Source organism: Burkholderia sola (genome assembly GCF_905400185.1).
Taxonomy (GTDB): Bacteria; Pseudomonadota; Gammaproteobacteria; order Burkholderiales; family Burkholderiaceae; genus Burkholderia; species Burkholderia sola.
In genome coordinates this window covers 57,672-112,883 of sequence record NZ_FR989676.1, presented here as the reverse complement: position 1 = coordinate 112,883, position 55,212 = coordinate 57,672, and the positions used below count along the sequence as shown (strand labels likewise).

The 55,212-nt window shown below is 68.3% G+C and carries 54 protein-coding genes and 1 pseudogene (2 of these 55 running past the window's edge); 31 read left to right on the top strand and 24 right to left on the bottom strand.

What is annotated here, in order from left to right; all coding sequences use genetic code 11:
• On the bottom strand, nt 1-656 hold the 5' portion of the coding sequence (locus KR541_RS17030; protein WP_204384125.1) for an ExeM/NucH family extracellular endonuclease. 1,228 nt of this gene lie to the left of the window's left edge; only the first 656 of its 1,884 coding nucleotides appear in the window; the start codon lies at nt 654-656; the stop codon falls past the left edge of the window.
• A gap of 206 nt (nt 657-862) precedes the next feature.
• Between KR541_RS17030 and KR541_RS17025 the strand changes: the two genes are divergently transcribed.
• From KR541_RS17025 to KR541_RS17000, 6 genes are all read left to right on the top strand, one after another.
• A complete protein-coding gene (locus KR541_RS17025) occupies nt 863-1,216 on the top strand; it encodes a YciI family protein (RefSeq protein ID WP_006482933.1) in 354 nt (117 codons plus the stop codon).
• 125 nt (nt 1,217-1,341) lie between these two features.
• Complete coding sequence (locus tag KR541_RS17020) at nt 1,342-1,761, top strand: YciI family protein (protein WP_011548204.1); 420 nt, start codon at nt 1,342-1,344, stop codon at nt 1,759-1,761.
• 26 nt (nt 1,762-1,787) lie between these two features.
• Complete coding sequence (locus KR541_RS17015) at nt 1,788-2,204, top strand: VOC family protein (protein ID WP_050017363.1); 417 nt, start codon at nt 1,788-1,790, stop codon at nt 2,202-2,204.
• Nucleotides 2,201-3,469 carry an RNA polymerase sigma factor gene (locus KR541_RS17010; RefSeq protein ID WP_050017362.1) on the top strand — a complete coding sequence of 423 codons (1,269 nt, stop codon included), beginning with the start codon at nt 2,201-2,203 and terminating at the stop codon, nt 3,467-3,469. Before KR541_RS17015 ends, KR541_RS17010 begins: the two co-directional genes overlap by 4 nt.
• A 294-nt stretch (nt 3,470-3,763) precedes the next feature.
• On the top strand, nt 3,764-4,186 hold the full coding sequence (locus KR541_RS17005) for a rubrerythrin family protein (RefSeq protein ID WP_006479492.1): 423 nt from the start codon (nt 3,764-3,766) through the stop codon (nt 4,184-4,186).
• A 122-nt stretch (nt 4,187-4,308) separates the two neighbouring features.
• Nucleotides 4,309-5,646 carry a heterodisulfide reductase-related iron-sulfur binding cluster gene (locus tag KR541_RS17000; RefSeq protein ID WP_050017361.1) on the top strand — a complete coding sequence of 446 codons (1,338 nt, stop codon included), beginning with the start codon at nt 4,309-4,311 and terminating at the stop codon, nt 5,644-5,646.
• 14 nt (nt 5,647-5,660) lie between these two features.
• Here KR541_RS17000 and KR541_RS16995 read toward each other — a convergent pair whose 3' ends face one another.
• Nucleotides 5,661-6,743, bottom strand: a complete 1,083-nt coding sequence (locus KR541_RS16995; protein WP_216089661.1) for an RNA-guided endonuclease InsQ/TnpB family protein — start codon at nt 6,741-6,743, stop codon at nt 5,661-5,663.
• Nucleotides 6,744-6,832: 89 nt separating this feature from the next.
• Between KR541_RS16995 and KR541_RS16990 the strand changes: the two genes are divergently transcribed.
• On the top strand, nt 6,833-7,414 hold the full coding sequence (locus tag KR541_RS16990; protein WP_050017950.1) for a DUF3501 family protein: 582 nt from the start codon (nt 6,833-6,835) through the stop codon (nt 7,412-7,414).
• A gap of 725 nt (nt 7,415-8,139) precedes the next feature.
• Nucleotides 8,140-9,081 carry a transposase gene (locus KR541_RS16985; RefSeq protein WP_050017951.1) on the top strand — a complete coding sequence of 314 codons (942 nt, stop codon included), beginning with the start codon at nt 8,140-8,142 and terminating at the stop codon, nt 9,079-9,081.
• Nucleotides 9,082-9,198: 117 nt separating this feature from the next.
• Here KR541_RS16985 and KR541_RS16980 read toward each other — a convergent pair whose 3' ends face one another.
• Nucleotides 9,199-10,740: a mannose-1-phosphate guanylyltransferase/mannose-6-phosphate isomerase gene (locus KR541_RS16980; RefSeq protein WP_050017952.1), complete on the bottom strand. Its 1,542-nt coding sequence runs from the start codon at nt 10,738-10,740 to the stop codon at nt 9,199-9,201.
• 431 nt (nt 10,741-11,171) lie between these two features.
• On the opposite strand from KR541_RS16980, the gene KR541_RS16975 reads away from it, so the two are divergent.
• From KR541_RS16975 to KR541_RS16930, 10 genes are all read left to right on the top strand, one after another.
• Complete coding sequence (locus tag KR541_RS16975) at nt 11,172-12,545, top strand: undecaprenyl-phosphate glucose phosphotransferase (RefSeq protein ID WP_050017977.1); 1,374 nt, start codon at nt 11,172-11,174, stop codon at nt 12,543-12,545.
• Between the two features lie 74 nt (nt 12,546-12,619).
• A complete protein-coding gene (locus KR541_RS16970) occupies nt 12,620-14,032 on the top strand; it encodes a UDP-glucose dehydrogenase family protein (RefSeq protein ID WP_050017953.1) in 1,413 nt (470 codons plus the stop codon).
• Nucleotides 14,033-14,062: 30 nt separating this feature from the next.
• The gene (locus KR541_RS16965; RefSeq protein ID WP_006482944.1) at nt 14,063-14,506 is read left to right on the top strand and encodes a low molecular weight protein-tyrosine-phosphatase; all 444 of its coding nucleotides are present in this window, start codon (nt 14,063-14,065) and stop codon (nt 14,504-14,506) included.
• Complete coding sequence (locus KR541_RS16960) at nt 14,500-15,678, top strand: polysaccharide biosynthesis/export family protein (RefSeq protein WP_050017954.1); 1,179 nt, start codon at nt 14,500-14,502, stop codon at nt 15,676-15,678. The genes KR541_RS16965 and KR541_RS16960 overlap by 7 nt, the downstream gene beginning before the upstream one ends.
• Before the next feature lie 51 nt (nt 15,679-15,729).
• Complete coding sequence (locus tag KR541_RS16955) at nt 15,730-17,955, top strand: polysaccharide biosynthesis tyrosine autokinase (protein ID WP_050017955.1); 2,226 nt, start codon at nt 15,730-15,732, stop codon at nt 17,953-17,955.
• Between the two features lie 62 nt (nt 17,956-18,017).
• Nucleotides 18,018-18,977 (top strand): glycosyltransferase family 2 protein, encoded by a 960-nt coding sequence (locus KR541_RS16950; protein ID WP_050017956.1) that lies wholly within the window; start codon nt 18,018-18,020, stop codon nt 18,975-18,977.
• A 43-nt stretch (nt 18,978-19,020) separates the two neighbouring features.
• Nucleotides 19,021-20,166 carry a glycosyltransferase family 4 protein gene (locus tag KR541_RS16945; protein WP_124553956.1) on the top strand — a complete coding sequence of 382 codons (1,146 nt, stop codon included), beginning with the start codon at nt 19,021-19,023 and terminating at the stop codon, nt 20,164-20,166.
• 10 nt (nt 20,167-20,176) lie between these two features.
• A complete protein-coding gene (locus KR541_RS16940) occupies nt 20,177-21,643 on the top strand; it encodes an O-antigen ligase family protein (protein WP_050017958.1) in 1,467 nt (488 codons plus the stop codon).
• Nucleotides 21,640-22,824, top strand: a complete 1,185-nt coding sequence (locus KR541_RS16935; RefSeq protein ID WP_050017959.1) for a glycosyltransferase family 4 protein — start codon at nt 21,640-21,642, stop codon at nt 22,822-22,824. Before KR541_RS16940 ends, KR541_RS16935 begins: the two co-directional genes overlap by 4 nt.
• A complete protein-coding gene (locus KR541_RS16930; RefSeq protein WP_050017960.1) occupies nt 22,824-23,990 on the top strand; it encodes a glycosyltransferase family 4 protein in 1,167 nt (388 codons plus the stop codon). The genes KR541_RS16935 and KR541_RS16930 overlap by 1 nt, the downstream gene beginning before the upstream one ends.
• Before the next feature lie 133 nt (nt 23,991-24,123).
• Here the strand turns inward: KR541_RS16930 and KR541_RS16925 are convergent, their stop codons facing one another.
• Nucleotides 24,124-25,359, bottom strand: a complete 1,236-nt coding sequence (locus KR541_RS16925) for an MFS transporter (protein ID WP_050017961.1) — start codon at nt 25,357-25,359, stop codon at nt 24,124-24,126.
• 152 nt (nt 25,360-25,511) lie between these two features.
• On the opposite strand from KR541_RS16925, the gene KR541_RS16920 reads away from it, so the two are divergent.
• Entirely contained in the window at nt 25,512-25,982 is a 471-nt protein-coding gene (locus KR541_RS16920; RefSeq protein WP_050017962.1) for a winged helix-turn-helix transcriptional regulator, read from the top strand.
• Between the two features lie 162 nt (nt 25,983-26,144).
• On the opposite strand, the gene KR541_RS16915 is transcribed toward KR541_RS16920, so the two are convergent.
• Both KR541_RS16915 and KR541_RS16910 read right to left on the bottom strand, forming a co-directional pair.
• Complete coding sequence (locus tag KR541_RS16915; RefSeq protein WP_050017963.1) at nt 26,145-26,918, bottom strand: helix-turn-helix transcriptional regulator; 774 nt, start codon at nt 26,916-26,918, stop codon at nt 26,145-26,147.
• 25 nt (nt 26,919-26,943) lie between these two features.
• Nucleotides 26,944-27,285, bottom strand: coding sequence for an FKBP-type peptidyl-prolyl cis-trans isomerase (locus KR541_RS16910; protein WP_006479474.1), 342 nt, complete (start codon nt 27,283-27,285; stop codon nt 26,944-26,946).
• Between the two features lie 593 nt (nt 27,286-27,878).
• Between KR541_RS16910 and KR541_RS16905 the strand changes: the two genes are divergently transcribed.
• Entirely contained in the window at nt 27,879-28,796 is a 918-nt protein-coding gene (locus KR541_RS16905) for a metal-dependent hydrolase (protein WP_216089660.1), read from the top strand.
• A 445-nt stretch (nt 28,797-29,241) separates the two neighbouring features.
• A complete protein-coding gene (locus KR541_RS16900) occupies nt 29,242-30,732 on the top strand; it encodes a sigma-54 dependent transcriptional regulator (protein WP_050017964.1) in 1,491 nt (496 codons plus the stop codon).
• Between the two features lie 28 nt (nt 30,733-30,760).
• Here the strand turns inward: KR541_RS16900 and KR541_RS16895 are convergent.
• From KR541_RS16895 to KR541_RS16885, 3 genes and pseudogenes are all read right to left on the bottom strand, one after another.
• Nucleotides 30,761-31,148 (bottom strand): annotated as a pseudogene (locus KR541_RS16895) (GtrA family protein).
• A gap of 582 nt (nt 31,149-31,730) precedes the next feature.
• Entirely contained in the window at nt 31,731-32,114 is a 384-nt protein-coding gene (locus KR541_RS16890) for a hypothetical protein (RefSeq protein WP_179233161.1), read from the bottom strand.
• Between the two features lie 107 nt (nt 32,115-32,221).
• The gene (locus KR541_RS16885; RefSeq protein WP_089489721.1) at nt 32,222-33,004 is read right to left on the bottom strand and encodes an ABC transporter substrate-binding protein; all 783 of its coding nucleotides are present in this window, start codon (nt 33,002-33,004) and stop codon (nt 32,222-32,224) included.
• A 234-nt stretch (nt 33,005-33,238) separates the two neighbouring features.
• Here KR541_RS16885 and KR541_RS16880 point away from each other — a divergent pair, with 234 nt between their 5' ends.
• Together KR541_RS16880 and KR541_RS16875 are read left to right on the top strand one after the other, a co-directional pair.
• A complete protein-coding gene (locus KR541_RS16880) occupies nt 33,239-33,658 on the top strand; it encodes an MbcA/ParS/Xre antitoxin family protein (protein ID WP_050017968.1) in 420 nt (139 codons plus the stop codon).
• Nucleotides 33,659-33,687: 29 nt separating this feature from the next.
• Entirely contained in the window at nt 33,688-34,356 is a 669-nt protein-coding gene (locus KR541_RS16875) for an RES family NAD+ phosphorylase (RefSeq protein ID WP_124639103.1), read from the top strand.
• Between the two features lie 19 nt (nt 34,357-34,375).
• Here the strand turns inward: KR541_RS16875 and KR541_RS16870 are convergent, their stop codons facing one another.
• The gene (locus KR541_RS16870; RefSeq protein ID WP_216089659.1) at nt 34,376-35,107 is read right to left on the bottom strand and encodes a metallophosphoesterase; all 732 of its coding nucleotides are present in this window, start codon (nt 35,105-35,107) and stop codon (nt 34,376-34,378) included.
• Between the two features lie 137 nt (nt 35,108-35,244).
• Between KR541_RS16870 and KR541_RS16865 the strand changes: the two genes are divergently transcribed.
• Nucleotides 35,245-35,898, top strand: coding sequence for a DUF1345 domain-containing protein (locus KR541_RS16865; RefSeq protein ID WP_050017971.1), 654 nt, complete (start codon nt 35,245-35,247; stop codon nt 35,896-35,898).
• A 6-nt stretch (nt 35,899-35,904) separates the two neighbouring features.
• On the opposite strand, the gene KR541_RS16860 is transcribed toward KR541_RS16865, so the two are convergent.
• Nucleotides 35,905-36,573: a glutathione S-transferase gene (locus tag KR541_RS16860; protein WP_124631290.1), complete on the bottom strand. Its 669-nt coding sequence runs from the start codon at nt 36,571-36,573 to the stop codon at nt 35,905-35,907.
• A gap of 97 nt (nt 36,574-36,670) precedes the next feature.
• Complete coding sequence (locus tag KR541_RS16855; RefSeq protein ID WP_050017972.1) at nt 36,671-37,378, bottom strand: class I SAM-dependent methyltransferase; 708 nt, start codon at nt 37,376-37,378, stop codon at nt 36,671-36,673.
• Nucleotides 37,379-37,691: 313 nt separating this feature from the next.
• Here KR541_RS16855 and KR541_RS16850 point away from each other — a divergent pair, with 313 nt between their 5' ends.
• Complete coding sequence (locus KR541_RS16850) at nt 37,692-39,344, top strand: DUF3459 domain-containing protein (RefSeq protein ID WP_089489723.1); 1,653 nt, start codon at nt 37,692-37,694, stop codon at nt 39,342-39,344.
• Between the two features lie 74 nt (nt 39,345-39,418).
• On the opposite strand, the gene KR541_RS16845 is transcribed toward KR541_RS16850, so the two are convergent.
• From KR541_RS16845 to KR541_RS16825, 5 genes are all read right to left on the bottom strand, one after another.
• Nucleotides 39,419-40,003 (bottom strand): thiamine phosphate synthase, encoded by a 585-nt coding sequence (locus tag KR541_RS16845; protein WP_050017973.1) that lies wholly within the window; start codon nt 40,001-40,003, stop codon nt 39,419-39,421.
• 22 nt (nt 40,004-40,025) lie between these two features.
• Nucleotides 40,026-41,369, bottom strand: a complete 1,344-nt coding sequence (locus tag KR541_RS16840) for a hemolysin family protein (protein WP_216089658.1) — start codon at nt 41,367-41,369, stop codon at nt 40,026-40,028.
• Between the two features lie 76 nt (nt 41,370-41,445).
• On the bottom strand, nt 41,446-42,225 hold the full coding sequence (locus KR541_RS16835) for a sensor histidine kinase (RefSeq protein WP_050017975.1): 780 nt from the start codon (nt 42,223-42,225) through the stop codon (nt 41,446-41,448).
• 67 nt (nt 42,226-42,292) lie between these two features.
• Complete coding sequence (locus KR541_RS16830; protein WP_050017976.1) at nt 42,293-43,216, bottom strand: DMT family transporter; 924 nt, start codon at nt 43,214-43,216, stop codon at nt 42,293-42,295.
• A 37-nt stretch (nt 43,217-43,253) separates the two neighbouring features.
• Complete coding sequence (locus KR541_RS16825) at nt 43,254-44,111, bottom strand: LysR family transcriptional regulator (RefSeq protein ID WP_060733610.1); 858 nt, start codon at nt 44,109-44,111, stop codon at nt 43,254-43,256.
• Nucleotides 44,112-44,224: 113 nt separating this feature from the next.
• Here KR541_RS16825 and KR541_RS16820 point away from each other — a divergent pair, with 113 nt between their 5' ends.
• The 3 genes from KR541_RS16820 to KR541_RS16810 all read left to right on the top strand — a co-directional run bounded on the left by KR541_RS16820 (nt 44,225) and on the right by KR541_RS16810 (nt 47,272).
• Entirely contained in the window at nt 44,225-44,608 is a 384-nt protein-coding gene (locus KR541_RS16820) for a tautomerase family protein (protein WP_124553969.1), read from the top strand.
• Nucleotides 44,609-44,760: 152 nt separating this feature from the next.
• The gene (locus KR541_RS16815; protein ID WP_089489130.1) at nt 44,761-46,380 is read left to right on the top strand and encodes a CHAD domain-containing protein; all 1,620 of its coding nucleotides are present in this window, start codon (nt 44,761-44,763) and stop codon (nt 46,378-46,380) included.
• A gap of 55 nt (nt 46,381-46,435) precedes the next feature.
• Nucleotides 46,436-47,272 carry a TOBE domain-containing protein gene (locus KR541_RS16810; protein WP_050018282.1) on the top strand — a complete coding sequence of 279 codons (837 nt, stop codon included), beginning with the start codon at nt 46,436-46,438 and terminating at the stop codon, nt 47,270-47,272.
• Between the two features lie 181 nt (nt 47,273-47,453).
• On the opposite strand, the gene KR541_RS16805 is transcribed toward KR541_RS16810, so the two are convergent.
• Nucleotides 47,454-48,155, bottom strand: coding sequence for a sulfate/molybdate ABC transporter ATP-binding protein (locus tag KR541_RS16805; RefSeq protein ID WP_050018279.1), 702 nt, complete (start codon nt 48,153-48,155; stop codon nt 47,454-47,456).
• Between the two features lie 160 nt (nt 48,156-48,315).
• Here KR541_RS16805 and KR541_RS16800 point away from each other — a divergent pair, with 160 nt between their 5' ends.
• Nucleotides 48,316-49,368 (top strand): RNA-guided endonuclease InsQ/TnpB family protein, encoded by a 1,053-nt coding sequence (locus KR541_RS16800; RefSeq protein ID WP_216089992.1) that lies wholly within the window; start codon nt 48,316-48,318, stop codon nt 49,366-49,368.
• A 13-nt stretch (nt 49,369-49,381) separates the two neighbouring features.
• On the opposite strand, the gene modB is transcribed toward KR541_RS16800, so the two are convergent.
• From modB to KR541_RS16785, 3 genes are all read right to left on the bottom strand, one after another.
• A complete protein-coding gene (gene modB, locus KR541_RS16795) occupies nt 49,382-50,059 on the bottom strand; it encodes a molybdate ABC transporter permease subunit (RefSeq protein ID WP_050011358.1) in 678 nt (225 codons plus the stop codon).
• A gap of 10 nt (nt 50,060-50,069) precedes the next feature.
• On the bottom strand, nt 50,070-50,864 hold the full coding sequence (gene modA, locus KR541_RS16790; protein ID WP_050011357.1) for a molybdate ABC transporter substrate-binding protein: 795 nt from the start codon (nt 50,862-50,864) through the stop codon (nt 50,070-50,072).
• A 158-nt stretch (nt 50,865-51,022) separates the two neighbouring features.
• A complete protein-coding gene (locus KR541_RS16785) occupies nt 51,023-51,721 on the bottom strand; it encodes a phosphatase PAP2 family protein (protein WP_050011356.1) in 699 nt (232 codons plus the stop codon).
• A gap of 258 nt (nt 51,722-51,979) precedes the next feature.
• Between KR541_RS16785 and KR541_RS16780 the strand changes: the two genes are divergently transcribed.
• Together KR541_RS16780 and KR541_RS16775 are read left to right on the top strand one after the other, a co-directional pair.
• Nucleotides 51,980-53,089, top strand: coding sequence for an extracellular catalytic domain type 1 short-chain-length polyhydroxyalkanoate depolymerase (locus KR541_RS16780; protein WP_089489132.1), 1,110 nt, complete (start codon nt 51,980-51,982; stop codon nt 53,087-53,089).
• A gap of 80 nt (nt 53,090-53,169) precedes the next feature.
• Entirely contained in the window at nt 53,170-53,346 is a 177-nt protein-coding gene (locus KR541_RS16775) for a DUF3563 family protein (protein ID WP_069618521.1), read from the top strand.
• Nucleotides 53,347-53,462: 116 nt separating this feature from the next.
• Here KR541_RS16775 and KR541_RS16770 read toward each other — a convergent pair whose 3' ends face one another.
• From KR541_RS16770 to KR541_RS16760, 3 genes are all read right to left on the bottom strand, one after another.
• Nucleotides 53,463-53,882: an organic hydroperoxide resistance protein gene (locus tag KR541_RS16770; protein WP_050011354.1), complete on the bottom strand. Its 420-nt coding sequence runs from the start codon at nt 53,880-53,882 to the stop codon at nt 53,463-53,465.
• 162 nt (nt 53,883-54,044) lie between these two features.
• Nucleotides 54,045-54,497, bottom strand: coding sequence for a MarR family winged helix-turn-helix transcriptional regulator (locus tag KR541_RS16765; protein ID WP_050011353.1), 453 nt, complete (start codon nt 54,495-54,497; stop codon nt 54,045-54,047).
• Between the two features lie 189 nt (nt 54,498-54,686).
• A protein-coding gene (locus KR541_RS16760; RefSeq protein WP_175976762.1) for a BPSS1780 family membrane protein crosses the window boundary here: on the bottom strand, nt 54,687-55,212 show its 3' portion. The gene runs 284 nt beyond the window's last position; the window shows 526 of its 810 coding nt (coding positions 285-810); the start codon falls outside the window, past its right edge; its stop codon occupies nt 54,687-54,689.

Here is a 55,212-nt window from a genome sequence, read left to right as displayed (position 1 = left end):
TTGGCCGCTGCCTGCGCGGCAGCGTCGGCCGGCGGCGCGACCTGGGTCGGCACGCGCAGCCGGCCGTTGCTCAGCACGATGCTGCCGTAGCGGCCGAGTTCGTAGGTATCGCTGACCGTCAGCGTTTGCGGCAGGCGTACGCGCATGGCTTCGTGCGCGGCGAGGACGGCGGGCGACGCAACCGGCAGCGCGAGCGCGGCCGGCGTGACCGTCTGCCCGCGTGCGCAGACGGCCACGCGGCCCGACAGCGTGAGCTGCGTCCGGCCGTATTTCTCGTCGACCTTGCCGGTCAGACGCACGAGATCGCCGGGTTCTGCGCGCGCATTCGGTGCGTAGACGAACAGGCCTTCCGGAACGCCCGGCCGGTGTTGCCGTTGCGCGTCGGCCTGCTGGACGAAGAAGCCGCCGAGGCCGTCTGCGCCGCCGAACGCCGCGGTGACGACCGCTTCGATCGACGTCGTTTGCCCGGCGAGCCGCGACGGACCGCCGGCGCGGCGGATCTCGGCGATCGCCGTGGCGGGGCCGCCGCAACCGCTGCCGACCGGCAGCGCGGCGGGGGGCGGCCGCGCGCAGAAGGCCACGGACAGCACGGCGGACAACACGACGAACAGCGCGACGAACAGCGCGACGGCAAGCAGGGGGAGCGGGCGTGACATGGGACGGTCCACAGGATGAAAATCCGACAGTTCGGGACCGCATCTTGAAGGCAAAATGTCAGGCTGCGGCCGAAATGGCCGTTCGGCCATTGCCGGTTGGCCAACGATGCGGCAAGCCGCCCCGCGGCTGTTACGCTTTCGCACCGGGCGTCGTGTGCCGCTCGGCCGCTGCATGTCGCCGCACCCCGTTCCCACAGGAGAAATCCATGTCTTACATGCTGTTGATTGTCGAACCGACCGAGCAGCGCGCCGAGCGCACGCTCGACGAAGGCCAGGCGCTCTATGCGCGGATGGTCGATTTCGCCGAGTCGCTGAAGGCGCGCGGCGTGCTGCGCGGCGTCGAGTCGCTGGAACGGTCCGAGCGCGGCACGCGCGTGCAGGTGCGCGACGGCGAGACGCGTCTGCTCGACGGGCCGTTCGCGGAGGCGAAGGAGATGGTCGGCGGCTTCTTCCTCGTCGACGTCGACACGCGCGAGGAAGCGATCGAAATCGCGCGCCAGTGCCCGGCCGCGCAATGGTGCACGGTCGAGGTGCGCGCGGTCGGCCCGTGCTTTCTGTGAGCGTCGCGACTCGGTATTTACCCTGATTTGTCGTGGCGCGTGTCGATCCGGCCGTCTTCCGCCCGTCGTCCGGGTAAGGCGCCACGGAACGGGCGCCGCTTTCCACCGACGACAAGGAGTGAACGATGCGATTCATGATCATGATCCGGGCGAATGCCGTCAGCGAATCCGACGCGTTGCCGGACAACCGGCTGGTCGAGGCGATGACGGTCTATCACGAGGAACTGGCGAAGGCCGGCGTGCTGCTCGACGCCAACGGCCTGAGGCCGAGCGCCCACGGCTGGCGCGTGCGCTACACGGGCGGCAAGGGCACGGTGATCGACGGCCCGTTCGCCGAAACGAAGGAACTGATCGCCGGCTACACGCTGATCCAGGTGCGCTCGCGCGACGAGGCGCTCGAATGGACGCGCCGGTTCCCCGCGCCGTTCGGCGCCGAGCTCGATTGCGAGATCGAGGTGCGGCCGCTGTTCGAGCTCGACGACCTGACGCCGAGCGACGCGGTCGAGCGGTTCCGCGATCTCCACGTCGGCCGCAGCCACGCCTGAATCCAATCTCACCGGGAGCACCCGTCATGCACAAGATGGTTTTCATCAACCTGCCGGTAGCCGACCTGCCGCGCGCGAAGACGTTCTACCAGGCGCTCGGCTTCGAGGTCGTGCCGGCCTATACCAACGAGCAGGCCGCCTGCATCAAGATCAGCGATGCGATCTTCGCGATGCTGCTCGTGCGGCCGTTTTTCCAGACCTTCACCGACAAGACCATCATCGATCCGGCGACGCACATCCAGGTGCTGTCGTGCCTGTCGTGCGATAGCCGCGCCGAAGTCGACACGCTCGTCGCGAAGGCGCTGGCGGCCGGCGGGGCCGCGCCGCAGGCGCCGCGCGAGTACCCGAACATGTACGGCCACGGGTTCACCGATCCGGACGGCCACACGTGGGAACTGATGGCCATGCCGCTGGAGGCGTCCGCCCAGGGGCAGGCGTCGTGACGCATGAGGCGACGCATCGTGCGATCGAAGCGGTCTGGCGAATCGAGGCGCCGAAGATCATCGCGCGCGCCGCGCGCGTGGTGCGCGACGTCGGCGTGGCCGAGGAACTGGCGCAGGACACGCTCGTCGCGGCGCTCGAGCACTGGCCCGTCGACGGCGTGCCCGACAACCCGGCCGCCTGGCTGATGACGGCCGTGAAGCGTCGCGCGCTCGACCGGGTCCGGCAGGAGTCGCTTCATTCGGCCAAGCGCGACCAGCTTGGCCACGAGATGGACGCGCTCGAAGCGCACGTCGTCCCCGACATCGCCGATGCGCTCGCCGACGCGCGCGACGACGACATCGGCGACGATCTGCTGCGGCTGATCTTCACGTCGTGCCACCCGGTGCTGTCGACCGACGCGCGCGTCGCGCTAACGCTGCGGCTGCTCGGCGGGCTGACGACGGGCGAGATCGCGCGCGCATTCCTGACGCCGGAGCCGACGATCGCGCAGCGGATCGTGCGCGCGAAGCGCACGCTCGCGGCCGCGCACGTGCCGTTCGAGGTGCCGGCCGCCGATGCGCGGCCCGCGCGGCTCGCGTCGGTGCTCGAAGTGATCTATCTCGTGTTCAACGAAGGCCATGCGGCGACGGCGGGCGACGACTGGATGCGCCCGGCGCTGTGCGACGAGGCGTTGCGGCTCGGCCGCGTGCTGGCCGGCCTCGCGCCGGACGAAAGCGAAGTGCTCGGGCTCGTCGCGCTGATGGAGTTGCAGGCGTCGCGCATGCATGCCCGCGTCGACGCGCAGGGCCGGCCCGTGCTGCTGCTCGACCAGGACCGCAGCCGCTGGGATCCGTTGCTGATCCGGCGCGGCCTCGCGGCGCTGGAGCGGGCGACGAAGCTCGGCGGCGTGCGCGGGCCGTATGCGCTGCAGGCCGCGCTTGCCGCGTGCCACGCGCGGGCGCGGCACGCGGCGGACACGGATTGGGCGCAGATCGTCGCGCTGTATGACGCGCTCGCCGAAGTCGCGCCGTCGCCGGTCGTCGAGCTGAATCGCGCGGTCGCGGTGGGGATGGCGTTCGGGCCGGCCGCCGCGCTCGAACTCGTCGACGTGCTGCGCGACGATCCGGCGCTCGCGCGCTATCACTGGCTGCCGAGCGTGCGCGGCGATCTGCTCGCGAAGCTCGGCCGCGCCGACGAGGCGAAGCTGGAATTCCGCCGCGCGGCGGAACTGACGCGCAACGAGCGTGAGCGCGAATTGCTGCTGAAGCGCGCGATGGATGCGTGACGCGTGACGAGCGCGGCGCCGCCGCGCACCGCACACTACCCGCCGTCCCGTCCCGTCCCGTCCCGTCCCGTCCCGTCCCGTCCGCTCCCGCGCACCGCATGGCGCCCGTCTTCCCGCCATCCGCCGCACACCGCCCCCCGACACTATCGCCCGCATTGAAAAAGCCTATTGGGGGATGCGAACGCGAGCGCCTAGATTGAAGAGCACGACGCGCGCCCGGCGCACGCATCGTTCCCCACATATCTGATCGGCCCGGCGTCGCACGCGGCCGCGCCGACTCGAACGGAGGCGCAAATGGCTCAACTCAAGGGCAGCAAGACCGAAGAGAACCTGAAGGCCGCATTCGCGGGCGAATCGCAGGCGAATCGGCGCTATCTGTATTTCGCGTCGAAGGCCGACGTCGAGGGGCAGAACGACGTCGCCGCGCTGTTCCGCTCGACCGCCGAAGGCGAAACCGGTCATGCGCACGGCCATCTCGAATACCTGGAAACCGTCGGCGATCCGGCCACGGGCCTGCCGTTCGGTTCGTCGCGGCTGAATCTCGAATCGGCGATCGCTGGCGAAACGCACGAATACACCGACATGTATCCGGGCATGGCGAAAACCGCGCGCGACGAGGGGTTCGACGAAATCGCGAACTGGTTCGAGACGCTCGCGAAGGCCGAACGCAGCCACGCGAACCGCTACACGAAGGCGCTGGACAGTCTCGTCGACTGACGGGCCGCCGCGGGCCGCCCGGCATCGCCGTGCGACCGGCACGCGGCCGGCTGTTCGTTCATCGCCGCCCGCATCGTGCGGGCGGTGCGCTTGCGCACATGCGCGCCATGCGGGAGCGCCCCATGCCCCACAAGGAAGGCAGTCTCGAAGCGCCGACCCGGCATCCGCTCGACTGGCAGTCCGAAGCGTTCTACGACCAGGCCGAGATCGATGCGGAAATGACCCGCGTATTCGACATCTGCGCCGGCTGCCGGCGCTGCGTGTCGCTGTGCGGCGCGTTTCCGGCGCTGTTCGACCTGGTCGACGACACGCCGATGGGCGACGTCGAGGACGTGCCGAAGGAAGCATTCGGCAAGGTCGTCGACCAGTGCTATCTGTGCGACCTCTGCTACATGACGAAATGCCCGTACGTGCCGCCGCATGCATGGAACGTCGACTTCCCGCACCTGATGTTGCGCGGCAAGGCCGCGCGTTACAAGCGCGGCGAAGCGACGCTGCGCGACAAGGTGCTGTCGAATACCGATGCGCTCGGCCATTTCGCCGGCATTCCGGTCGTCACGCAGACGATCAACGCGGTGAACCGCACGCCGCCCGCGCGGCACGCGCTCGAAGCGGCGCTCGGCGTCGATCGCCATGCGTGGCTGCCGGAGTTCGCGCCGCGCACGTTCCGGCGCGCAGCCGAGCGCTCGGCGAACCCGCCCGTGCGCGACGGCGAACGCACGCCCGGCAAGGTCGCGATCTACGCGACGTGCTACGTGAATTTCAACGAGCCGGGGATCGGCCACGACCTGCTCGCGATCCTCGCGCACAACGAGATCCCGTACGAACTCGTCACGCGCGAAGCGTGCTGCGGGATGCCGCTGCTGGAGCAAGGCAACCTCGCCGGCGTCGCCGCGAAGCAGGCGGTGAACATCCCGGTGCTCGAACGCTACGCACGTGAAGGCTATGCGCTGATCGGCGCGATCCCGAGCTGCGTGCTGATGTACAAGAGCGAGCTGCCGCTGATGTTTCCCGCCGACCCGGCCGTGCGCGCGGTGGCCGACGCGTTCTGGGACCCGTTCGAATACGTGATCGCGCGCCATCGCGACGGGCTGCTGAAGACCGATTTCAAGACCGGCCTCGGCAGTGTGTCGTATCACGTGCCGTGCCATGCGCGCGTGCAGAACATCGGCCGCAAGACGGCCGATGCGCTGTCGCTCGTGCCCGATACGCGCGTGACCGTCGTCGAGCGTTGCTCGGGCCACGCGGGCACGTTCGGCGTGAAGAAGGAATTTCATGCGGACGCGATGCGGATCGGCACGCCGGTGTTCAAGGCGATGGCCGAGCCGCGGCCGGACGTCGTGTCGTCCGACTGCGCGCTCGCCGGCCATCACATCGTGCAGGGCATCGACGAGAACGGGCTGCCGCCGGCGCCGCTCGCGCATCCGCTGACGCTGCTGCGGCGCGCGTACGGCATCTGAGCGGCGGCCGGCCATCACGAGGACACCCTTGACGTCCTCCTCTCCCTAAAGGGAAGGATTCCCACACCTGGCGATGCACGTCCGCATCGGAGAATGTTCAACGCAGCGTTGGTATCTCGATCATGCTCGGCACCACAGTCACTGCAGGCCCACTCTCTTATTCGCAGTCCCGCGATACCTTTCGGCCGCGTCGTGCTGTCTTTCGATCCGCACGCCGAACAGGACTGGGTCGAACCGCTTTCGTCGACTTCCTCGAACGTGGCCCCGTGCGCCATCGCTTTGTAACGGAGCTTGTTTCGGAAGGACGACCAGGACGCGTCGTAGACGCTTTTCGCCATCCTGGTCCTGGCGAGTTTGGTTGCCGACACGTTGCCGACCGCGATGTAATCGAAACGCCGCACCAGATCGAGCGCGAGCTTATGCTGGAAGTCGGCACGCGCATTCGCGACCTTGGCGTGCAGCTTCGCGATATGTCGCTTGTGCTTTCGTGCTCGCTGCGCTTTCGCCAGCTTTTCCGCCGCGCGTCGACCGAACTGGTCATTGGGCAGTTTCTCGCCGGTCGAAAGTGTGGCGAAGTCTTTCAGGCCGAGATCGATGCCGACACCAGAACGGATCGGACGAGCCTGAACATCCGGCATCTCGATCACGATGTTGAGAAACCAGTTGCCGCGCGCATCCTGTGCAAAGTTGGTCCCATCCTTGATCTTGCCTTCGGGAAGCGGTCGACTGTTAAACACCCGAAAAGTATTGCCGGCAAAGCGAAACGCGTCCCCCTCGCGCTTCAGGTCACGCCCCTTCAGCGGCACCCAACCCAGCGATTTCCTGCCGCGATAGCGCAGGTAGGGGCGTCGGTGCTGACTGCGCGACTTCGCGTATTGCTCGCACGTCGCGTTGACCGTGCCGGAGTGAATGCCGAGTTCCTTGCTGCTGCCGGTCGTCAGCACGTTCAGGTCGAATCCTGTCGGCCACTTCTTGCCCCACTTGAGCGCGTGCTTCTGCGTGTCGGTGCAGAAGTTCCAGACGTAGTTCACCGCACGGCTCTGCTTGTTGAGCAGTCCGTTGAGCGATTTCACCCGGTAGCGGTAGACAAGGATCATGCCGGTGATCCTAACCCGTGGAAGAAGCTGCCTGTCAACAGCACGCCTTTCCTCCCCGTCCTGAAGGACGGGGTTTCTCGGAGCAACTGATGACGCTGACCCGCGACTCCCTGCTGACGCTCGAAGCGTACGCGAAGATCCGCAAGGCCGAACACGCGCGACTCGTCGCGTACAAGCGCCGCCGCGCGGTGGCGCTCGGCAACCACCTGCGTTTTCTGTTCGAGGACGAGACGACGATCCGTTATCAGATCCACGAGATGCTGCATATCGAGAAGATCTTCGACGAAGCCGGCATCGAAGGGGAACTGGAAGCGTATCTGCCGCTGGTGCCCGACGGCACCAACCTGAAGGCGACGATGCAGATCGAGTACGAGCACGAGATCGAACGGCGCGCGGCGCTCGCGCGGCTGATCGGTGTCGAGGATCGCGTGTACCTGCGGGTCGACGGGCACGCGAGCGTCTACGCGATCGCCGACGAGGATCTCGAGCGCGACAACGCGGAGAAGACGTCGGCCGTGCACTTCGTCCGCTTCGAGTTCGATGCGCCGATGCGCGCGGCGCTCAAGGGCGGGGCGGCGCTGTCGATCGGCTGCGATCATCCGGCCTACACGATGCCCGCGCAGCGCATCGACGCGGACGTGACCGCGTCGCTGGCAGGCGATCTGCGCTAGCGCCGCCGTCGTCGCGAGCCGCGCAAGCCGGCTTCCCCCTTTCCGTTCGGACCCGAAACAGCCGCGTCGCAGCCCTGCGGCGCGGCCGCTTGCCGGTTGCGGCGAAAATGTAACAAGCGTGACGGATTTGCATGCGGGGACAGAGTGGGCGCGCCGCGTCAGCGTATTTTCATTCCTCGCAGCGAAACAATAAAAAGATTGTGCATCGAGATAATTTGATTCAGGTCAAATTGAATGATTTACCGATTCGTGAATAACTTGTTACGAATTTTTCCCTGATTTACCGATTCCCCGTAACCCTTCCGGAAGAGCTTGCCGGCTAGGGTCGGAGCAGGCGGAAACTGCCGTTTCAGCGCATTCTTCAGACGCTGCGGAGCCCCGCCAGACGGGCCTTTGCAGCCATCGGCATAAAGATCCCGCAAAAAAATTCAAGCGTAAATGGATTGCTCGCCGATGGCAGGTTGTTTCAGTGCGTAACATTAAGTCATTGTCATATTGAGATAAACCCTGAGGATGGTATGCTTCGTGCACAAAAATTCCCACATTGGAGTGAGACCGCGATTTGTGCGCCATTGCCGGGAATCGCGGCACCGTGAAAGTGCGGTGTCGCCCGGTATGCACAACGCCGGATAACCATAATGTGCAACCTGGCCGCCCCGCGACGCGATGTGTCGTGACGGCGCCGCCAATCGCAGCCCCGGCCTGGCTGCGTGGAGAGATTGACTATGTTCTTCGATGAGCTTAACGATGAAGAGTGGTTTCGCCTTTCAGCGCTGATCGCCGATGAACCCATCAGGCTGAACCGTCGTGGGCGTCCACGTGCCGAACCGCGCGTCGTCGCGAACGCGGTGCTCTGGATCCTGACGACCGGCGAAGCCTGGTCCAAGCTGCCCGGCCGCTATCCGTCCGGGCCGACGTGCCGCCGTCGCTACGAGGAGTGGCTCGCGAACGGCACGCTGCTGAAGATGATCGACGTGCTGACCCAGTTCAGCGGGCGCACGTTCGCGTATATTCCGCCGCCGCCGGAGGCCGTCGTGCCGGCCCGCCGCGCGGAGCCCGCGCCCGACAACGACCGTCTGCGCGGCGTGTTCTGGCAGAACCCCGAGTCGTGGCAATTGCCAGGCGCGCAGGCAAACGTTTGGCAGGGCGAGGGTGCGTCGCTGAGCGCGATGGCGGACGACCCGATGGACGGCCGCGCCGACGTGTCGTTTACCGTGCCCGGTGCGCCGGCCGCGGAGTTGCGGCATGCGCGGGCGTCGGCCGCGAGCTTCGCCGCGGCCGAGCCGCAGGTCGACGAGTATCGCGGCTATACGATCAGCGGCATCGCGCAGCCCGTGCAGAACCTGATGTATCGCGCGTGGGCCGAGATCTCGCAGGACGACCGTCGGGTCGAACGCTCGGGCCTGATCGGCCCGCGCTTCACCGACGCCGAGGCGGCCGAGCAGTACGCGCTCGACTGGGCGCGCCAGTGGATCGATCGCCACGGTGCGAGCGACGCACCGGCGCGCGAGCCGCAGGGCGAAGTGCTGGCCGGCTTGTCGGCGCTGGCGCGCGCGGAATCGGACATCAAGCGCTTCATCGCCGAGCGTCGCGCGGGCGCGTTGTCGGAAAGCCGCAACGATCCCGTGCAGGCGGAGCGTCGCGAGTACGCGTACCGCGTGGGCTGATCGCCGTTGCCGTGTCACGCGCGGGCCGTCGTGTGCCACGACGCCCGCGCGGAAGTCTCGTGTCTCCATGTCTGCTTAGGGCGCCGCGCGAAGCGGCGCCCTGTGTTGCATGACGCGTTACTGCCGGCCGTAGGTATCGTCGAAGCGGACGATGTCGTCCTCGCCGAGATACGCCCCTGATTGCACTTCGATCAGCTCGAGCGGCATCTTGCCCGGGTTTTCCAGGCGGTGCGACACGCCGAGCGGAATGTACGTCGATTCGTTTTCGGACAGCAGGAACGTTTCGTCGCCGCGCGTGATGCGCGCGGTGCCGCGCACGACGATCCAGTGTTCGGCGCGGTGGTGGTGCATCTGCAGCGACAGTTGCGCGCCCGGCTTCACGACGATGCGTTTCACCTGGAAGCGCTCGCCCGTGTCGACCGAGTCGTAGTGGCCCCACGGACGATGCACCTTGCGGTGATCGGTCGCTTCGGTGCCTTGTCGCGCCTTGATGTGCCCGACGATCTTCTTCACGTCCTGCACGCGCGATTTATCCGCGACGAGCACGGCGTCGGGCGTTTCGACGACGACCAGGTTTTGCGTGCCGACGCACGCGACGAGCCGGCTTTCCGAATGCGCGAACGTCGAGTCGGCGCCTTCGAACAACACGTGCCCGCGGCCGACGTTCCCGGCGTCGTCCTTCGGCGAGATCTGCCAGATCGCGTCCCACGAGCCGACGTCCGACCAGCCTGCGTCGAGCGGCACGACGACGCTTTCGCACAGTTGCGGCAGGCTCGCGAGCGGTTCCATCACCGCGTAGTCGATCGAGTTCGACGGCGACGCGGCGAACGCATCGCGATCGACGCGGAAGAAATCGCCGTCTTCCTTGCCCTGTGCGACCGCCTGTTCGCAGGCCGCGTAGATCTCGGGTTCGAGCTGCCGGATCGCCTTGAGCCAGACCGACGCGCGCACGATGAAGATCCCGCTGTTCCACCAGTATTCGCCCGACGCGACGTACTGCTGCGCGAGTTCGAGATGCGGCTTCTCGACGAAACGGTCGAGGCGGCGTACGTCGAGGCCGCCCGTGCCGGCGTCGCCGAGCGGCGCGCCGACGCGGATATAGCCGTAGCCGGTTTCCGCGTGCTTCGGCACGATGCCCATCGTCGCGATCTTGCCTTGCGCCGCGCAGTGCACGCCGGCCGCGACGGCCGCGTGAAAGCGCGGCACGTCCGCGACCGCATGGTCGGCGGGCATCACGGTCATCACCGCGTCGTTGCCGCCGGCGACGAGCCGCAACGCGGCGAGCGTCAGCGCGGGCGCGGTGTCGCGGCCGAGCGGCTCGAGCATGATGGTCGCGTGCTTGGCCGTCAGGCGCAGCTGTTCGGCGGTCGTGAAGCGGTGATCCTCGCCGCACACGATCAGCACGTCGTCGTTCAGCGGGTGATCGGCGATCAGGCCGTCGAGGCGCAGTGCGGTGGACTGCAGCAGCGAATGATCGCCGAGCAGGCCGATCAGCTGTTTCGGAAAGCGCTCGCGCGACATCGGCCACAGGCGCGTGCCGGAACCGCCGGCGAGAATCACGGGCTGCACGGCGAGGCGGGTACCGACGGCGGGCGTGCCGACGATGGGGGCGGCGGAAGAAGAATGGCGCGTTTCGGCGACCACTGCCGGAGCATTCATGATGACACTCTCCACGGTTGAAGTCAGTGCCTGTCGTTGTAGCATGAAGTAAATCGACAATAAAACCGGACCCAATGCCGGATATCCGCCGAGCCGTCATCTGGAAGAACTTTCCGCGGTAGCACTGGCCGCAAATAAAAAAATAAAAAATAATTCCCGGCGCCAGCCTGCCGCGCCCGCCCGCAAAGGGCGAGCGGAAAGCGTAAAGATTCAGAAAAAATCCCCGATCGAGCCCGATTCGGGAAATCCTGCCGATTTAATTAAAAAAGATCGCGGCAAGAATTTCCGATTATTTTTCGAAATACTTGTGCGCTTGAGGATGAATTTTCTTGTCGCTTCAATAGCGTCATGCAACGTTTGAATCGAATGTGCGGCACGGGTCGCGCAAGGCGCTGTTCGGCAAACGCCTGTTCAAAGAAGAGGAAACAGACATGTTGAGCGTGCTGGCGAGAGTCATCGATATCGCGATGGTCGTGACGGGCGCGCTGATCGCGGCTGCGCTGCACGACGGCAGCATCGGGCTCAGCGACCTGCAGCGCACGACGGTGCTGTTCGATTGCCTGCTGGTCGTCGTGTTCTTTCCGGCCATCGGCATCTACCAGTCGTGGCGCGGCAAGCGTCTCGTCGGGCTGGTGGTGCGCGTGGCGTTCGCGTGGCTCGCGGTCGAGCTCGCGGGCATCCTGATGAGTTTCAGTTTTCACCAGTCGGGCGATCTGTCGCGGCTGTGGCTCGGCTACTGGGCGCTCGTGACGATGGCGCTGCTCGCCGGCTCGAAGACCTGCGTGCACGTCGTGCTGCGGCAGTTGCGCCGCGGCGGCTACAACCTGAAGGCGGTCGCGATCGTCGGCGGCACGCCGGCGGCGCGGCGGCTGATCGCGCAGATGCGGGCGCGGCCGGAAGCCGGCTTCAACCCGGTGTGCGTGTACGACGAAAGCGAGGCGCCGGGCGAAGTCGCGCTCGACGACGTGCGCATCGAGCGGCAGTTCGAATCGCTGGTGTGGCTGGTGCGCAGCCGCGCGATCAGCGAGCTGTGGCTCACGCTGCCGATCACGGAGGAGCGCCGGATTCACCAGATCGTGACGGTGTTCCGCCACGACTTCGTGAACATCCGCTTCATCCCGGACGTGCGCACGCTGTCGTTCTTCAACCAGGAAGTGGTCGAGGTGCTCGGCGTGCCGGCGATCAACCTCGCGGCGTCGCCGATCACCGACGTGCGGATCCTGCCGAAGTTCGTGTTCGACCGGCTGTTCGCGCTGGCGGCGCTCGCCGCGCTCGCGCCGGTGATGGTGCTGATCGCGGCGCTGATCAAGCTGACCTCGCGCGGGCCGGTGTTCTTTCGGCAGAAGCGCAAGGGCATCGACGGGCACGAGTTCGAGATCTACAAGTTTCGCTCGATGAAGGTGCACCAGGAAGTGGCCGGGCAGGTCACGCAGGCGACCAAGAACGACTCGCGCGTGACGCCGGTCGGCCGGTTCCTGCGGCGCACGAGCCTCGACGAGCTGCCGCAGTTCATCAACGTGCTGAAGGGCGAGATGTCGGTGGTCGGCCCGCGCCCGCATGCGCTCGCGCACGACGACATCTACAAGGATCTGGTCAAGGGCTACATGTTCCGCTACCGGATCAAGCCCGGCATCACCGGGTGGGCGCAGATCAACGGCTATCGCGGCGAGACCGACCAGATCGAGAAGATGATGGGCCGCGTGAAGCTCGACCTGTACTACATGCAGAACTGGTCGTTCTGGCTCGACATCAAGATCGTCGTGCTGACGCTGTGGAAAGGCTTCACCGGCAGCAACGCGTACTGACACCGACGCGCTGCGTCGCACAGGCATTCGGGTTTTCCGAATTTCGAATCATTGGTCAAGGGGTCCGACACATCATGAATCTGACTATCATCGGCAGCGGTTACGTAGGGCTTGTCACCGGCGCCTGTCTCGCCGACATCGGGCACGACGTGTTCTGTCTCGACGTCGACCAGGCAAAGATCGACATCCTGAACAACGGCGGCGTGCCGATCCACGAGCCGGGCCTGAAGGAAGTGATCGCGCGCAACCGCTCGGCCGGCCGCCTGCGCTTCTCGACCGACGTCGAGGCCGCGGTCGCGCACGGCGACGTGCAGTTCATCGCGGTCGGCACGCCGCCCGACGAGGACGGCTCGGCCGACCTGCAATACGTGCTCGCGGCGGCGCGCAACATCGGCCGCTACATGACCGGCTTCAAGGTGATCGTCGACAAGTCGACGGTGCCGGTCGGCACGGCCGAGCGCGTGCGCGCGGCGGTTGCCGAGGAGCTCGCGAAGCGCGGCGGCGACCAGATGTTCTCGGTCGTGTCGAATCCGGAATTCCTGAAGGAAGGCGCGGCTGTCGACGATTTCACGCGGCCGGACCGCATCGTGATCGGCTGCGACGACGACGTGCCGGGCGAGCGCGCCCGCGAGCTGATGAAGAAGCTCTACGCGCCGTTCAACCGCAATCACGAGCGCACGCTGTACATGGACGTGCGCTCGGCCGAGTTCACGAAATACGCGGCGAACGCGATGCTCGCGACGCGCATCTCGTTCATGAACGAGCTGGCGAACCTCGCCGACCGCTTCGGCGCGGACATCGAGGCCGTGCGCCGCGGGATCGGCTCCGATCCGCGCATCGGCTACCACTTCCTGTACGCCGGCTGCGGCTACGGCGGCTCGTGCTTCCCGAAGGACGTCGAGGCGCTGATCCGCACGGCCGACGAGCACGGCCAGTCGCTGCAGATCCTGAAGGCCGTGTCGTCGGTCAACGCGACGCAAAAGCGCGTGCTCGCCGACAAGATCGTCGCGCGTTTCGGCGAGGACCTGAGCGGCCGCACGTTCGCGCTGTGGGGCCTGGCCTTCAAGCCGAACACCGACGACATGCGCGAGGCGCCGAGCCGCGAGCTGATCGCCGAGCTGCTGTCGCGCGGCGCGCGCGTCGCCGCGTACGACCCGGTCGCGCAGCAGGAAGCGCGCCGCGTGCTCGCGCTCGATCTCGCCGATCACCCGAGCTGGCTCGAGCGCCTGTCGTTCGTCGACGACGAGGCGCAGGCTGCGCGCGACGCCGACGCGCTCGTGATCGTCACCGAATGGAAGGCGTTCAAGAGCCCCGACTTCGTCGCGCTCGGCCGCCTGTGGAAGGCGCCCGTGATCTTCGACGGCCGCAACCTGTACGAGCCGGAGACGATGAGCGAGCAGGGCATCGAGTACCACCCGATCGGCCGGCCGGGCTCGCGCCAGGCCGTCGCCGCGCGCGTGCCGGGCGCCGCGCGCGCGAGCGCGTAACCCGTTTTTCGTCACTCGTTACGAGACGCCATGTTCCGGAACATCCTGATCGTCTGCCACGCGAACGTCTGCCGCAGCCCGGCGGCGGAAATGCTGTTCAAGTCGCACGCCGCGTCGCGCGGCGGCCCGCGTCCGACGTTTCATTCGGCCGGCGTCCACGCGAACGACGGCGACGGCATCGATCCGGTGATGCGGCAACTGCTGGCCGAGCGGGGCGTCGATGCGACGACCCATCGCTCGCGGCGGCTGTCGCGCCGGATCGTGCGCGACGCCGACCTGATTCTCGTCAGCGAGCGCCGACAGATCGCGGCCGTCGAAGCGGTCGATCCGTTCGCACGCGGCAAGGTCCACCTGCTCGGCAAGTGGGAAGGGGCCGAGATCGCGGACCCGCACGGCGGCCCCGAGGCCGACTACCGCGAGAGCTACTCACTGATCGAACGTCTGGTTCAAGGATGGCTACAGAAACTATGCTGAAACGCCCGATGCGCCCGGTGGCGCTTGCCGTCGCGCTGACGACTTTCCTGTCAGCCTGTGCAACCGCGCCCGGCAACTACCTCGACTCGTCGAACCTGAAGGACGAAGGCCGGCAGGAAGCGGCCGAAACCTATCCGGTTCATTACATCGACGCCAAAGTGGTGATGGACCAGCTGCAGAAAGCACAGGTCGATCATCCGCTGCCGCCCGGGCGCTATACCGATCCGTCGCAGTACACGTATCGCGTCGGCCCGCAGGACATCCTCGGCGTCACCGTGTGGGACCACCCGGAGCTGACGACGCCGCAGGGCCAGTCGTTCTCGAGCGGCGGCAACACGACGCAATCGGTCGCGGGCGCGTTGCAGCAGCCGTATACGACCGCGCTGCCGGGCCAGGCCGATCCGTACGGCCAGACGGTTGCCGCCGACGGCACGATCTTCTTCCCGTTCGTCGGCCGCATTCGCGTGGCGGGCAAGACGGTCGCGCAGATCCGCGACGAGATGGCGTCCAGCCTGTCGCGCTACGTGAAGAATCCGCAGCTCGACGTGCGCGTGCTGTCGTTCCGCAGCCAGAAGGTGCAGGTGACGGGCGAGGTGAAGCAGCCGGGCCCGCTCGCGGTGAGCGACGTGCCGCTCACGCTCGTCGACGCGATCTCGCGCTCCGGCGGCTCGACCGCCGAAGCCGACCTGCAGCGCGTGCGCCTGACGCGCGACGGCAAGCTGTACACGCTCGACGCGAACGGCGTGCTCGATCGCGGCGAGGTGAAGCAGAACGTGATGCTGCAGCCGGGCGACATCGTCAACGTGCCGGATCGCAGCGACAGCCGCGTGTTCATCATGGGCGAGGTCAAGACGCCGGTCACGGTGCCGATGCTCAAGGGCAGGCTGACCATCGCCGACGCGCTGACCGCGGGCGGCGGCATCCTCGACACCGATGCGAACCCGCGCAAGATCTACGTGATGCGCGGCATGCGCGACAACCCGACGAAGCCTGAAGTGTTCCGTCTCGACATGACGCAGCCCGATGCGCTGATGCTGTCGAGCCGCTTCCCGCTTCAGCCGCTCGACGTCGTCTACGTCAGCACGGCCGGCTCGGTGCAGTTCAACCGTGTGCTGCAGCAGGTGCTGCCGACGATCCAGACGATCTTCTACATGCGGCAAATCACGCGCTGATAGCCCGCCGGGGCGGCGTCCGCCCCCCCGGCACCACTCAAGCGGGAACGAATGGTGAACACGCAAGCGAAACACTCCTACGCGGACCTGACCGCGAAGACCGAGGAAGAGGACTTCGTTCTCGGCCAGTTGCTCCAGGTGATCATGGACGACATCTGGCTGCTGATCGGCATCGCGGTGACGGTCATCGCGCTCGCCGGCCTCTACTGCTTCATCGCGAAGCCGGTCTACCAGGCGGACGTGCACGTGCGGGTCGAGGGCAACGACAACACGTCGCAGGCGCTCACGCAGACGCAGACGGGCGCGTCGATCAACAGCGGCCCGCAGCAGGCGCCGACCGACGCGGAAATCGAGATCATCAAGAGCCGCGGCGTGGTCACGCCGGTCGTCGAGCAGTTCAAGCTGAACTTTTCGATCGCGCCGAAGACGCTGCCGGTGCTCGGCAGCCTCGCCGCGCGCCTCGCGACGCCGGGCGAGCCGTCGCGGCCGTGGCTCGGCCTGAAATCGTACGCGTGGGGCGGCGAGCTCGCCGACGTCGACTCGATCAGCGTCGTGCCGGCGCTCGAAGGCAAGAAGCTGACGCTGACGGCCGGCCCGAACGGCACCTATTCGCTGGTCGACGAGAACGGCACGCGGCTGCTGGCCGGTCGCGTCGGCGAAGCGGCGCAGGGCGGCGGCGTGACGCTGCTCGTGCAGAAGCTCGTCGCGCGCCCCGGCACGCAATTCACGGTGGTGCGCTACAACGATCTCGACGCGATCAGCGGCTTCCAGGCCGGCATCCAGGTGAGCGAGCAGGGCAAGCAGACGGGCGTCGTGCAGATTTCGCTGGAAGGCAAGGACCCGGACCAGACCGCCGCGATCGCGAACGCGCTCGCGCAGTCGTACCTGAACCAGCACGTGGTCGCGAAGCAGGCGGAAGCGACCAAGATGCTCGACTTCCTGAAGGGCGAGGAGCCGCGCCTGAAGGCCGACCTCGAACGCGCGGAAGCCGCGCTCACGCAATACCAGCGCACGTCGGGTTCGATCAACGCGAGCGACGAGGCGAAGGTCTACCTCCAGGGCAGCGTGCAATACGAACAGCAGATCGCCGCGCAGCGCCTGCAGCTCGCATCGCTCGCGCAGCGCTTCACCGATTCGCACCCGATGGTGATCGCCGCGAAGCAGCAGCTCGCGGAGCTGCAGGGCGAGAAGGACAAGTTCAGCAACCGCTTCCGCAGCCTGCCGGCGACCGAGGTGAAGGCCGTCCAGCTGCAGCGCGACGCGAAGGTCGCCGAGGACATCTACGTGCTGCTGCTGAACCGCGTGCAGGAGCTGTCGGTGCAGAAGGCCGGCACGGGCGGCAACATCCACCTGATCGATTCGGCGCTGCGTCCGGGCGCGCCGGTCAAGCCGAAGAAGGTGCTGATCCTGTCGGCCGCCGTGTTCCTCGGGCTGATCCTCGGCACGGGCGTCGTGTTCCTGCGTCGCAACCTGTTCCAGGGCATCGAGGATCCCGACCGCATCGAGCGCACGTTCAACCTGCCGCTGTACGGGCTGGTGCCGCAAAGCGCCGAGCAGGTGAAGCTCGACGCGGCCGCGGAGAAGGGCGGCAGCCGTGCGCGGCCGATCCTCGCGAGCCTGCGTCCGAAGGACCTGAGCGTCGAAAGCATGCGCAGCCTGCGCACCGCGATGCAGTTCGCGATGATGGATGCGAAGAACCGCGTGATCGTGCTGACCGGCCCGACGCCGGGCATCGGCAAGAGCTTCCTGACGGTCAACCTCGCGGTGCTGCTCGCGCATTCGGGCAAGCGCGTGCTGCTGATCGACGCCGACATGCGCCGCGGGATGCTCGACCGCTACTTCGGCCTGACCGTGCAGCCGGGCCTGTCCGAGCTGCTGAGCGATCAGTCGCCGCTCGAGGAAGCGATCCGCGAGACGCCGGTGCAGGGCCTGTCGTTCATCGCGGCCGGCACGCGCCCGCCGAATCCGTCGGAGCTGCTGATGTCGACGCGCCTGCCGCAATACCTCGAAGGGCTCGGCAAGCGCTACGACGTCGTGCTGATCGATTCGCCGCCGGTGCTGGCGGTGACCGACGCAACCATCATCGGCCGCATGGCCGGCTCGACGTTCCTCGTGCTGCGCTCGGGCATGCATACCGAAGGCGAGATCGCCGATGCGATCAAGCGCCTGCGCACCGCGGGGGTCGACCTGGAAGGCGGGATCTTCAACGGCGTGCCGCCGAAGGCGCGCGGCTACGGCCGCGGCTATGCGGCCGTGCACGAATACCTGAGCGCTTGATCGCATTTCACGACACCGGGCCGGCGCGAGCGGCGCCTGACCGGCCGACTGGAGAATCCTTGATGAAAATTTCCGTGCTCGTTCCGACCTATCGGCGTCCCGCCGACCTCGCGCGCTGCCTGCTGGCGCTGCAGCGGCAGCAGCGGCTGCCCGACGAGGTGATCGTCGTCGCGCGCCCGGAGGACGACGCCACGCACGAACGGCTCGCCGATCCGGCGGTCGGCGGCGCGCTGCCGCTACGCATCGTGCCGGTCGAGGTGGCCGGCCAGGTCGCCGCGCTGAACAAGGGGCTCGACTCGGTGAACGGCGACATCGTCGCGATCACCGACGACGATGCGGCGCCGCACGCGGACTGGCTCGCGCGCATCGAAGCCGCGTTCCTGTCCGACCCGCGCGTGGGCGCGGTCGGCGGGCGCGACTGGGTGCACGAGAAGGGCCGCTTGCTCGACGAATCGCGCGAGCTCGTTGGCCAGCTCACGCTGTCGGGCAAGATCATCGGCAATCATCACCTTGGCGTCGGCGGTGCGCGCGCCGTCGACATGCTCAAAGGCGCGAACATGAGCTACCGCCGCGCGGCGATCGAACGGCTGCGCTTCGACACGCGGCTGCGCGGCGCCGGCGCGCAGGTGCACAACGACATGGCGTTCAGCATGGAGGTGCAGCGCTCGGGCTGGACGCTGCTGTACGACCCGGCGATCGCGGTCGACCATTTCCCGGCCGAGCGCTTCGACGACGACCGGCGCGATGCGGCGTCGCTGAACGCGATCAGCAACGGCGCGTACAACCTGCAACTGACGCTGCGGGAGCATCTGCCGCCGGTACGGCGCGAGATCGCGTGGTGGTGGTGGACGCTGGTCGGCACACGCGTCTATCCGGGCTTTGCGCACGTGCTGCTGGCGCTGCCGACCGCGCGGCGTGCCCGCGTGCTCGCGCACTGGCGCGCGGTGCGCCGCGGCGCGCGCGATGCGCGTCGCACCGATCTTGCCCCCCATCGTGCGGCGATGCCGCCGGTGACGTCTTGAACGGCCTGCGCGCCTCGCGCGCGGCCATGCCCGGAGGGCTCGCATGACCACGAAGGCTGCAACGAACGTTCACGTCCATCTGTTCTACGGCGCCGATCCGCGTACCTACCGGAAAGGCGACGACATCGGCTGCCTGTACGGCTATCACCACGCCGAATCCGACGAATTCCGGCTGACCTATTCGCAGGACGGCCGCGAGAACCGCGTCGTGAGCGTCGCGCGCCGCGCGCTGAAGGCGGCGCTCGGCTTCGATATCGTGCATGCGTGGCGCAACCGCGCGACGTTGCTCGCGACCGACGTGATCTGGACGCATACCGAGCAGGAGCATCTGGCCGCCGCGCTGATCCTCAAGCTCGCCGGCGCGCAGGGCAAGCGCCCGCTGCTGCTCGCGCAGAGCGTGTGGCTGTTCGACAAGTGGGGCAGCTTCGGCGGCCCGCGCCGCTGGCTGTACCGCAAGCTGCTCGCGCGCGCCGACGCGCTGACCACGCTCGCCCGCGACAACGCCGACCTGTGCCGCCGCATCCTCGGGCGCGAAGCCGAGTTCGTTTATTACGGGCTGAACACGCAGGATTTCCCGCCGGTCGAGCCGCGGCAGTGGCAGCCGAACCGGCCGCTGCGGATCGCCGCGATCGGCAACGACCGCGATCGCGACTGGCGCACGTTCCTCGCCGCGTTCGGCGGCGACGAACGCTACGACGTGCGGCTCGCGACGCGCCGCCGCGTGCCGCGCGAATGGCATGCGCCGAACGTGAAGATCGGCCCGGCGTCGGGGCTCGCGAAGCAGCACGAACTGTACGCGTGGGCCGATGTGATCGTCGTGCCGCTGCGGCCGAATTTCCATGCGTCGGGCATCACCGTGATGCTCGAGGCGGCGGCCGTCGGCAAGCCGATGATCGTGTCCGACGTGGGCGGCCTGAGCGACTACTTCCCGCACGATACGGCCGCCTATGTGCCGGCGTTCGACGCGCAGGCGATGCGCCAGGCCGCCGATCGCTTCGTCGCCGATCCGGCGGCGGCGCTCGACTGCGCGCGGGCCGCCGCCGCCTGCCTGCGCGAGCGCGACCTGACCACGCAGGCGTTCGCCGAGCAGCACGTGCGGATCACGCGCGACATGCTGCGCCGGCGCCGCACGCCCGCGGCGGCCGGCGTCGCGATGCCGCTCGCCGATTCGCACCCTTCGTCGCAGTGAGCGCGGATCGATGAGTACGATTGCCGCCGAACGCGCGCCGTCGCGCACCCGCAGCTGGTTCGCCGAACCGAAGCACTGGGCCGGGCAGGCCGGGCTGTGGACGTTGACCGCCGCGCTGATCGCGATCCACCAGGGCAAGGTGCTGACGCTCGCGTTCCCGGTGCTGGCCATCGGGGTCGGCATCTGGCTGTATTTCAAGAGCCCGGCGCGCTATGTCGGCTTCATGTGGTGGGTGTGGTTCCTGAGCCCGGAAGTGCGGCGTCTGGCCGACTGGTCCAAGGGCGCGTTCACGCCGACGAGCCTGATCCAGGTCGCGCCGCTCGCGGTGACGATGATCGCCGGCCTGGGGCTCATCAGGCATTACCGCGTGCTCGCGCAGCGACGCGGGATTCCGGTGCTGCTGATCCTGTTCGGGCTCGTGTATGCATACCTGGTCGGGATCGTGTCGAGTGGCGTGATGGCCGCAACCTACGACCTCGCGAACTGGCTGTACCCGATCCTGATCGGCTTTCACATCATGGTGAACGCGCGCAACTATCCGGAGTATCGCGACGTGCTGCTGTCCACCTTCATGTGGGGCATGCTCGTGATGGGCGTGTACGGCGTCGTGCAGTACTTCGTGATGCCGCAGTGGGACGTGCTGTGGATGGTCGGCTCGCAGATGGGCTCGCAGGGTGAGCCGGTGCCGTACGGCGTGCGCGTGTTCAGCACGATGAATTCGTCCGGGCCGTTCGCGTTCGCGATGATGGGTGCGCTGGTGTTCGTGCTGGTCGCGCCGCAGAAGATCCGCTGGTTCGCGGGCGCGGCCGGTTTCGTGTCGTTCGCGCTGTGTCTCGTGCGCTCGACCTGGGGCGGCTGGGTGATCGCGCTCGCGATCCAGCTCGTGCAATCGAGCAACCGCGTGCGGATGCGGATCCTGATCAGCGGCGTCGTGCTGGTCGGGCTGTGCGTGCCGCTCTTGACCGTCGGGCCGGTGGCCGACCGGCTCGGCGCGCGCCTGCAGTCGATCACGAACCTGAAGGACGACCGCAGCTACGACGACCGCAACAAGTTCTACGCGACCTTCGCGCAGACGGCGTTCACCGACGTCGCCGGCGAAGGGATGGGCGCGACCGGCGCGTCCACGAAGCTGTCGAGCGACAGCGGCGAGCTCGGCAAGTACGGCAGCTTCGACAGCGGCGTGATGAACGTGCCGTTCGTGCTCGGCTGGCCCGGCACGCTGCTGTATCTCGCCGGCGTCGTGATGCTGTTCGGCCGCACGCTGCGCGCGGCGTTCAAGCTGCGCCAGGACAAGTTCGTCGGCGCGTGCCTGAGCCTGTGCCTGTCGACCTTCGCGATGCTCGTATTCACGAACTCGCTGATCGGCACCGGCGGCCTGCTGATGTTCACAGCCATTTTTTCGATACTTGCCGCGGCGCACTGGCAGAAGGCGCAACGCCTGCTGGCCGCCGCGCGTTCACGGGGAGGCGACCATTGAGAATCGCGATCGTCACGCACGTCGTGCGACATAACGACGGGCAGGGCCGCGTCAATTACGAAATCGCGCGCGCGGCGCTGGCCGAACACTACGAGGTCACGCTGGTCGCGTCGCATGTCGCGCCCGAGTTGCTGGCCGATCCGCGCGTGCGCTGGGTGCCGGTGAAGGTCGGCGGCTTCTGGCCGTCGAATCTCGTCAAGCAGCAGGTGTTCGCGCTGAAAAGCGCGGCGTGGCTGCGCGCGCACCGTGGCGAATACGACGTGCTGCACGTGAACGGCTTCATCTCGTGGATCAAGGCCGACGTGAATACCGCGCACTTCGTGCACGGCGGCTGGTTCAAGAGTCCGTACTATCCGTTCGGACCCACCAAGGGGCTGTGGTCGGCCTACCAGTACGTCTATACGCGTGTGAATACCGTGCTCGAGCGCTGGGCGTACAAGCGTTCGCGCGCGATCACGGCGGTGTCGCAGAAGGTGGCCGACGAGATCGCCGGGCTCGGCATCGACAGCGGCAAGATCAGCGTGATCTACAACGGCGTCGACGGCAGCGCGTTCGCGGGCGCGCAGGCCGATCGCGCGGCGTTCAAGCTGCCGGCCGACGCGTTCCTGCTGCTGTTCGTCGGCGACCTGCGCACGCCGCGCAAGAACCTCGGCACCGTGCTGAAGGCGCTGACGAAGCTGCCGGCGAACGTGCATCTGGCGGTGGCAGGCTATCTGCCCGGCAGCCCGTATCCGGAAGAAGCGCGCGCGCTCGGCATCGATTCGCGCGTGCATTTCCTCGGGCTCGTGAAGAACATGCCGACGCTGATGCGCTCGGTCGACGCGTACGTTTTCCCGTCGCGCTACGAAGCGATGAGCCTGTCGCTGCTGGAGGCGATGGCGGCCGGTCTGCCGGTCGTCACCGCGCGCACGGCGGGCGGCGCGGAAATCATCACGCGCGAATGCGGGATCGTGCTGGAGGATCCGGACGATCCGGCCGCGCTCGCGCAGGCGATCGGCGCGCTCGCGGCATCGCGCGACACCTGTCGCGCGATGGGCGACGCGGCCCGCGAACTGATGACCCGTTTCGGCTGGGCGCACATGGGCGCCCAGTACGTCGCGCTTTACCGGCGCATCGGCCAACCCACGCAGCCGTCCGCGTTCGAGCGGGTCGAGCATGCAATCACGCAGGAGCAACCGTGATGTCCCACTCTTCCCGGCCGATCAAATCGTTGCAGATCGGCATGCACTGGTTCCCCGAACGCGCGGGCGGCCTCGACCGGATGTACTACTCGCTCGTCGGCGCGCTGCCCGGCGCGGGCGTCGAGGTGCGCGGGCTCGTCGCCGGCTCGCCGAAGGTCGCCGACGACACGGGCGGCGCGATCCAGGGCTTCGGGCCCGCGTCGCAGCCGCTCGCGCGCCGGATGCTCGCCGCGCGGCGCGCGCTGCGCGACGAGATCCGCAGCGAACGGCCGGACGTGATTTCGTCGCACTTCGCGCTGTACACGTTCCCGGGCCTCGACGTGACGCGCGGGATTCCGCAGGTGTCGCACTTCCAGGGGCCGTGGGCCGACGAAAGCCAGGTCGAGGGTGCCGCGTCGCTCGGGCAGCGCGCGAAGCGCTATCTCGAACAGGCCGTCTATACGCGCTCGTCGCGATTGATCGTGCTGTCGCAGGCGTTCGGCCAGATCCTGACGCACCGCTACGGGATCGATCCGTCGCGGGTGCGCGTGATTCCCGGCTGCGTCGATACCGCGCAGTTCGACACGCCGCTCACGCCGGCCGAGGCGCGGCACAAGCTGCAACTGCCGCAGGACCGGCCGATCGTGCTCGCCGTGCGCCGGCTCGTGCGGCGCATGGGGCTGGAGGACCTGATCGACGCGATCGGCATCGTCAAGCGCCGTCACCCGGACGTGCTGCTGCTCATCGCCGGCAAGGGCAAGATCGGCGAGGAACTGCAGCAGCGCATCGACGAAGCGGGGCTGCAGGACAACGTGAAGCTGCTCGGCTTCGTGCCCGATCATCATCTCGCGGCGCTGTACCGCGCGGCGACGGTCAGCGTCGTGCCGACGGTCGCGCTCGAGGGCTTCGGGTTGATCACCGTCGAATCGCTGGCATCCGGCACGCCGGTGCTGGTGACGCCGGTCGGCGGGCTGCCGGAGGCGGTCGCCGGGTTGTCGAACGATCTCGTGCTGCCGTCGACGGGCGCCGATGCGATTGCCGAAGGGCTCGGCGGTGCGCTGTCAGGGGCGATCACGTTGCCCGACGAGGTCGCGTGCAAGCGCTATGCGCGCGATCATTTCGACAACGCGGTGATCGCGCGACGCGTGGCTGGCGTGTACGAAGAGGCGATTCAGGCGGCAGGCTGAACGCTCGCGGCGCGCAGCGGAGCCGCAGCGCGACCGAAAGCCGGACCGGCGCGCGTGCGCGGCCGGTTCGCATGCCGGCCGCCCGTCTGGGGCGGGCCGGCTTTTCCCATTCCATCCGCACGACCGGTGCGCATCATGCGCGCCGCAGCGTCGCGGCCCATACGCCGAGCGCGGCCACGCTCACCCCCGCGCCGAGCACGCACACGCCTGTCCATCCGGCGCGCGCATACATCATCGTCGCCGCGATCGCACCGAGCCCGCTGCCGGCCGAATAAAACAGCATGTAGCAGCCGACGAGGCGCGCATGCGCGTCCGGCCGCGCGCCGAGAATCATGCTCTGGTTGACGACGTGCACGGCCTGTCCGCCGACGTCGAGCAGCACGATACCGACGATCAGCAGCGCAATCGACGTAGTGCCGAATGCGAGCGGCAGCCACGCGCACGCGAGCAGCGCGAGTGCGGCGCCGGTCGTCGCTTCGCCGCGCCCGCGATCCGCGAGCCGGCCCGCGCGCGCGGCGGCCGCCGCACCCAGCGCGCCGACGAGGCCGAACGCGCCGATCTGCGTGTGCGACATCGCGTGCGGCGGCGCGCTCAGCGGCAGCACGAGCGCGCTCCAGAAGATGCTGAACGCCGCGAACATCAGCAGCGCGATCGTGCCGCGCACGCGCAGCACGCGTTCTTCGCGCAGCAGCGACACCATCGAGCGCAGCAGCGCCGCGTAACCGATGCGTTCGCGCGGTGCGTGCCGATCCGGCAACAGCCGCGACAGCACGACGAGCATCGCGATCGCGAGCGCACCCGATACGAGATAGACGGCCCGCCACCCGGCGATGTCGGTGACGACGCCCGCCACCGAGCGCGCGGCCAGCAGCCCGACCACGACGCCGCCCTGCGCAGCACCCACTACGCGGCCGCGTTCGCCTGCGCCGGCGAGCGCGGCCGCGCACGCGATCAGCCCTTGCGTCATCGCGGTGCCGAGCAATCCGACCGCGACCATCCCGGCCAGCAGCGCGACGCGTGTCGACGCGGCAGCCACGCCGATGCAGGCCGCGGTCAGCAGCAGAAGCTGCACGGCGATCAGGCGCTTGCGGTTCAGCAAGTCGCCGAGCGGCACGACGAACAGCAGCGCGAGCGCGCAGCCGAGCTGCGTCGCGGTGACGACGCCGCCGATGGCGGCCTGCGACACGCCGAAATCCCGCGCGATCGAATCGAGCAGTGGCTGCGCGTAGTAGACGTTCGCGACGCTCGCCGCGCAGCAGACGGCCAGCAGCGCGACGCGCGCCGACGACAGGCGGCCGCCGTCGGCCGGATGGACCGCGTCGGTTCGCGCGTTCGATGCAACGGTGCCGGAACGGCAGGATGACTCCATGGTTGCCTCACGCAATGGAGTTGCAATTTGAAACTTGTTTGGAGTGTAGGGAAAGTGGTTTTAAAATGCAACTTGTTGGGTGACGGGCCAAAGGCCCGCGCACGGATGGTCGGCATGCCTGCGAAGGCGCCGGCGCAATTGTGGAGAGGAAGATGGCCAGGCAGAAAAGTCTTGCGGATTCGGCGTGCCCGGTGGCGCGCGCGACCGATATCGTCGGCGATCGCTGGGCGTTGCTGATCGTGCGCGATGCGTTCGACGGCGTGCGCCGCTTCGGCGATTTCCGCGCGAGCCTCGGCGTCGCGAGCAACATCCTGTCCGACCGGCTGAAGCGGCTGGTGGACGCCGGCGTGTTCGACGTCGTGCCGGCGTCCGACGGCACCGCGTATCAGGAGTACGTGCTGACCAAAAAGGGCGAGGGGCTGTTTCCGGTCATCGTGATGCTGCGGCAGTGGGGCGAGGTCAACCTGTTCGCGCGCGGCGAGCCGCATTCGGTGCTGGTCGACCGCGGCACCGGGCGCGCGATCCGCAAGCTCGCGCTGCGGCACGACGACGGCCGGCCGGTGAAGGCGGCCGAGACTATCGTGAAGAAGATCGGTGACGAAGCGGGCACGACGCGTCGGTGAGCGCGGTGCGTGGCGACCATCGGCTGGACGCGCGGCGCGTTCATGCGCGGCACGGCCTCGCACGGAACGGACAGCGGCTGTCGAAGCTCATTCGGCCGTAATGCCACGGCGCGAGCGAGCGCCGCATCCGCTATCGCGGGAAAACCGGCGTCGCTGGGCCGTTCAGTGCCGTCCGCCACGCCAGCGTCCCGGCGCGACGCCGAAGCGCTTCGTGAACGCATGCGTGAACGTGCTTTGATCGGCGAAACCGACGCTGCCCGCGATGTCGACGAGCGAATGCCGGCCGTCGGCGAGCAGCACGACCGCTGCGTCGAGCCTCAGCCGCTGCAGGTAGCGATGCGGCGTTTCGCCGAACGCGTCGACGAACAGCTGATGAAACCGGCGCATCCCGTAGCCGCAGTGCGCGGCGAGATCGGCGATGCGCAGCGGATCGGCGAGCCGCGCGCGCAGCCAGCGGTCGATGCGCGCGAAATCGAGGCCCGACGCGGGCGCGGCAATGCCGGCATCGTCGAGCAGCGCATCGCACAGGCGTGCGGCGGCCTGCCACTGGAAACGGTGCGCGGCCGCCTGCCGTGCGTCGCCGGCCGGCGCATCGTGCTGCACGGCGACGGCCGCGACCTGCGCGACGAGCGACGTGAGCGCCGGGGCGATCGACACGGCGCGCGCATGGTCGAACAGCCGCTGCGGCACCGCGAGCGATGTGGCGGGCAGGTCGATCACGAGCTGGCGATTGTCGTCGAGGCCCGCGTAGTCGTGGCGCGCGCCGGCCGGAATCAGCCAGGCCGCGTGCCGGTCGATGCGCCGGCCGACCCCGTCCACCGCCATCACCATCGCGCCATCGACGCCGAGCACGACCTGGTGGAAGTCGTGCACGTCCGACGCTTCGCACGTGGCGTAGCGGCGCAGCGCGATGGCGGGGGAGGCGATGCGTTCCATCCGAAGGAAGCGGCCGGATGCGGGGTCAGACGTCGAGCAGTTCGACTTCGAACACGAGCGTCGCGTTCGGCGGAATCACGCCGCCTGCGCCGCGCGGGCCGTAGCCGAGTTGCGGCGGAATCGTCAGGCGACGCACGCCGCCGACCTTCATCCCTTGCACGCCTTCGTCCCAGCCCTTGATGACCATGCCGCCGCCCAGCACGAACGCGAACGGGTCGTTACGATCCTTGCTCGAATCGAATTTCTGACCATCGGTCAGCCAGCCCGTGTAGTGGACGCTGACGGTCTTGCCGGCTTGCGCTTCCGCGCCGGTGCCTTCGGTCAGGTCTTCGTACTTGAGGCCCGATTCGGTCGTGATGACGGACATGATTTCTCCTGAAAGAGCGTGACGTAAAACCGCTATTGTAGGCGAGCGCGCAGCGGGCCGGCGCGTGCGGATTTCGCGCCGCCGTACGCGTGTCGGCAAGCGTATCGCCCAGCGTGGCGGAGCGCCGCGCGCGGGATCGCCCGACACGCCATTGGAACGCGCGTTTGAATTTTTCGCGCGTCGCGGCGCCGAGGTTGCACCACGCGAGGGCGCCGAGTGTATGAATCGATGCGACCGGCACGCGTTGCCGCAGGCTGCACGACCGTTGCCGGATTCCACGGCACGCCCGCCACACGAGGCTTGCGGGCGGGCGGCGCGGTGCCGAACCGGTTCCGGCGCGTCACCCGTACGCCAACCCGCGCGTTCGAATCGCGACCTGTCCGGGCGCCGCTCGCGCGCCGTTTTTTACGCCGTTCCGACCGTGCCCTGTTTGGAAGCGCGCATCTACCGCGCGGCTTGCGTGCGCCGGCGCGCGCGGCCTATCTTTACATCTGTCGATGTCAGGATTTGGCGGCGCGCGATGTGCCGCCCGGGCTTGCGCCGGCTGCGTCGGACGATGCGCCGGGCCGCTCCGCAACAGGAGAACGATGAACATGAAGTCAGCCGCTTCCGCCACCGCAGCCGGCATCATGCCGGTGCGTCGCGACCTGCGCTTCGACCTGCCGGTCGACCGCGCGAAGGACTGGCATGGCCTCGGGTCGCACGTGACCCATTTCTTCAACGCGCTATCGCTGCTGTTTCCGGCCGGCGAGCGTTTCTTCATGGATTCGGTGCGCTACTATCGCGACCGGATCGACGATCCGGTGCTGAGGCAGCAGGTGCTCGGCTTCATCGGCCAGGAGGCGATGCACACGCGCGAGCACGTCGAATACAACGAGCTGATGCAGGCGAACCGGCTGCCCGCGCGCAAGCTCGACAAGCGCGTGTGGACGGTGCTCGGCTACCTGAAGCGCAAGCTGCCGCATTCGATGCAGCTCGCGCACACGGTGGCGGCCGAGCACTATACGGCGATGCTCGCCGACTGGCTGCTGAGCGACCCGACGCGCCTGGCCGGTTCGGTCGAAGGCTACCGGCAGATGTGGCTGTGGCACGCGCTGGAGGAAACCGAGCACAAGGCCGTGTCGTTCGACGTGTGGAATGCCGCGATGAAGCCGGGGCTGCGCCGTTACCTGATCCGCATCGGCGTGTATCTGCTGACGACGCTGACGTTCTGGCCGACCGTGTTCCTGATCCATGTGACGCTGCTGTGGCGCGATCGCCGCGCCGGCCATCACGTGCGCGGCCTGCTGCGGGTGCTCGCGTTCCTGTACGGGCCGCGCCGCGGGCTGTTCCCGCGCATCGCCGGCGAATGGCTGAGCTTTTTCCGGCCGGGCTTCCACCCGTGGGATCACGACAATCGCCACCATCTCGCGCGGGTCGACGCGCTGGCCGCCCGCTACGGCCAACACGGCGGCACGCCGGCCGGCCGCGGCCGCGCGAACGCGCCGGCGCCGCTCGCGTCGGGCCGCTGACCGGGCCACCCGCCGCACGGCGGGGCGCCGCGCATGTTGCGTGCGTGCATCATCTGACTGCTTCCGACGATTGACGCAAATCAACCGGAACCGGTTGCCCGGGCGCCCGCCTGCCTGGCCGAGCGGTTGCGCACGCATGCGCCGGCACGCCGATCAGACGTGCGCCGCGTCGCGCGCAATCGCCGCGCGCCAGCGCCGGCGCGGCTGTGCGCGCACGGCGCCGGCCCTTTCCACTCGCGCGCCGTGCCCGCCTCCGGGATAACACCCATCCAGCCGCAGGCCGGCCGCATCGATATACCGTTCATGGCAACGTCGACCGCCGGCGCGATTCATGCGCAGGGGGATTTTATTCGGACGGAAATACGGCCAATATGTCGGTTCGATCGTGTCCGTCGTACGCGGCGGTGAGCCGGCGCGCGATACCAACGCCAAGCGGGGAACAACGATGGTTGCAAGGTCACCCGACGCAAACGGGCAGGCGGCGCCCGAGATGACGGACGTGTCCGTCACCGCTCCCGAGGCCGGACGCAAGCTGTTCGTGATCATGCGCACGCCCGACGAGCCGTTGCTCGCACAACTGCGCGGGCTCGGCTGGGAGATCGCGGTCGCGAAGACGGCCGGCGCCGCGCAGAACATGACCTCCGGCGTGAGCGTGGCCGCCGGGCTGGTCGATTTCACCGGGTTCACGTCGCGCGACTATCCCGCGCTGAAGATGTGCCTGAGCCAGCCGGCAATCGGCTGGATTTCCATCGCGCAGGCCGGCATCACGATCGGCCCCGCCGTGCGCGAACTGATCCGCAGCTATTGTTTCGACTACGTGACGCTGCCGCTGCCGTACGAATGGATTTCGCACGTGCTCGGCCATGCGCGCGGGATGGCCGCGCTCGATCGCGTCGACGGCGCCGCCTATGCGGCGTCGATCGGCGAACACGGGATGATCGGCAATTGCGAGGCGATGCAGCAGTTGTTCAGCACGATCCGCAAGGTCGCGAAGACCGACGCGAGCGTGTTCATCTCGGGCGAGTCGGGCACCGGCAAGGAACTCACGGCGCTCGCGATTCACGAGCGCTCCGGCCGCGGCAAGGGGCCGTTCGTCGCGATCAATTGCGGCGCGATTCCGCATCACCTGCTGCAGTCGGAGCTGTTCGGCTATGAACGCGGCGCGTTCACCGGCGCGAACCAGCGGCGCGCGGGCCGGATCGAATCGGCGAACGGCGGCACGCTGTTTCTCGACGAGATCGGCGACATGCCGGTCGAAAGCCAGGCGAGCCTGCTGCGCTTCCTGCAGGAAGGCAAGATCGAGCGGCTCGGCGGGCAGGAATCGATCGCGGTCGACGTGCGGATCATCTCGGCCACGCACGTCGATCTCGACGGCGCGGTCGAGGCCGGGCGCTTCCGCGCGGATCTCTATCACCGGCTGTGCGTGCTGCGCATCCACGAGCCGCCGCTGCGCGCGCGGGGCAAGGACATCGACATCCTCGCGCACTACGTGCTGCAGAAATTCAAGGCCGACAGCGGTCGCAAGATCAGCGGCTTCACGTCGGCCGCGCTCGACGCGATGCGGCGCTACGAATGGCCCGGCAACGTGCGCGAACTGATCAACCGCGTGCGGCGCGCGATCGTGATGGCCGAGAGCCGGCTGCTGACGCCGCACGATCTCGGGCTCGAGACGCCCGGGGAAACCGAACCGGTGACGCTCGAACAGGCGCGGTCGCTGGCCGAGCGCACCGCGATCGAGAACGCGCTGCTGCGCAACGACCACCGGATCAACAAGGCCGCCGCCGAACTCGGCATTTCACGCGTGACGCTCTACCGGATGATGATCGAGCACGGGCTGAACGATCACGACAACACCGGCGGCAACGGCGGGAATGGCGACAGCGGCGGGCACGACGGCGCGCCGTCGGACGACGCGGGGCATCAGCGGGTCGGATGAGCGGCGCGCGCGATGCGTGCGGCGCGGCTCACCGATAGGTCCACAGCCGATGCAGCACGAACGTGACGGGCGGCACGCACAGCACGACCGCGACGCATGCTCCATGCGCGGGCGAGCCCGAGCGCGTCGGTTGCGTGCGCCAGCAGCATCGTCGCGGCGAGGCCGGCCATCGCGACCGCGAGAAAGCGCACGAAGTTGCCCCACGTCACCGGCGACGAAAAACTCCACAGCGTGTTGGCGAGATACGAGAACGCGGTCGAACAGACGAACGCGGTCGCGTTCGCGATGACGGGCGTCGCGTCGAACAGCGCGAACATCGCGGCGGCGATCAGCGCATGCAGCGCGGTCGAGCCCAGGCCCGACACGCCGAAGCGGATCAGTCTCGCGCGCTCGGCGGCATGGAAGGTACGGATCATCGTGGGCGGGGGGCGCGAGGTTGCGTGAAATCGCGTGAAGCGGTGTCGCAGTATAGCCATGCGATCGGCCGCCGCGTCCAGCGTCCGGCAGCGACGGGCGGTGCGTCTTGCCGCAGCCGGGCATGTAAAGCGCATGAAACATTTCGCGTTGGCCCCCACGCGAATTTCCGCGACGAACCGGGTCGATCGGCCAGTCCGCCGCCGGTAAAAATTCCGCGCTCCATTGTTCAGCCTTATTCCGCAAGGCCCCGCCGTTGCGCGGCCGGCGCGTGCCGCGGCGCCGATGTTTCAGTTTCGTAACTTCCGGCATTCCGCGCCCGTTCCGGCCGCCAGCCGGTTCGGTCACCGCCTTGTCCGGCCGGGCTTGCGCAGCGCTGGCCCGCTCCTTGCGATGAAGGGCATGCGAGAGTCGACGGCGCGAGATCCGTCCGGTCAGGCAGCGAAAGCCGCCGCGATCGACCAGGATGCAGTCCGCGGGGATGCGGCGGCCGGGCGCGGTGCAGCGGGCCGCGTCACGGCGAGCAGGAAACGTCGTCGCCCGATCGCCGGGGCATCGGCATCGTCCGGTTGCCGGAACAAACATCAGACAGCAAACGGGGTAGAAAAATGATCGATCATCACACGCCGCGGTCCGCAGGCCGCGATCGCAGTGATTCGGGACATCGCCGCTCGAACGTCGCGCTTGCGGCCGACCGGCATGCGACGACAGGCCATCTCTCCGCGCCCGGTGCGAGGCGGATCCGGCTGCTTGCCGGTCATCCGCGCCGGGTCGGCACTTTCCTGCACGCGAATCCGATCCGCATGGGCATGTGCACACGGGCGCCGATACCGCGACGTCCGATCTTCGCCTATTGACGCGAGCGGCACGACGTTCGTTCGCACGGCCATCATTTCCGCGAACGATTGATCCGTTATCCGAACGATGGTCGACGCATCGTGCTGCACGCGATGCAGGAAGGCAGGCATTCGATGCAACGGCGAACCACGCGCCGCCGTTGCCATCCGGTTGAAGGGGAGGGGCGGTCGGACGCGCGCGACGGAAGCAGTAATCCGTACGCGCGCGACGCCGTTTTTCAACCGCCGTAGATGTCGAAGTCGAAGTACTTCGACGCGAGCCGCTTGTAGGTGCCGTCCTTGACCATGTCGGCGATCGCGCGGTCGATCTTCGCCTTCAGGTCGGTGTCCTCCTGGCGCAGGCCGATGCCGGCGCCGATGCCGAGCACCTTTTCGTCGACGAGCTCGGGCCCGACGAACGTGTAGTTCGCGCCGCGCGGCGATTTCAGGAATCCGATCGCGGCCTGCACTTCATCCTGGAGCGCCGCGTCGAGGCGCCCGGCGATCAGGTCGGCATACACGCCGTCCTGGTTCTGGTACGACACGACGTTCGCGCCTTGCTTGCCCCAGTACGCCTTCGCATACGTCTCCTGCGTCGTGCCCTGCTCGACGCCGATCGATTTGCCCTTCAGCGATTCGGCGGTCGGCAGCAGCGACGAGCCTTTCTTCACGACGAGCCGCGTCGGCTGGTTGTAGATCTTCGTCGTGAAGCCGATCTGCTGCGCGCGCTGCGGCGTGATCGACATCGACGACAGCACCGCGTCGAACTTCTTCGCTTTCAGCGCCGGAATCATCCCGTCGAAATCGTTCTCGAGCCACACGCATTTCGCTTTCAGGCGCGCGCAGATCTCGTTGCCGAGATCGATGTCGAAGCCGACGAGCTTGCCGTCCGGCGCCTTCGACTCGAACGGCGCGTAGCTGGCGTCGGTGCCGAAGCGGATCGTGGTCCAGTCCTTCGCGATGGCGGGGCCTGCGGATACCGCGAGCAGGGCGATCGAAACGGCGGCAATCAGTCTCTTCATGGTGCGTTCCTTGGCGTGGTGCATCCGGGTTCTGGGCGACACGGTTTCCACGGACACGACCCGCGCCGTGACGCGGTGTCCGCACGGTCATTAACGCAGAAAATAAAATAAGAGTCCAGAATGGACAAAAAATATCGATTGAGCGGATCGGTGTGACGATCGATGGGTGCGACCCTTGCAAAAATACGAGAATGGACTAATCTTGTTAGTAAATTCGTTTCGAGACTAACGATCATGTCACAGCCCGCGTACGAGTCGCATTCCGCCGTGCCGCACGCTTCGGTCGCGCAGATGTCGGCCGCCGGCCTGCGCGCGTTTTTCAACATCGCGCGCGACTGGGAACTGACGATCGACGAGCAGATCGTGCTGCTCGGGTCGCCTGGCCGCTCGACGTTCTTCAAGTGGAAGGCCGCGCCGGAATCGGCCCGCCTGCCGCGCGATACGCTCGAGCGGCTATCGCTGTTGCTCGGCATCTACAAGGCATTGCAGATCCTGCTGCCGCAGCCGGCCGCGGCCGATGCATGGGTCAAGCGGCCCAACGACGCGGCGCCGTTCGGCGGCAAGCGCGCGCTCGACCGGATGCTGGCCGGCAACGTCGGCGATCTGGTGGCCGTCCGGCAATATCTCGACGCGATGCGGGGTGGCTGGGCGTGACGACACCGATCGAAGTCACCCGGTGGCCCATGACCACCGTCGACTGGGCGCCAGCCTATCGCGTGATTCCCACCCGTTTTCCGGCCATCAACCTGTTCGACCGCGTCGCGTCGGCGGACGATTTCGACGCGCTCTACGCACTCGAATCGCTGACCAACGACCGCATCCGCAACGAAGTCGGCACGCTCGACCTCGTGCCGCCGGCCGAGCGCCGCTACGGGCAGGGCTGGGGGCCGATCATGGCCGCGTTCACGCACCTGAATCCGCTGGGCAGCCGTTTTTCGGACGGCAGCTACGGCGTGTTCTACTGCACGCGCTCGCGCGACACGGCGATCGCCGAAACGCGCTATCACAGCGGGCTGTTCCTCGCCGCGACGAAGGAGCCGCCGATGCGCCAGCAGATGCGGCTCTATACCGTGTTCGCGCATGGCGACGTCGCCGACGTGCGCACGTGGCCGCAGCGCGATCCCGCGTTGCTGGACCCGGTCGACTACGGCGCGGGGCAGGCGTTCGGCCGCGCGGTGCGCCATGCCGGCGGCGCGGGGATCATCTATCCGTCGGTGCGCGATCCGCGCGGCGAGTGTCTGGCCGCGTTCCGCACGACGCTGCTGCGCGACTGCCAGCATGCGGCTTATCTCGAATACAACTGGAACGGCTCGGCCGTCGATGCGGTGTTCGAACTGAATCAGGTCGGCTAGCGTTCGCTTGGCCGGCGCGTCAGGGCAGCGCCCAGTCGCCCGCGTGGCGCTCGCGCGCTTCGGCCTGCGTCATCGACCACGTGCGGCCGGTGCGCGGCTCGGCGAGCGTGAGCCGCCCGGCCGGCGCGAACGCACCCGTGTCGATGAACCATTGCGCGCCGATCCGCTGCGGCTCACGCACCGGCGTGTGTCCGGTGCAGGTCAGCGACAGCCCGGCCTGCAGCGCCGGATCGGCGAGCCCCTGGACGAGATCGCGGCCCCAGATCAGCCGCTCGCGCACGTCGTGCGGATAGCTGCCGGTATCGAGATCCGCGTCCGAGCCGAAGAATTCCGCATGCAGCACGTTGAAGCGCGCGGGGCCGTCGCCGATCACGCGCACGAGCGGCAGTGCGTCGACGCGCACCGCATGCGCGCGCAGCCGTTCCGGCGGCAGGTCGGCGCCCCAGTCGCCGCCGATCCCGCGCCATGCGTCGGGCGGCAGCTTGCCGCGCGCGACGAGGCTCAGCACTTCCTCGTGATTGCCGCGCACGACGTGGCACCACGGCCGGTCGAGCAGGTCGAGCGCGGTGTCGGAGGCCGGGCCGCGGTCGACGAGATCGCCGACCGAGAACAGCCGGTCGCGGGCCGGATCGAAGCGGACGTCGTGCAGCAGCGCGCGCAGCACGTCGACGCAGCCGTGCAGGTCGCCGACGACGAAGTCGCGGCCGGCCGTGTTCGCGGGATGGCGGCAGAGCAGGGCGGTGGCGGTCATTCCGTTATCTTAGGCGCTCCTTGGGCGCGCGCGCCCATCGCCACGTCACGACGGAATGAGGATAATCGGGGTGCGTTGCGCGCCGGCGCTGCCGCGCGCGCGGCCGAACCCTTTCCATCCGCTTTCGGAATCACACGATGACGCTTTATCCGCAGGTATTACGCAACCGGCCGCGCATGGTCGCGGCGTTCGTCGCCGGCGTGCTGTGCGCGGTGCTGCTGCCGCTTCCGCTGCGAGCCACCGCGCGGGCACTGATCGGCTGGGATTGCGCGGTCTGGTTGTATCTGGTGTTGATGTGGGTGCGCATGGTCACCGCGCATCATCACAAGGTGCGCGAAGTCGCGATCCGCGAGGACGAAAACGCGACGACCGTGCTGACCGTCGTGTGCCTTGCGACCGTCGCGAGCGTGGCCGCGATCGCGATCGAACTCGCGACCGCCAAGAGCGTCGGCTTTCGCGCGGGGCTCAGCCACTACGCGATTACGGGCGCGACGCTGTTCGGCGCGTGGTTCCTGATTCCGACGATCTTCACGCTGCACTACGCGCGGCTCTATTACGGCTCGCCGAGCAGCGACCGCGCGCTCCGTTTCCCGGACCGGAACCCGGAGCCCGATTACTGGGATTTCCTGTATTTCGCGTTCACGATCGCGGTCGCGTCGCAGACGGCCGACGTGTCGCTCGCGAATCGTTCCGCGCGGCGCTCGGTGCTCGCGCAATCGATCCTGTCGTTCTACTTCAACATGGCCGTGCTCGGCTTGTCGATCAACGTCGCGGCGGGGCTGCTGAGCTGACGCCGGTTATTTGAGCAGATCGTATCGGCCGCCGCGTTCCAGCGCCCGCTGGTACGCAGGCCGCGCATGGATCGTGTCGAGAAAGCGCGCGATCGCCGGATACCGGCTGCCGCCACCGCGCGCGGTCGCGGCTTCGAGCGGAAAGCTCATCTGGATGTCGGCCGCGCTGAAGCCGTCGCCGACGAACCAGCCGCTGCGCGCCAGCGTGCCGTCGACATGGCCGAGATGCAGGTCGATCTGCGGATCGACGAATCCCGACTGCAGCGTCGCGGCGATCTTGCGCGCGATCGGCCGCGCGAAGAACGGCATCGGCGCATGCGCGATCCGCAGCGCGACGAGCTTGAGCAGCAGCGGCGGCATCGCCGACCCTTCCGCGTAGTGCAGCCAGTACGTGTAGTCGTGCCGCTCGGGCGAGCCGGGCGGCGGCGCGAGACGCCCGTCGCCGTAGCGGTCGACCAGGTATTCGATGATCGCGCCCGATTCGGCGAAGGTGCGGCCGTCGTCGGTCACGACGGGCGACTTGCCGAGCGGATGGATCGCGCGCAATTCGGCCGGCGCGAGCATCGTTTTCGGATCGCGTTCATAGCGCACGATCTCGTACGGCGCATCCAGTTCTTCGAGCAGCCAGAGCACGCGCTGCGAACGCGAGTTGTTCAGGTGATGGACGGTGAGCATGTCGAGGCCGGAAGGGGGCGGGAACGACATCATACCGAGCGCATCCGTTGCGCACGCAAATAGCGTTGCGCGCGCCGTTTCGTGCCGCGCCGAACCGTCATGCGCGCCGCACCGCGATCCACGCGCCCCAGAACAGGCTCGCGAAAAAACGCAGCGGCGCGTCGAACCCCGCGTCGCGCAGCAGCGCGAACACGGCTTCCTCGGACGCGGGCGGATCGGCGCCCTGCAGGATCTTCGCGAGTTGCGCACGCACGGCGTCGGGCGTGGCGCCTTTCATGCGCCAGCGCTGCTGCCACGCGTCGAGCAGGCGCGGGTGGTCCGCGTAGCGGCGATGGTTGCCGGCGAGCACGAGCGGCGCGCCGGGCTTCAGGCGTCGCGCGATCGCGTGCAGCAGCGCGGCCTTCGCGTCGTCGCCCGGCACGTGATGCAGCACGCCGATCAGCGTCGCGCCGTCGAACGCGGGCACGTCGGGCAACGCGTCGACGCCGTCCTCGACGAACGCCGTACGCGCGCCGAAACCCGCGGCTTCGACGTTCGAGCGCGCAAGCGCGAGCATCGGCGCGGACGGGTCGACGGCCGTGAACCGCCAGCCCGGTTCGAGCGCGGCCGCGACGCAGATTTCCTGGCCCGTGCCGCCCGCGCCGGCGACGAGCATCCGCGCATCGGCCGCACCGATCGCCGACGCGAGCATGCATGCGGTGAGTTCGTGGCACGCATCGTAGCCGGCGAGCGCGATGCGCGATTGCTCGGCGTATTCGTGTGCGCGTGACGGATCGAATTTCGCGGCGCTGGCGGGAAGCGACATGGCAGGTCCTCGGATCGGGGCGGACGACATGTCCGCGAACAGGACGCAGAGCGTATGTGCGCGCGGCCGGCGCAACAAGACGAGCAATCATTCCGGTATGCAGACTACCCGACTCGTCGGCGCGTGCCGGCCGGTTTCCCGTGCGATTTTCCAAGGGTCGATTCGCATTTAAAAATGTCTGACTACGATGCATCGACGTGGCGAATCCGGCGCATACTCGGTGCTCTCCCCCCGCCTGGCCTTCGCATGCCGGGCCCCGATGCGCTGCGCCATCGGCGCGGCCATGCCGCTCGGTACGCACGAGGAGCGCATGATGTCCGATTGTCCGCACGATCCGTACGCGCAGCACTACATCCATTGTTTGCCGTTTGGCGCGCAGCCCTGCGGCGCGCTGTGCACGACGCCGCGCACGCATTTCCGCGTGTGGGCGCCCGGCAGCACCCACGTCGAGCTCGAACTCGATACCGGCTACGGCCCGATGCTCGTCCCGATGACGAGCGCCGGCCCGAACTGGTTCGAGGTCTTCGTCGACTGCGGCGCGGGCGCACGTTACCGCTATCGTCTCGACGACACCGTATCGATTCCCGATCCCGCGTCGCGCTCGCAGCCCGACGGGCTCGACGGCCCGAGCGAGGTCGTCGATCCGCGCGCGTTCACGTGGCGCAATACGTTCTGGCACGGGCGCGCGTGGGAAGACATCGCGCTCTACGCGATCCGCCCGCACGCGGTGGGCGGCTTCGACGGCGTGCGCCGCCGGCTGCCGCAACTCGCGCGCCTCGGCGTGACCGCGCTGGAGCTGCTCGCGTCGCCGCACGACAGCCTGCCGTTCGCGCCGCTCGCGGCCGAAGGCGGCCCCGACGCGCTGAAGGCACTGATCGACGCTGCGCACGGCTACGGTCTCGCGGTGCTGCTGGAACTCGACTACGCGCGCTTCGGCAGCGGCACCGACGCGCTGCGCCACTACGCGGGGCCGTTCTTCCATACGCGCGACGATCCGCTGCAGGCCGCGCCGCTCGCGCTCGATCATCCAGAAGTTTGCGATTTCTTCTGCGACAACGCGCTGTACTGGATCGACGAATACCGCTGCGACGGGCTGCGCCTGCGCGAAGCCGACCGGATCGGCGTGTCGTGGCTGCGCGAGATCGCGGATCGCGTGCGGGCCGCTGTGCCGGCCGACCGGCTGATCCACCTCGTGCTCGGCAGCGAGCGGCATCCGGCGCATCTCGCCGATACCCATTTCGATGCGCAGTGGAACGGCTGCGGCGAACGCGCGCTGCACCGGCTCACCGGGCGCGACACGTCGGCTCATGAGGGCATTTCCACGCACCAGTCGATTCACACGCTCGCCCGCGCGCTGACCGCGGCCGGCGCGGCGTACCAGCCGGCCGCATCGGCGGACGGGATGGCCGCCGACAGCGGACTGTCGCTGACGTCGCTCGTACTGTCCGACGGCGCATGGCGCGACAGCGGCCCGGGCGATCACGGGCAGGCGGCCGGCTTGGCCGCGCTCGCGCTGTCGCTGCTCACGCCGCAGATCCCGCTGATCTTCGACGAAACCGCGCGCGACATCGACCGTGCGCATTTCGTGCAGTCGGCGCTCGCGGTGCGCGCGAAGCTGATCGCGCCGAGGCTGTCCGATTGCCGGCCACAGGCAGCCCATGCGCTCAAGGCGGACGGCGACGGCGATGCCGACGCGCTGTGCGCATCATGGCGGCTCGCCGACGACGAGACGTTGACGATCGCGTTGAACCTGTCGCCCGATGCGGTGCCGTTCGACGCACCGGTCGGGCGGGTGGTGTTCGAGACGCCGGCACGCGCGCGCGACCGGGTCGAGGAAGGGGAGTTGCCGCCGTATTCGCTCGTCGCGTGGCTGACGGGCGACGTCAATCGCTACGCGCTGACGCACGACGTGCGTCGCCTCGACGACGGTTCATGGCGCGGCAGGCGTCCGAACCTGAACGCATGAGCCGATGAACGCGTGAGGCGGCGTGGCGGGGCGGTAAGCGATCGTGCGCGGCCGCGCTGCCGGAAAGCGCCGAATTACCAGAACCCGCGAATGCCCGCGATGCCGTACGCGCCGTGACGGCGCGCATCGTCGAGGTGCGCGCGCGTCATGCCGCCGAGCGCGAACACGGGCATCGCGGCCTGTGCGGCCAGCGCGTCGAATCGCGCCCAGCCGAGCGCTGGCGCACCGGGGTGGCTGAGCGTCGGCAGCACCGGCGACAGCGTGACGAAATCCGCGCCGGCGCGCGCGGCCAGCAGCAGATCGTCTTCCGAGTGGCACGCCGCGGACACCCAGCGTCCGGCCGGCAGCGGCCGCTGCACGGCGGCGCGCAACGCGGCGCCGTCGAGATGCCAGCCGGCGCCGTCGAGCCGCATCACGCCGGCTGCCTCGATCGGGCCGTTCAGCATCAGATGCGCGCCGGCCGCGTCGCAGCGCGCGAGCGCCGCGGCGGCCAGCGACGCGAACGCGGCCGCGTCGAACGATTTCACGCGCAGTTGCACGAGCGTTTCGCCGCGCGCGAGCACGGCCGACAGCCGGTCGAGGAACGCGGCCCGATCGGCCGCCGACGCGGACGCCGGTTCCGGCGTGATCACGCAGCAGCGCGGCAGCGGCCCATTCATCGCGCGAGGCAGCGCGCGGCCGTCATTCGTCGGCCTCTTTCGCGATCTTCGGATAGACGCGCACGAGCACGATGCGCGGCCCGTTCATCTTCTTCACGACGACGTCGAAGCGGTCGAACGACACGCGCTGCCCTTCGGTCGGCAGGTCGCTCAACGCCTGGATCACGAGGCCGCCGACCGATTCCGCGCGGCCTTCGTCGATGTCGATGCCGAGCGCCTGCTCGAGCGACACGACGGGCAGGCTGCCCTTGCCCATCAGCGTGCCGTCGTCGAGGCGGCTCCAGTCGGCGTCTCCCTGGCGGAATTCGTCGTGGATCTGGCCGACCAGCGCGCCGAGCAGGTTGTCGAGCGTCAGGAAGCCGATCGGCTTCTCGCCCTTGTTGCCGACCAGCGCGAAGTGCGGCGCGCCCTTGCGGAAGCGGCGGAACAGCTCCAGCGCCGGCGTGTCGGGCTTCACGTACTGGACCGGGCGCACGTAGTCGGACAGATCCTCGAGCGCGGCGCCCGCGTGACGCGCGAGCAGCAGGTCCTTCAGGTGGATCAGTCCGCTCACCTGTTCGCGCGACGCATCCTCGAACAGCGGATAGCGGCTGAAGCGGTGCCGCGCGACGATCTCCATGTTGTCGGGCAGCGGCAGGTCGCGCCGCAGGCCGATCATTTCATGGGCCGGCCGCATCAGGTCCGACACGGTCATCGACGAAAAATCCAGCGAATGCGCGAGCGTATTCCACTCGTCGTTGCTGTACGTGCCGCGCGCCGGCTGGGCCGCATTGCCGGCCGCGCTGCGGCGGCTGCGCAGGATCAGCTTCAGCTCGTCGGTCGAATAGTGCGCATCGCCGTCGTGATCGGCCGACAGCCCCGCAAGGCGCAGCACCGCGTTCGCGCTGGTGTTGAGCACCCAGATCGCCGGATACATCGCCCAGTAGAACGCGTAGAGCGGCAGCGCGACCCATAGGCCGACCTTCTCCGGCTGACGGATCGCCATCGATTTCGGCGCGAGTTCGCCGACGACGATGTGCAGAAACGAGATCAGCGAGAACGCGAACACGAGCGAGATCAGGTGCACGACGCGTTCGGACTCGACGCCGATCAGGTCGAGCAGCGGGCCGATCAGTTCCGCGAACGCCGGTTCGCCGACCCAGCCGAGGCCGAGCGACGCGAGCGTGATGCCGAGCTGGCACGCGGAAAGATACGCGTCGAGCCGGCCGTGCACGATGGCGAGGATGCGCCCGCGCAGGCCGTGCTTGCGGGCGAGGGTCTTGACGCGCGTCGCGCGGAGTTTGACGAGGCCGAATTCGGCCGCAACGAAGAACCCGTTCAGGGCCACCAGGAACAACGCGCCGATGAGCGCGAAGATCTGTAACAAAGAATCGCTCCGGTTATGACAGGCCCGTCAGTATAGAGCCAGAAAGGAATTCGTAATGTGTCGGGCGGGCGCTTGCTTACACCGGCGCCTCGCACGGAATCGAGAACGTGAGGGTGGCGCTCGCGCCGTCGACGAACACGTCGTGCGCGAACGTGCCGCCGTGCGCGAGGGCGACGCGCTGGCACAGCGCGAGCGCCCATGCGCTGCGTTTCGCGTCGCGCTCGTGCAGCATCTCGCGCCGCGCGAACGATTCGAACGCGTGAGGCTGCGCGGGATCGACGAGCACGCCGGCGTTGACGGTGCAGGTGGCGTGCGCGGTGAACTGCACACCGTCGCGCGTGCAGGCGAACGCGACGCGGCTGCCCGCGGCGCTGGCCTCGACGGCCGTCGTCAGCAGCGTCCAGAGCGCCTGCGCGACGCGTTCGCGATCGACGGTGAGCGACGGCTCGCCGTCCGGCAGCGTCGTGTCGAGCGCGACCTGGCGGGCGTCCGCGAGCGCGAAACGCACGAGCGCGATCGTTTCGTCGAGCAGTGCGCGCAGCGCGAACGGCCGAGGCGCGAGCGCGAGCGTGCGCGTTTCCGCGCGCGGCGCGTCGAGCACGCCATCGATCAGCGCGACCTGCTGGTCGATGCCCGTGCGGATGCCCGCGAGCGCGCGCTGCAGGTTCGGGTCGGCATTCGCGAGCTGGCGCTCGAGCACGTAGGCCCAGCTGTGCATCGCATTCAGCGGGCTGCGCAGGTCGTGCGACGCGGTGGAGAGCGCCTGGTCGCGCAGGAACAGCGCCGCCTGGGCGGCGTAGTGCGCTGCGCGTTCGCGCAGCAGGTCGGCGGCGGGATCGACGGAAGTGGACGTCACGGAGCTGGCCTGTCGGAAGCGGTTGGCGTGGAAGTCACGCGAATCGCCATTATAGGGACGGTGGGCGTCACGCCGGCAGCGCGTCCTCGTCCTTTTTCCGCGCGTCGCCGTTCGGCAGCAACTGGCACGCGAGCAGGCCGGCCAGCATCAGCGCGCAGCCGACGAGCGCGCGCAGCGTCAGCGTTTCGCCGAGCGCGGCCCAGCCGGCGATCGCCGCGAATACGCCTTCCATGCTGAAGATCACCGCCGCGTGCGCGGGCGCCGCGTCGCGCTGCGCGACGACCTGCAGCGTATAGCCGACCCCGACCGAGAGCAGCCCGCCGTACAGCAGCGTCGGCAGCGCCCCGCGCAGCATCGCGACGCTGACCGGTTCGACGGCGAGGCCGACCGCGAGACACGCGACGCCGCATACGGCGAACTGCAGGAACGCGAGCACGAGCGGATCGTGGCGCTTCGCGAGATGGCCGACCGCCATCACGTGCGCGGCGATGATGACGGCGCCCGCGAGCTGGAACCAGTCGCCGTAGAGCACCGAGAAGTGCTCGTCGATGCTGAGGAAATACAGGCCGATCGCGGCCAGCAACGCGCCGAACCACGTGCCCGCGCCGATCCGGTGGCGCGCGAACACGCCCATCAGCGGCACGATCACGACGTACAGCGAGCTGATGAAGCCGGCATTCGCGATCCGCGTGTATTGCAGGCCGACCTGCTGCAGCGAGATCGACACGGCGAGCAGGCCGCCGAGCGCGACGCCCGGCAGCAGCAGCGCGGAGTCGCGCCGGATCGCCGCGAGCTGCGCGCGCGACGCCGGATTCAGCATCAGCAGCGGCACCAGCACGAGCGCGCCGAGCAGGAAGCGCAGCCCGGTGAACAGGAACGGGCCGATCACGTCGAGGCTCAGGCGTTGCGCGACGAAAGCGGAGCCCCAGATCGCGGCGGCGCCGAGCATCAGCAGGTTGGCGCGGAGGTGCTGGCGGGCATCGGGCTTCAATGGAATTCGTCTGGAGATTGCGCAGGAGCCCGCTAGTTTACGCCGAGATTGCAAGACTGTCGGCGAACCTGCGCAGCGCGGCGGCGGCGCGGGCGTCGCGTACCCGCGAATACAGCACGACCTGCGATTGCGGCAGCGCCGGCAGCCCGAATTTCGCGCCGACGTCGACCAGCGTGCGCGGGGCGACGCGCCGCGCGAGCGGACAGACGGCCAGCCCCGCCGCGGCGGCGGCCGCGACCGCCGCGACCCCGCCGCCCGTGAAGCGCTCGCGCCATGGCAGCCCCGCGCGGTCGAGCGCGCGCAGCGCGGCGGCCCGCACGCCGCAGGGGCCGGCCAGCACCGCGAGCGGCAGCGGCTCGCCGGCGCGCGGTGCCCAGTCGGGCGCGGCGAGCCAGGCCAGCGGCTCGGTGAAGAGCGGCGTGGCGTCGTCGCGCGGCGGATCCTCGCCGGGCTCGTGCCGCGCGATGACCGCGTCGAACCGCCGTTCGTCGTATTGCGGGAGCAGGCTCGTCGACGCCCCGAGATGCATTTCCAGCGACAGCCCCGGATCTTGCCGGTGCAGGCTCGTCAGCACGGCCGGCAGGTCGGGCACCGCGACGTGCTCGCTGACGCCGAGCGACAGGCGCACCGTGCCGGTCGAGATCGCGCCGAGCGCACGCTCGTGCGCGTCGAGCAGCGCACGGGCGGCCGGCAGGAAATTCTCGCCGTCGGCGGCCAGCTTGACGACGCGCGGCGTGCGCGCGAGCAGCGGCTTGCCGAGATGGGCTTCCAGCCGCTTCAGCTTCAGGCTGACGGCCGATTGCGTGGTGCCGAGCGCATCGGCGGCGCGCGTGAAGCTGGCGAGGTCGGCGACCAGCACGAACGCGCGGACGGCATCGAGATCGAGTACTTTCATTTCAAATGAAAATGGATGAAATATTCATCAATGACTGTTAATTATAGGTTGCCGCGCCCAACCTGACGCTGTGTTTTCGATCTTCAACGTCACTCACCGACAGGAGCAGCACCATGCCATTCACCCGTATCGCCGTACGCGAAGGCAAACCGGCCGCCTACCGCAAGGCCCTCGTCGACGGCGTGCAACGCGCGCTGATCCAGACGTTCAACGTCCCCGAGGACGACATCTTCATGGTCGTGACCGAGCATGCGGCCGAGAACTTCGTGTTCGGCCGCCATTACCTCGATATCGAACGCAGCGACGATCTCGTGATCATCCAGATCACCGCGAACAACACGCGCACGCTCGAGCAGAAGCGCTCGCTGTACCGGACGATCGCCGACAACCTGTCGCAGCAGCCGGGTGTGCGGCAGGAAGACGTATTCATCAGTCTGGTCGAGGTGCTGAAGGAGAACTGGTCGTTCGGCAACGGCATCGCGCAATACGCGGTCTGACGTGCCGGCTTGACCTGCCTGTTTGACGTGCCACACGGAGACAGGGCCGGATCGTCGCCTGCGTCCTTTTGGGGCGTGTACTATGGAAGTTGCTTCACGAGCGACGCTGGCGCGGTCGATGCGCCGGCGATCCTTCATGTGCAGGAGCCTCCATGTCGCGTGTGCTGGAAATCGTGTTGTCGTTGTCGCTGGAAGGGTGGCCGGTCCAGGGCGCAAGCCGCACCCGTGGCGCGCAGCGCGATTTCGGCGCCGAACTCGTGCGTGCGTGGCGGATCTGCCCGCAGGTCCGGATGCGGCGCGGCCACGAGCGCGTGACGATCGAGCCGTGCCAGATCGAGGAGGCCGAGCGGAGCCCCGGCGCGAACTGGTGGACCTGGGTGGAATCGAACGCGCATGGCACGCGGGTCGTCGCATCGCGCACCGAGACGTTCGCCCCCGGCGTCACGCAGCGTGAGCTGTTCGACGCGGAGCACGCGGGCATCGTCGTCGCGGCGCCGCTGCCGGTGCCCACGACGGCCGGCGCAGCCGATGCCGACGCGCCGGCCGCCGACGCCGAGGGCATTGCGCCGGACACCGACGAAGCGCGGGCCCAGGCGTCGGCGCTGCGCATCGTCAGCGAACGGCGGCGCGGGCGCTGGGCCGACGACAGCGGCGTCGTGGTCGAGATGACGCTCGACGACATCATGCTGCATGGCGGCGGCGAGCCGCCGCGCCGCTACGTCGAGCTGCGTCTGGCCGCGCCCGACTGGGAAACCGTGGCCGCGCGCACGGCCGCGTTGCACGCGCTGTTTGCCGCGGCGCGCGAACTGAGCGGCGCGTGGCCCGCGTTCGTGCAACTGACGAGCGTGATCGACCGCGCCTGTGCGGGCGGGCCGGTGGCCGCCGCGCTGGTCAAGGCGCAGCCCGTCGACCTGACCGGCATCCGCACGCAGCGCGCCGCGCTGTTCGCGCTGGCCGGCGACATCACCGCGCAATGGCTCGGCAATGAATGCGGCGTGCTCGATCGCGACGATCCCGAATTCGTGCACCAGATGCGCGTCGCGCTGCGCCGCCTGCGCACGCTGATGCGCTTCTTCCCGCGCTTCACGGACCGTCAATGGAAGGACACGCTCGGCGTCGACCTGCGCTGGCTCGCCAAGCTGCTCGGCACGGTGCGTGACTGGGACGTGTTCGCGACCGAGAGCCTGCCCGCGCTGATCGCGGCCGACGGCGGCGGCAGCGACTGGGACGGCACGCTCGACGCCGCCCGTGCGCAGTCGATGGCCGCGCGCGTCGAACTGCGGCAGGCGCTGCATTCGGCCCGCTATGCGCGGCTGACGCTCGGCTGGCTCGAATGGCTGAGCGCGCTCGTGCTGCCGGCGGCCGACGGCGACGACGCGCCGTCGCTGCGGCGTCACGCGACCAAGCGTGTGCGGCGGCTGTTCGGTCATCTCTACGGATCGCCGTCGCTCACGTCGCTCGACACGGCGGCGCGCCACCAGGTGCGGATCGATGCGAAGCGGCTGCGCTACGCGCTCGAATTCTTCGCGTCGCTGGCGTCGCGCCGCACGCGCACCGAGACGGTCAAGACGTTGGCGCGCGTGCAGAGCGTGCTCGGCGAAGCGAACGACGCGATGGTCGCGCTGCACCATCTCGAGCAACTGTCGGCGCCGCCGTACCAGCTCGGTTTCGTGCGCGGCTACGGCGCCGCGCTCCAACAGCGGGCCGCGCGCGACGCCGAGACGCTGCTCGCCAGCCTGCGGCCGCCGAAGCTCGACGGCAAGTCGGGCTGAGCGCCACGCGCCGGACCCTATAATGGCCGCCCGTTTCCCCGCACGCATGCCGATGATGACCGACGCACCGCATTCTTCCTCGTCCGCCGAACCGCTCGAACTGGGCGGCGAGCTGTGGCTGCGCGCCGGCGAACAGACGCTCGGCGGCGCGACGCGCATCGCGCTGCTCGCGGCGATCGGCGACACCGGTTCGATCACGCGTGCGGCGAAGGCGGTGGGCCTCAGCTACAAGGCCGCGTGGGACGCGGTCGACACGATGAACAATCTCGCCGGCGAACCGCTCGTCGCGCGTTCGACCGGCGGCAAGGGTGGCGGCGGCACCACGCTGACGCCGCGCGCGACGTCGCTGATCGCCGCGTTCCGCGCGATCGAGCGCGAGCATCGCCGTTTCATCGAGGCCGCGAGCGCGGCCGTTGCCGGCTTCGACGTCGACTGGGCGCTGATCGGGCGGATCGGGATGAAGACGAGCGCGCGCAACCAGTTGTTCGGCAAGGTCGCATCGATCGTGCGCGGCACCGTCAACGACGAGGTCACGCTTGCGCTGCCGGGCGGGCAAGCCGTCGTCGCCGTGCTGACGCACGAAAGCGCCGAGGCGCTCGGGTTGCGGGAAGGCGCGGACGCGTGCGCGCTGGTGAAGGCGTCGTGGGTCGTGCTCGCGGTCGACGAGGGCGGACCCGACCTGAAGGTGTCCGCGCGCAACCGGCTGCGCGGCGGCGTCGAAGCCGTCACGGCGGGCGCGGTCAACAGCGAGGTGACGCTGGCGCTCGACGGCGGCGGGACGCTGACGGCCGTCGTGACCAACGACAGCGTCGATGCGTTGCAGCTCGACGCCGGTCGGCGCGCGATCGCGCTGTTCAAGGCGTCGAGCGTGATTCTGGCGGTGACGGGCTGACCCGCGCGGTAGCGCGGCTTGCGTTGGCCGGCGGCCGGCGTGCGGGGCGGGGCGAAGCCGGTGCCGCACGCGTGCGCATCGCACCGGCTTCGTTTCCGCGTTCAGCATGTGCCGCGACGCGGCTGCTCCCAGGCTCCAACGTGGCGACCGGCGCCACGCTCACGACCACGGCGTCGCGCGCTCAGGTGACGCGCGTCGGCCACTCGGCATGCGGCGAACTCGCCTGCACGCGTCCTTCGCTCAACTGCACGACCTGATCGCCGAACGCGGCGACGTCGTCGGGGTCGTGCGAGATCAGCACCATCGGGATGTCGAGCCGCGCCTGCAGCTCGGCGAGCTCGTGGCGCATGCGCTGGCGCATCGCGCCGTCGAGCGCCGCGAACGGTTCGTCGAGCAGCAGGATGCGCGGCTGCGCGACCAGCGCACGGGCGAGCGCCACGCGCTGCTTCTGCCCGCCCGACAGTTGCGACGGATATTGCCCCGCGAGCGATTCGAGATCGAACGCGCGCAGCCAGTACGCGACCTCCGGCGGCGCCGTCTTCGCGCGCGGGTTGCGCAGGCCGGCCGTGAGCCCGAACGCGATGTTCTGCCGCACGTTCAGATGCGGGAACAGCGCGTAGTCCTGGAACAGGTACGCGACACGGCGTTCGCGGGTCGGCACGTCGATGCGGCGCGCGGCGTCGAACAGCGGCTCGCCGTTCAGCGTGATCGCGCCTGCGTCGGGCGTCAGCAGCCCGGCGATCGCCTGCAGCGTCATGCTCTTGCCCGCGCCCGACGGCCCGAACAGCACGACGCGCTGCGTCGTCGCCGTGAACGACACGTCGAGCGTGAAGCGGCGCTCGGCGTTCGCGTAGGTCTTGCGGATATCGACGACGACGCTCATGCGGGCCTCCGCCGAAGCGGGCCGGCTGCCGGACGACAGACGTGATACGGGCAGCGCAGGTGCTTCATCAGAATTTGCTCCGAGAAACCCCGTCCTTCAGGACGGGGAGGAGAGGCGTGCTGTTGACAGACAGCTTCTTCCACGGGTTTGGATCACCTGCATGATCCTTGTCTATCGCTACCGGGTGAAATCGCTCAACGGACTGCTCAACAAGCAGAGCCGCGCGGTGAACTACGTCTGGAATTTCTGCAACGACACGCAGAAGCACGCGCTCAAGTGGAGCAAGAAGTGGCCGACCGGATTCGACCTGAACGTGCTGACAACCGGCAGCAGCAAGGAACTCGGTATTCACTCCGGCACGATCAACGCAACATGCGAGCAATATGCGAAGTCGGGCAGCCAGCACCGTCGGTCTTACGTGCGCTATCGCGGCAGGAAATCGCTCGGCTGGGTGCCGCTGAAGGGCCGTGACCTGAAGCGCGAGGGTGACGCGTTCCGTTTCGCCGGCAACATGTTTCGCGTGTTCAACAGCCGGCCGCTTCCCGAAGGCAAGATCAAGGATGGGACCAACTTTGCGCAGGATGCACGCGGCAACTGGTTTCTCAACATTGTGATCGAGATGCCGGATGTTCCGGCCCGACCTATCCGTTCCGGTGTGGGCATCGATCTCGGCCTGAAAGACTTCGCCGCACTTTCGACCGGCGAGAAGCTGCCCAATGACCCGTTCGGTCGACGAGCGGCGGAAAAGCTGGCGAAAGCGCAACGAGCGCGAAAGCACAAACGGCATATCGCGAAGCTGCACGCGAAGGTGGCGAATGTCCGCGCCGACTTCCAGCACAAGCTCGCGCTCGATCTGGTGCGGCGCTTCGATTACATCGCGGTCGGCAACGTGTCGGCCGCAAAACTCGCCAGAACCAGAATGGCGAAAAGCGTCTACGACGCATCCTGGTCGTCCTTCCGAAACAAGCTTCGTTACAAAGCGATCGCGCACGGGGCCACGCTCGAGGAAGTCGACGAAAGCGGTTCTACCCAGTCCTGTTCGGCGTGCGGGTCGCAAGCCAGCACGACGCGGCCGAAAGGTATCGCGGGACTGAGAATAAGAGAATGGGCCTGCAGTGGATGTGGTGTCGTGCATGATCGAGATATCAACGCTGCGCTGAACATTCTCCGATGCGGACGTGCATCGCCAGGTGTGGGAATCCTCTCCCTTTAGGCGGAGGAGGACGTCAAGTCAACTGGCTCCGCCGGGCGCGCGACGGCACGAGCCAGCCGGTCGCGAGCAGCACGAGCACGCAGGTGATCGACGTCACCAGCACGAGGAAGTTGGCCGTGTTGTCGTCGCCGGCCTGCACGGCCGCGTAGATCGCGACCGACAGCGTCTGCGTGCGGCCGGGCAGGTTGCCGGCGATCATCAGCGTCGCGCCGAATTCGCCGAGCGCGCGCGCGAACGCGAGCAGCGCCCCGGCGAGAATCCCGCGCGTAGCGAGCGGCAGCGTGACGCGGAAGAACACCGCGGCTTCGCCGAGCCCGAGCGTGCGCGCGGCGCGCTCGAGATGCGGATCGACGCCCTCGAACGCCGCGCGCGCCGATTTCAGGATCAGCGGAAACGCGACGACCATCGACGCGATCACCGCGCCTTGCCACGTGAACACCAGTTCGATGCCGAACCTGTCGAGCCACGCGCCGAACACGCCGCGCCGGCCGAGCAGCACGAGCAGGTAATAGCCGAGCACCGTCGGCGGCAGCACGAGCGGCAGCGTCAGCACGGAATCGACGACGTCGCGCAGCGGCGAGCGCCAGCGCGCGAGCATGAACGCGGCCGCGACGCCGAGCACGATGTCGAGCGCGGTCGCCCAGCCGGCAACCTTCAGCGACAGCAGTAGCGGGACCCAGGCGTCTTGCATCGCGATTCGCTCACTTGGCGGGCTTGAAGCCGAACGTCGACAGCACGGCCTGGCCCTGCGGCGACGCGACGAAATCGATGAACGACTGCGCCTGCGCGGCGTGGCGGCTGTCCTTGACCACGGCGATCGGGTAGGTGATGGCCGTCCGGGTCGGCACCGTCAGCGCGATTTTCACGCGGCCCGGCATGATCGCCGCGTCGGTGCCGAACACGAAGCCTGCGTCGACCTCGCCGCGCGCGACGTAGTCGAGGCTCTGGCGCACGTTGGCGGCCAGCACGCCCTTCGTGCTGACCGCATCCCACACCCCGGCCGCGCGCAGCGCGCCCTCGGTGTAGCGGCCGACCGGTACCGACGCCGGGTCGCCGTACGCGATGCGCTTCACGCCCGGCGCGGTCAGGTCGTTCAGCGACGTCGGCGCGGCCGCGCGGCTGTCCGCCGGCACGATCAGCACGAGCGAGTTCGCCGCGAAATCGCGGCGCGTGCCGGGCACGATCACCTTCTCGTTCACCGCCCGATCCATCGCCTTCTGGTCGGCCGACGCGAACACGTCGGCCGGCGCGCCCTTGGCGATCTGCTGCATCAGCACGTCCGATGCGCCGAAGTTGAACAGCACCCTGGTGTCCGGATGCTGCTTCTCGTACGCGTCGCCGACGGCCTTGAACGCGTTCGTCAGGCTGGCGGCCGCCGACACGACCAGTTCGTCGGCGGCGCAAGCGGGCGCGCTGAGCGCGATCCCGGCGGCGAGCGTGGCGATCGGCAGTAAGCGAAGCAGGGCGCGGCGAAGCGGACGGACGGTTGAGCGCATGGGAGTTCGTCGTGAATGGGTGGAAACCGTCATCGTAATATAGGGCGGGTTATAACGCTCGACATACTGCTCATGCGGCGGTGCGCATGAAATGATCAGACGTGAAGATCAGACGTGAAGATCAGACGTGAAAACGGGCGGTGAAAACGGGCGGCCGGTCACGCGTGAAGCACAGGCGGCGCCGATTCGGTGCGCTGCAGCGACGACGGCTGCGACGCGGGATGGTAGTTCGGATTGGCCTTCCAGCGCGCGCGGACGAACGGGCGCTCGTGGCCCGACAGTTCCAGCGCGACCTTGGTGACCCAGCGATGCGACGGCACCGTGAGGCCGTGGAGCGCGACGGTGACGAGCGCGAGGCTCGCGACGACCGCCGGCACCGACCAGCGGTGCGGCGCCGCGCGCCACGAGCCGGCGATGAACGCGAGCGCGGCGATCGCGCCGACGATGCAGCCGGTGATCGATTCGGACGGCGAATGCGCGTCGAGCGCGACCCGCGACACGCCGACCGCGACGCCGGCCGCCAGCCCGAGCGCGATGCCGGCGATTCGCACCGGCGTGCGCGTGCGGATCAGCGCGAGGAAAATCGCGACCGGATACACCGACGTCGACAGCATCGCATGGCCGCTGAACCCGGTGAAATCCCACGCGCGGATGCCGATGCCCCAGCCGAGGAACGCGATCTTCGTGAGCGCCACCACGCCGATCGCGGCCGCGAGCACGCCGAGCCACGCGGCCGCGCGCTGCCACGAGTAGCCGAGCGCGAGCCAGACGGCTATCGTGATCGCGAGCGGCAACGTCAGGCCGGCGCCGCCGAACGCGGTGATCATGATCCACAGGTGAGCGGGCAGGTCGAACATCGGGAAGGGGACGAACGAAGGCGGGACAATGCTTAAATCAACGCGCGAGCCGGGAAGAACGACTACAACGGATACAAGCGACCAAACCCCAGTATAGCGCCGCGTCCGCATGAGGCCCGTTTTTTGCGCTGCCGGGCACGCTCGGCGAGCAGGAAAAATCCTGGAAACAATGTTATGGTGCATTGCACAAAGTCAAACGATGCATCCGTTGCGGCGCCTTCATCGCGCCCCTATTTTTCCTGACTGCGAGCCCGATCGATGACCAAAAGTCTGACCAAGGTGTGGCTGGGCGGCATGAAACGCATGCTGTCCCCGGCCGCCAAGCGCGCGGCGCGCGACGCGCAGCGCATCACGCGCGACGCACTCGAGGCCGCGGCCTCTCCCGCCGTGTCCGATCCGTCCCCGCCACGCGAATCGCGCGTGCGGCCGCGCGCGGCCGCGTGGGCGGCGGGCGAGTGGACGCGCGGCGAACATCCGATGGCGCCCGCGCTCGGCCGCCTCGTCCAGAATCTCGCGTACGGGCTTTACGTACCGCCCGGCCGCCGGCGTGGCGCGATGCCGCTCGTCGTGATGCTGCACGGGTGCCAGCAGTCGGCGGACGAATTCGCGCAGGGCACGCGAATGAACCTGCTGGCCGACAAGCACGGCTTCGCGGTGCTGTACCCGGAACAGTCGCTGCGCGCGCACGCGCATGGTTGCTGGCACTGGTATGAAGACACCGACCGCGCGGGGCGCGGCGAGGCGGACACGGTGGCGGCGCTGGTCGACGCGCTGGTCGACGAGCACGGCTTCGACGCGTCGCGCGTCTACGTCGCGGGGCTGTCGGCCGGCGCGGGGCTTGCGTCGCTGCTTGCGCTGCACCACCCGGACCGTTTCGCGGCGGTCGCGTTGCACTCGGGCCCCGCGTTCGGCGAAGCGAATTCCGGCATCACCGCGATGGACGTGATGCGCCGCGGGCTGCGGCAGAACCCGGCCGCGGCGGTCGACGCGCTGGTCGATGCCGGTGCGTATCCGGGCATGCCCGCGCTGATCGTCCAGGGCGACGGCGATCATGTCGTCGCGCCGAAGAATGCCGATCAGCTGACCGTCCAGTTCATGCGCCTGAACGGGCTCGCCGACAGCCGGGGCGCGCTGCGCGGCGGCGAGCGCGTCGAGACGCGCAAAACGGGCGTCCAGATTACCGACGTGTGCCGCGACGGCGAGCCGGTCGTGCGGCTGTGCCACGTGAAAGGGCTCGATCACGCGTGGGCCGGCGGCGACGAAGCCGTGCCGTTTCACGCGGCGGTCGGCCCCGACGCCAGCGCGATGATCTGGGCTTTTTTCGAAGCCCATCGCCGCACTGTGGCGACCGAACGACGCACCGTTTGATCGACGCTGGTCAAAGCCTAGGGTTTTCCCTATAATTCGGGAAAACCCTAGTCCAGAACCTTTGAACAGCGAGATCGACCATGTACCTGCTGAGCCACCTCTTCCTGATGCTGACCAAGAACGCTGAAAAGGCCGCGAAAGAGCGCGCCGACGCGTACCTGGCCGAAGCCACCGACATCTACGATCTCGAATTCCGCATGCGCAAGATCGATCGCGACGCGGCAATGAACCGTCCGTATTCGATCGGCGCGCGCTAAGCGGCGCACGCGGGCCTGCCGGCCCGCCATTTCGACGAATCGCGCAAAAGGGCGCGTGCGGCATCTAGCCGCACGCGCCCTTTTTGTATTCTGCTGAAGCGTGAACCTGCGTCGCGTCAGACGACCGTCAGGCGCACCGGCACGTTGTTGCGCGTGGCGTTCGAATACGGGCACACGTGGTGCGCCTTGTCGACCAGCGTTTGCGCGTCGTTCTTGTCCAGCCCCGGCAGCGACACGCGCAGCTCGATGTCGAGCCCGAAGCCGCCTGCGTCGTTCGGGCCGATGCCCACTTCCGCGGTGACTTGCGTATCGGCCGGCAGCGTCTGCTTGTTCTGGCCCGCGACGAATTTCATCGCGCTCAGGAAACAGGCCGAGTAACCTGCGGCAAACAGTTGCTCCGGATTCGTGCCTTCCGCACCCGTGCCGCCGAGTTCGCGCGGCGCGGCCAGCTTCACTTCCAGCTTGTGGTCGGCGGATACCGCGCGGCCGTCGCGGCCGCCCGTGCTCGTGGCGCTGGTCTTGTACAGAATGTTCATCGTGCAGCTCCTGTCGGGAAGAGAGTGAGAAAGCGGTCCGGTTGGACGGGATGTCGCCGGCCATGACCAGAATATAGAACACAAATGATTAGTGTGCAAATCAAATTTTTAAAAAAAACCGGCGGCGCCGGGTAGGTCGGTCCGAGTTTCAGCGTGCGAGCGTCAGCGTTCGTTGGCCACCGACAACGCGTCGCGCAACTGCTGGAGATCGGCGCGCAGCCTGATCAGGAAGTCGGGTGTCTGTTGCATCGCGCAAAAGAGGTCGGCGGGCACCGAGCGCGCGCGGTCCTTCAGCGCACGGCCTTCCGACGTCACGCGCACGTTGACGACGCGTTCGTCCGCCGCGCTGCGCACGCGCTCGACGTAGCCGAGCGCTTCCAGCCGCTTGAGCAGCGGCGTGACCGTGGCCGGATCGAGGTCGAGCCGCGCGGCGATGTCCTTTACGGCCAGGTCGTCGCGCTCCCACAGCACGAGCATCGCGAGATATTGGGGATAGGTCAGCGACAGCTTGTCGAGCAGCGGCTTGTACGCCTTCGTCATCGCGTGCGAAGTCGAGTAAAGCGCGAAGCAGAGTTGCTCGTCGAGCGTCTGGGGCAGGGAAGGCGGGCGATCCATGATTCGGGAAGCGCGTCGGATGCGCGAACGATTTGTACACAAATTATTTTGCGCGCAAAAGATCGGGTTGAACAGAGGCGCCCGAAGCTTTGGATACCGGAAAAGGGAGAGATCAGAAGCGCGCGGGGCGACGACCCGGTGCTGGAAACAGCGCGGCGGCGCTGACGACGCGCGCCGGCCGGGAGAGGGTCAGCGGCCCGACATCGTCGTCGTCGCGCCCGGTTCCTGTACGCCGAAGCAGCCGCGATAGGTCGCGTAGAACGAGCAGTACAGCATCGTGACGATGATGATCGTCACCGGCATCATGATCGTCAGCGCGTACGCGCCGGCGCCGAGCGCCTGCAGCAGCAGCGACAGCGCGAGCGACGTGCCGAGCGCGACGGCGAACCACAGCACGCCGTACACGACGAACGCGCCGCGATTGCGCCAGCAACTGACGACGCTGAAGAACAGCGCCTTCGCGGGCGGAACGTCATGCCACGCGACCAGCACCGGCGCGAACCAGAACAGCATCGCGATCGGCAGATAGAGCAGCGTCGCGAAGAACAGCGCGCCCAGCGTGCCTTGCGCGGCGAGCGTCTCGGGCGTCGTGTTCGCTTCGTCGGCCGCGCCCATCATCACGTGGAACAGCGCGCCGCCGTCCACGAGCGACGACGCGGCGAACACCAGCACCATCGACGCGACGTAGATCACGCCGAGCACGAGCAGCCGCTGG

Excerpts from the sequence above, each read along its gene's own strand:
- KR541_RS17025 (WP_006482933.1), top strand. The coding sequence starts at position 863 with ATGTCTTACATGCTGTTGATTGTCGAACCGACCGAGCAGCGCGCCGAG.
- KR541_RS17020 (WP_011548204.1), top strand. The coding sequence starts at position 1,342 with ATGCGATTCATGATCATGATCCGGGCGAATGCCGTCAGCGAATCCGAC.
- KR541_RS17015 (WP_050017363.1), top strand. The coding sequence starts at position 1,788 with ATGCACAAGATGGTTTTCATCAACCTGCCGGTAGCCGACCTGCCGCGC.
- KR541_RS17005 (WP_006479492.1), top strand. The coding sequence starts at position 3,764 with ATGGCTCAACTCAAGGGCAGCAAGACCGAAGAGAACCTGAAGGCCGCA.
- KR541_RS17000 (WP_050017361.1), top strand. The coding sequence starts at position 4,309 with ATGCCCCACAAGGAAGGCAGTCTCGAAGCGCCGACCCGGCATCCGCTC.
- KR541_RS16995 (WP_216089661.1), bottom strand. The coding sequence starts at position 6,743 with ATGATCCTTGTCTACCGCTACCGGGTGAAATCGCTCAACGGACTGCTC.
- KR541_RS16990 (WP_050017950.1), top strand. The coding sequence starts at position 6,833 with ATGACGCTGACCCGCGACTCCCTGCTGACGCTCGAAGCGTACGCGAAG.
- KR541_RS16985 (WP_050017951.1), top strand. The coding sequence starts at position 8,140 with ATGTTCTTCGATGAGCTTAACGATGAAGAGTGGTTTCGCCTTTCAGCG.
- KR541_RS16980 (WP_050017952.1), bottom strand. The coding sequence starts at position 10,740 with ATGAATGCTCCGGCAGTGGTCGCCGAAACGCGCCATTCTTCTTCCGCC.
- KR541_RS16975 (WP_050017977.1), top strand. The coding sequence starts at position 11,172 with ATGTTGAGCGTGCTGGCGAGAGTCATCGATATCGCGATGGTCGTGACG.
- KR541_RS16970 (WP_050017953.1), top strand. The coding sequence starts at position 12,620 with ATGAATCTGACTATCATCGGCAGCGGTTACGTAGGGCTTGTCACCGGC.
- KR541_RS16965 (WP_006482944.1), top strand. The coding sequence starts at position 14,063 with ATGTTCCGGAACATCCTGATCGTCTGCCACGCGAACGTCTGCCGCAGC.
- KR541_RS16960 (WP_050017954.1), top strand. The coding sequence starts at position 14,500 with ATGCTGAAACGCCCGATGCGCCCGGTGGCGCTTGCCGTCGCGCTGACG.
- KR541_RS16955 (WP_050017955.1), top strand. The coding sequence starts at position 15,730 with ATGGTGAACACGCAAGCGAAACACTCCTACGCGGACCTGACCGCGAAG.
- KR541_RS16950 (WP_050017956.1), top strand. The coding sequence starts at position 18,018 with ATGAAAATTTCCGTGCTCGTTCCGACCTATCGGCGTCCCGCCGACCTC.
- KR541_RS16945 (WP_124553956.1), top strand. The coding sequence starts at position 19,021 with ATGACCACGAAGGCTGCAACGAACGTTCACGTCCATCTGTTCTACGGC.
- KR541_RS16940 (WP_050017958.1), top strand. The coding sequence starts at position 20,177 with ATGAGTACGATTGCCGCCGAACGCGCGCCGTCGCGCACCCGCAGCTGG.
- KR541_RS16930 (WP_050017960.1), top strand. The coding sequence starts at position 22,824 with ATGTCCCACTCTTCCCGGCCGATCAAATCGTTGCAGATCGGCATGCAC.
- KR541_RS16925 (WP_050017961.1), bottom strand. The coding sequence starts at position 25,359 with ATGGAGTCATCCTGCCGTTCCGGCACCGTTGCATCGAACGCGCGAACC.
- KR541_RS16920 (WP_050017962.1), top strand. The coding sequence starts at position 25,512 with ATGGCCAGGCAGAAAAGTCTTGCGGATTCGGCGTGCCCGGTGGCGCGC.
- KR541_RS16915 (WP_050017963.1), bottom strand. The coding sequence starts at position 26,918 with ATGGAACGCATCGCCTCCCCCGCCATCGCGCTGCGCCGCTACGCCACG.
- KR541_RS16910 (WP_006479474.1), bottom strand. The coding sequence starts at position 27,285 with ATGTCCGTCATCACGACCGAATCGGGCCTCAAGTACGAAGACCTGACC.
- KR541_RS16905 (WP_216089660.1), top strand. The coding sequence starts at position 27,879 with ATGAAGTCAGCCGCTTCCGCCACCGCAGCCGGCATCATGCCGGTGCGT.
- KR541_RS16900 (WP_050017964.1), top strand. The coding sequence starts at position 29,242 with ATGGTTGCAAGGTCACCCGACGCAAACGGGCAGGCGGCGCCCGAGATG.
- KR541_RS16890 (WP_179233161.1), bottom strand. The coding sequence starts at position 32,114 with ATGCCTGCCTTCCTGCATCGCGTGCAGCACGATGCGTCGACCATCGTT.
- KR541_RS16885 (WP_089489721.1), bottom strand. The coding sequence starts at position 33,004 with ATGAAGAGACTGATTGCCGCCGTTTCGATCGCCCTGCTCGCGGTATCC.
- KR541_RS16880 (WP_050017968.1), top strand. The coding sequence starts at position 33,239 with ATGTCACAGCCCGCGTACGAGTCGCATTCCGCCGTGCCGCACGCTTCG.
- KR541_RS16875 (WP_124639103.1), top strand. The coding sequence starts at position 33,688 with ATGACCACCGTCGACTGGGCGCCAGCCTATCGCGTGATTCCCACCCGT.
- KR541_RS16870 (WP_216089659.1), bottom strand. The coding sequence starts at position 35,107 with ATGACCGCCACCGCCCTGCTCTGCCGCCATCCCGCGAACACGGCCGGC.
- KR541_RS16865 (WP_050017971.1), top strand. The coding sequence starts at position 35,245 with ATGACGCTTTATCCGCAGGTATTACGCAACCGGCCGCGCATGGTCGCG.
- KR541_RS16860 (WP_124631290.1), bottom strand. The coding sequence starts at position 36,573 with ATGCTCACCGTCCATCACCTGAACAACTCGCGTTCGCAGCGCGTGCTC.
- KR541_RS16855 (WP_050017972.1), bottom strand. The coding sequence starts at position 37,378 with ATGTCGCTTCCCGCCAGCGCCGCGAAATTCGATCCGTCACGCGCACAC.
- KR541_RS16850 (WP_089489723.1), top strand. The coding sequence starts at position 37,692 with ATGTCCGATTGTCCGCACGATCCGTACGCGCAGCACTACATCCATTGT.
- KR541_RS16845 (WP_050017973.1), bottom strand. The coding sequence starts at position 40,003 with ATGAATGGGCCGCTGCCGCGCTGCTGCGTGATCACGCCGGAACCGGCG.
- KR541_RS16825 (WP_060733610.1), bottom strand. The coding sequence starts at position 44,111 with ATGAAAGTACTCGATCTCGATGCCGTCCGCGCGTTCGTGCTGGTCGCC.
- KR541_RS16820 (WP_124553969.1), top strand. The coding sequence starts at position 44,225 with ATGCCATTCACCCGTATCGCCGTACGCGAAGGCAAACCGGCCGCCTAC.
- KR541_RS16815 (WP_089489130.1), top strand. The coding sequence starts at position 44,761 with ATGTCGCGTGTGCTGGAAATCGTGTTGTCGTTGTCGCTGGAAGGGTGG.
- KR541_RS16810 (WP_050018282.1), top strand. The coding sequence starts at position 46,436 with ATGACCGACGCACCGCATTCTTCCTCGTCCGCCGAACCGCTCGAACTG.
- KR541_RS16805 (WP_050018279.1), bottom strand. The coding sequence starts at position 48,155 with ATGAGCGTCGTCGTCGATATCCGCAAGACCTACGCGAACGCCGAGCGC.
- KR541_RS16800 (WP_216089992.1), top strand. The coding sequence starts at position 48,316 with ATGATCCTTGTCTATCGCTACCGGGTGAAATCGCTCAACGGACTGCTC.
- modB (WP_050011358.1), bottom strand. The coding sequence starts at position 50,059 with ATGCAAGACGCCTGGGTCCCGCTACTGCTGTCGCTGAAGGTTGCCGGC.
- modA (WP_050011357.1), bottom strand. The coding sequence starts at position 50,864 with ATGCGCTCAACCGTCCGTCCGCTTCGCCGCGCCCTGCTTCGCTTACTG.
- KR541_RS16785 (WP_050011356.1), bottom strand. The coding sequence starts at position 51,721 with ATGTTCGACCTGCCCGCTCACCTGTGGATCATGATCACCGCGTTCGGC.
- KR541_RS16780 (WP_089489132.1), top strand. The coding sequence starts at position 51,980 with ATGACCAAAAGTCTGACCAAGGTGTGGCTGGGCGGCATGAAACGCATG.
- KR541_RS16775 (WP_069618521.1), top strand. The coding sequence starts at position 53,170 with ATGTACCTGCTGAGCCACCTCTTCCTGATGCTGACCAAGAACGCTGAA.
- KR541_RS16770 (WP_050011354.1), bottom strand. The coding sequence starts at position 53,882 with ATGAACATTCTGTACAAGACCAGCGCCACGAGCACGGGCGGCCGCGAC.
- KR541_RS16765 (WP_050011353.1), bottom strand. The coding sequence starts at position 54,497 with ATGGATCGCCCGCCTTCCCTGCCCCAGACGCTCGACGAGCAACTCTGC.